Source organism: Dokdonia ponticola (assembly GCF_042653865.1).
Classification (GTDB): Bacteria; Bacteroidota; Bacteroidia; order Flavobacteriales; family Flavobacteriaceae; genus Dokdonia; species Dokdonia ponticola.
In genome coordinates this window covers 230687-288357 of sequence record NZ_JBHSFV010000001.1, presented here as the reverse complement: position 1 = coordinate 288357, position 57671 = coordinate 230687, and the positions used below count along the sequence as shown (strand labels likewise).

Genomic DNA, 57671 nt, shown 5'->3' with positions numbered 1-57671 from the left:
CATCTGGTAACTCAGGAACACAAATTTGAGGGATATGTTCTCTTACCATGTTTCTTTCAAACGGATTGTCATCTAGGAATACCATTGAATCAAATCCTATTTGTAAAATACGTTGTATGTGTCGAATGTTGTCTGCTTTGTTTTCCCAGTTGGCAACAAAAACAGAAATATCAGGTAATCGTAATACCATATCTGGATGCTCCTCAAAAGGTTTTTTGGCAACTGAGTCTGTGTTTTTACTGCAAATGGCAATAATCACGCCTCTCTCTTTCAATTTCTTTACCCAATGTTGAAACTTAGAGAATGCTTTTCCAATACCTAAATGACCAATTTGGATGTTTTCGATACCATCATCTCCAATAACGCCTCCCCATAGGGTATTATCTAAATCAAGCACCAAGCACTTCTTACTCTTTCCTTGTAAACTATTAATGACATCAATCGTTTTTGAAGCTACCCTAGGCAACACTTCAATACTCAAGACCATTTCTGTATTTATATAAATTTTAGGTTGGAAAAAATGAGTCTTTCCAACGTGATTTTGAATGGAAGAAAGATCAACGAGATGTACATTTGGTTTTTCAGCAACAAATAACATCAACTCATAATTGAGTTTTCGTAATTGGAATAAAAATGAAGAGGCTATTTTATTTGAATAATTACCAAAAACAGCATCATCAATTTCGGTGTAGTTATAGTAAATGACGGTAGTGTCAAGCTTACTTGTGAGGTGATGATATAGGTTTTCTATTTCCTGTAATTCATCTGAGGCAAGTAGTGTATGCGCTTCGAGAGCAGTTTTATTATATTTTTCTAATAGTTTATGAGACGATTGAAACAGGATAACGATTTCGGGTTGGTGTGCATATAACTCAGAACAAGCGTCATACACTTGCCGCTGTATTTGATTAAAATCAGCTTCCTGTATGTCAAAATAATACCCATGGTCATATCCTAATCCCTTTAGAGCTTGTGTTAAGAATTGGGTAGATGTATCTCCCAAAACAGAAACTCTAATGGTTGGTAGGTTAGAAACGTCTTTTTTTAAATTTTTCTTTAGTTGTAAAAAATCTTTCATGTGTACCCTTTCTTATTCTTACAGCTTGAAATACTAAATGTACATAGGTTATTGCGCATATTTTAAAAAAGACTATCCTCTTCGTCTTTCCAATAAAATCATCATCATGAGACTTAACATCACTCTGTCATCGTCGTCTGCATCTAACTCGCCTAGTTTTGTGAGTTCAAATTTTCTACCAAAGAAAGAAGCTTGTTTTTTTAATTTGATCACTGGTTTACCGTCCATATTCTCGACGATATAGGAAGGATTAAATAAATATCCCGTAAATATCCCTAAGATTGGGATTTCACCAAGTAAAGAATCTCCTACTTTGACCCATGCATTTTCTTCACTCACTGAGTATTGTTGTTTCTCATGCTGATCAATGATTTGATAGTGTGCTTTCCAGATAGATCGCCATCCTTTACGAACTACTTTCCCAAAACTTTTGGTGTTTCCTTCACTATAAAAAGAATAGGCTGTAGAGAAATCTAGCCATTTATCAGCTTTGATTCTGTAATTTTCTTTCGTTCTTGAATCGTCGCTATAAATTTGAATATCCTCTTTGAGTTTAAACATTTTTTGACGGACGTAGGCGATTGTTTTTCCACTAGCGTCTGTGGCCTTAAAATCATTGGCAAGTGTAGAAATTTTAAACTCGAATTGAACAGGAAATTGAATGTTTTGCATGGTTTTGCGTTAGGATGAATAGTAGGTAGCGCTCTTATACCAATTTAATTTTAAAATGTCGTGTCCAAGGCGTAGTTGTTTTTTATTCTAAAGACGCTACGATTTTATTGCATAGCCTTAGCTACGGAATATATGAGTAAGGAATTTAGAATGTAAAAGAACAAGCTGACATTGCGATATTTTATGGTTAAATTGGCATTACTACGTTTACATAGGGCAAAGTACTAAAGTAAAACGAAAATTAATTCCTAAGAGCGACTAATTTTTAAAAATCTAAGCAAGGACAGACGTTTTAGGAGTGAATGCTGGTTGTATACGCTTTCGCGAAAGCGTACTAAGCCAGATAGGAGTTATGTGAAACACACTTTCGTACTTCGACTTTGCACTTCGACAGGCTCAGTGTAACACTAGACATACAGTTCTTAGTCACGATGCTTTTTCTAGCCTAAACTCTAGGTATACTAGCTAGAAAAGAGGTCATGAAAGCGCCAATCATATATGCAATAGTATTATACACTACTAGTAGATCTTGATTTTGCTGAATATTATATTTGGTTAGATAAATATTCTTTTTATTCATTTTTATTAATGCTATCAAGATTAACCCAGTAGCAATGATAAGTGTTAAAATGACTTGATAATCGTTTCTGTAATCCAAATATTTGTAAAAATATGGTATAGAGCTTACGATAACATTTAATAAAAAATAGAAATACGAAATAAAGAAAATCCACCCTACTTTATTCTTCAAGAAAACCCCAATTGTTGGGATCAATAAAAATACAGCAGGTTGGAAATACGGCTTATTGATAAGTATATCAAATAAGGAGGTAATTCCGTTATTGTTTCCAAAAACATAAATATACTTCTGGGTTTCGATGATTGCTGCAATCAGATTGTAAACAAACAGAGTGAATATCAATAGTTTTGTGACTAATAGGAAATAATTAATATGCTTAGCTATTATCTTCAATTGTATTAGTATAGATATCTTATCTTTTTAGCAACTACTCTTTAAACTTATAAAAGTTGGTGGGATGCACGCCATGACCCACTGGAAACTCACTCAGCGAACTTCTATGGCTAAGTTACGAAAATATTCTGGTATTTTGCGTTTAGCATCAATAGGAATCGCCTGATCTACAGTGATATGTGAGTTGTAGATATTGAGGTACGCGTAGGAGGTTGCCGACTTTAGATCAATAATAGCTTCATTGATATGATCAATGAGAACAGAAAGATACTACTTTCTTTTTGTTTGATGAGCGACTCTATCTTTTTGAAGTTTTGTTGTATACGCTTTCGCGAAAGCGTACTCAACCAAACTAGACGTAGGAAGTCAATAAATCCAAATATATTTAGTTCTTAGCCTCTCGCATACGCCAAATAAATAGTCATGGAAACACCTATAACAAAAGCAATGATATTGGATAGCATGAGGTTTTCTCGCTGAATGTGATACTTGGTTAAATGAATACTCTTTTTGTTCATACCAACTAGTAACAACATTACTAATCCAGAAATAAGAATATAAAATAGAATCATCCTATAATCATTTACATACTCCTTAGTAAAGGGATACAAGGCATTTGTTAAAAGAAAATAGAAATAAGAAACCATAAAAACCCAACCTATTTTCTCCTGTAAAAAAATACCAATCGTGGGGATTACTAATAATAACGCTGGGCGGAAATAAGATTTACTAGTCACAATATCAATTAAGGAGGTCATTGTGATAGGAATTCCAGAATACTCATAATAATCTTGTAGTCGACTTATTCCTTGTACTATGAATAGTATAAATAGGAAGAAGATCAATATTTTTATCGAAAGCAGGTAATAATTGGTGTTTGGAGCTATTGTTTTCAATAGAATTATTGTGTTAAGAGATACCTTATCGCTGAAGCAACCACTCCTTAAACTCATAAAAGTTAGTAGGATGCACACCGTGGCCCACTGGAAATTCACTCAGCGAACTTTCTATACCTAATTTGCTGAGGTATCCAGGTGTTTTGCGTGCCGCATCTATTGGAATCACTTGGTCTACGGTACCATGAGAGTTATAGATATTCAGATGCGCATAGGAGGCTGCCGACTTTAGATCAATAATAGCTTCATTAATATAGCCACTTAGTCCAATTACATTTTTTACTTTCTCTGGATAGGTGAGGGCAACGGCATAACTTAAAATCGTGCCTTGACTAAAACCAAGTAAGGTCACATTAAACGGATCAAGGTCGTATGCAGTAACGGCTTCAGTGATAAATTTGGCAATCAAATCTCTAGAGGTGATAGCCATGTCATTATCTGAAGTTTTTACACCCTCATGATCAATAGTAATAGCGTACCATGCATTTCCATAGGGTTGCATGGCAATAGGTGCTCTCGCCGAAATAATAAAATAGTGCTCTGGAAGCTCAGACGCAAAGCTAAAAAGATCGTTCTCATCACTCCCGTAGCCGTGTAATAACAAGAGTAATGGCGATTTTCCTATTACTGTTTTGGTGGGTTTTTGGATGATATGTTCTAAGGAAAGTGATTTCATGTGAGATGCTCTTTTGATGATATAAAAATAGTGAGTTTTATATGCTTTTAAACCAATCTTGGAAATATTTTCCTAAGACTGGAATTTCTTGTTTTTCACCTTTTAAAGCACCAACGAATCCTATAAACCATAAAATCATCAACACAATACCAAAACCACTTAAGAGCAAACCAGGGAATCCAATCCAACCCAATACACCGAAACCAGCAGAAATAAGTGATAATCCTATCATATTACGTATGTGATAGGATACCAAATTACTTCTTTGAGCATCGTTCATCACCATAGCTATGATCAAACCAATAAAGGTGACGTAAGCAATAATTGCAGTTGTTTTTTCGTCAGAAGTAGGTGTTTTCATAAAGTATGCATTAGTCTACTTGTTGAGTCGTAAGAAATTTTTTAATGGTTACTTTTCTACAATGAAAATTCGAAGAGTTACTTCTGCGTAAACACCTTTTGATAAAAAGCCCCTACCAAAGGCAATGGACGCACATGTCCTTGAAAAGCAGAGATAATCCCATACAGCCATAAAACAAAAAAGACAATAAAGAATCCGACGGAAGCCATCGGGATATCCAACATACTCAACGGGATCATAATCAGAAAATAACTCAATGTAAGCCCTAACGATTGTCTAATATGAAATGCCGCAAATGGGTTTTTAGGTTCGCTATTCATAAAATAGGCAATGATCAAGCCTACAAAAGTGATGTAACTTAATGCTGCGGCTGTTTTTCCTTCAAAGATGGTATTTTCGTCCATGGTTATTTGAGTACTATTTTTTGATTTGCCATGATTCCGAAGACGTTCCCTTTGAGTCTTGCTCCGAGAAAACAGGCATTTTTAGATTTTGATAAAATATGCTCTTGACCAAAAGTATAACTGCCTTTGGTCGTAAATAACGTAAGATTGACGTCCGTGTCTTTCTCAATAGGAAAGGAGGTTTGGGTAAATCGTTCGCGACCGTTGGTTAAAAGCTGTACGGCTTTTTTCTCACTCACGAGCGTGAGTAATGCGCCAAAGGTAGCTTCTTGTGAAATGGTTCCAAAAGCAGCATTGTCAAACTCCACTTGCTTACGTTCTATATCCAACGGATTGTGATCGCTTGTCACCATATCAATCGTCCCGTCTTTGATCCCTGCAATGAGTGCATCTATATCCTCTTGAGTTCTAAGCGGAGGTAGGACTTTGTAATGGGTATTAAAATCAAGTAACGCCTGATCTGTATAAAATAGATTGTGAATTGCCACACTACAACTTACATCCAGTCCTTTATTTTTTGCATCTCTGATAAGTGCTACAGAAGCGGCGGTAGAAATGGTAGGGATGTGTAATTTCCCGCCTGTATATTCTAGGATATGTAGATCTCTTGCGACCTGTAAACTTTCGGCAATCGCAGGAATGCCTTTGAGTCCGATGCCTGTACTGGTAATGCCTTCATTCATTTTTCCTGTGCCTGCAATGTTATCTTCTAGTGGGAAGGAAAGTACAAGGCCGTTAAATCCTTGGGTGTATTGCAAGGCAATTTTCAAAAGATTCGGATTGGAAACAGCGCGTTGGTAGTCTCCAAAAGCAACGGCGCCCGATTGTTGCATGTCATACAACTCTGCGAGGTCCACGCTTTCACTATTTCGCGTAAGCGCACCTATAGGAAAGATACTCGTGGCATGACCTTCGCCCATTTTTGAGACAAAGGTAATATCAGAACTCGTATCTAAAATAGGGTATGTATTTGGATTAATCGCAATGCCTGTAAAACCACTTTTGGCAGCTACGGTCAGCCCATTATCGATGGTCTCACGTTCTTCATATCCCGGTTGCCCGATGCTCACACTGCTATCAAACCAACCTTGAGAGGCATATAGATTTTCTTTTTGAATGAGTTTCTCGCCTTTTTCTTGAGATAAATTCTGCCCAATCAATCTGATTTTTCCGTACTTAATACGAATATCAACAGTAGTGCCGTGGTGCGAACTTTTACTATCAATAATGGTGGCCGCTTTTATGAGTGCGTTCATTTAAAGAATTTTAAGATAAGCATTTCTAATACTAAGAATACCAATGCAAAAATAACAAACCATTTCCAAAGCGATTGGATACTGTTTGCTTCTTTAAGCGTGTCAAATAATGTAGCGACAGAGGTATTGTAACTTACGCCTTCTGTGGCTTGTAGGTTTTGATAACGTAACACACTCTCGTCTCTATCGTAATTATAGCTTATTTGCTGGAGAATGTTGTCCTTGTTTAAGACGTTATAAATCCCCGCTTTTTCAGGTTGTTCTTGGGTGGTAATCGTGACTTTATTGCCAAAGGTACGTTGCAACGGAATCTGTGTTTTGTCAGGTGTTTCTAGGTGTGCCAGTGCCAAAATCCCATCTTCTTGCAAAACGGCAGGAATATCATAAGTGTTCGGAACTCCGTTGGTAAAATATAAGGTAGGCAAGGAGAGACTTTGCTTTGCCATATTATACAGCGTAGGGACAATTAATGGCGAATTTTGAAAGTTAGAATTAGTGGTATTCAATCCGCCAGCAATGGCATATACGTTGTCTTTTCCCGTGATAAAAGCACTTCCATCTTCAAAGTCTAAAATGGCTTCTCCGTTTGCAATCGCAAACCCACTACTTACAGACGGGTATTGGAAATTTTTGATGCGACTGTCAAAAACAGCACGATACAAGGGATGATCATAATTAATGGTCGTGACTAGACGCCCGCTTTTATACAAATTGCCTACTTGTAAGCCTCCTAAACGTGCTAAGAGCGAAGTATAGCTAGAGGCTTCCCCATTTTCGTTTAAAATACATAATACACTCCCGCCATTGGTCACAAAGTCATTCAGCGCATTGGTGAGTGCTTGTGAAGGGGCTTTTACCTCATTTAAAATGATAAAGTTATAATCAGGAATTTTACTATAATCTAGCGAATTGAGATCGGTGGCGGTGTATGCAAATTCAGGAGCGGTATAGATCCGAGATAAAAACCCATGATCTGCTTCATTGATAGAAAGGACTTTGATAGCTTGCACCGTGTTTGTGTTAAAATAAAGGGTATTATCAAAAGCCAACAACGGATCATCTATGGTAAGTTTTCCCTTAAAATTCGCCTGACTATCAATATCAAACTCCACTTGTGTCTCTGTAGTTTCATTAAAAGAAGCGGTGGCTTTTGCGATGAGTTGATCACCGTTGTACAAAGAGACAGGCACATTGGTTTCTCTTCGTTCTTGCGTGGAGAGCGTCGCTATGAGTGCTAATTGATTGGTTTCGGATTGGACAGGATACACAGAGTCTATCGCGATATTGTTTTCAATCACGGGACGCACTTGTACATAATGAAGGGAGACATTATCTAGGTCTATGGTTTGTGATTGTCCTTTGTCTTGAAAATCAGAAATCACAATCAGTTGCTTCTCGGTAGCAGGATTGGAACTAAATTCCTTTTGCGCTTTTAGTGCAATTGCACTGGGTGTGAGCTGCGCTGCCACATAGTCCAATTGCAGTAAATTATTACGCGTATTCTTAATCGAAATGTCTTTATACGTCTCTGTATTGGTCAACAAGGTAAAGATTTCCTCTTCTGGAATATTGGTAATGAGGTCTTGTAGCGCAGTTCTAAACAATTGTCCAGAGGGTCCTTTGGCTTGCATACTAAAGGAGTTGTCTAGATAGATAACCGTCTCTTTTTCTTTGGTTGCTGTGTCACTTTGTGTAAAAAAAGGCTGTGCAAACGCCAGTACCATCATCGCAATAATCCCCAGACGGGTGAGTAATACAAGCCATTTTTTGATGGTATTACTTTTTCTGGTTTGGATGCTTATTTGTTTCAGGAAAGCCACATTGGTAAACGCCTCTTTCTGAAACTTACGAAGTTGAAATAAGTGAACGAGAATAGGGATGATCAGTAAAAATAAAGCGTAAAGTAATTCTGGATGTTTAAACTGCATTCCTGTGTAAAGCTTTTGTCAAAAGTAGGAAAAAAAGGAATGAGTAGGGAGGATTTATGATAGGAAAGAGCTGATTTTAATACTCTATTAAGAGAGTCATTGTTTTTCCGCTTTCGTACTTCGTCGAGCTCAGTATAAACTTCACTTACGTGAAAGCGTATACAGGATACATTTCTGCTCTGCGATGTTTCTTGAGAATAGATTTATGAATTTTTCGGGATGCGGGATGCGGGATGCTGGATGCTGGAAGTCTGAAGTGGGGAGTGGGAAGTTTTTTTGAGATTTGAGATTTTGATTTTTTTATGATTTGAAATTTTCAACTTCAACTTCAACTTCAGTTTCGATTTCAGTATCCCGTGAGGTATTAGGTTTTTTTAGCAAAGTAGTAGTATATATGCTGGTGTTGCTTTCGCGAAAGCGGGGACGTTTTTAAAACAAAACTAGAATTATCAAGAGATGTTGTTTTTTAAAACCCTAATACACCATCTGTTAAAATATATATAACAGTTGATGCGCTATCTTTTGTAAAAATTTTAGTTTGATATATTTGATTTTATAAACAACCACCATACCAATGAAAAAAATACTTATACTCCTCTTTACAACACTACTTAGCTTATCGATTTACAGCCAAAATATAAAAGAGGTTTCCAGAGATTGGACCTCATTTTCTCAATTTATAGAGGTAAAAGCAGACACTATAAAGAAATTTAAAGTTGTAGGATATGCAAAAGTAGCAAAAAGCGATGAAAAAGCATGGGCGGGGATTTGGGCAAGGGTAGATAACAAACCAGAACAAGGAAGTGGATTTTTCGATAATATGCAAGATAGACCTATAACCTCTAATACGTGGGCATCATATAGCATTGAAGGGACTATAGATGCTAGATCTGACAGATTGGTTTTTGGCGGTATATGTATGAATAATGGGAAATTTTTCTTCGATAAATTTGAATTATATATAGAAGATGCTACTGGAGAATATCAACCTGTAGCTATTAAGAACGCTAGTTTTGAAACGAAAGTAACAGATCGTATTATTCCAGCCTGGAGTCCAGGGATTTCTTCAGACAATAGTACGTTCGTGAGAGAATTTACATCCAGTAATAGTGAAGATCGGGTAGATGGTGATTATTCAATTTTAATAGAAGGAAAAGGGATTTCAAAAGATACAGGAAATACAGAAGCAATGCTTCCTTATATAGGAATCTATGTATGTCTATTATATCTTTTTTTACTACTTTTTATCTTTATGACCTATACATCTTCTACAGAAGAGGACAAGTGGTCAGGACTATCAAAAATTGGATTTAGATTTTTATGCATCTATTTTTTGTTTATTATCCTTTTTCAAAATAATGGCGCATATCCGTTTTTTGGTCTTATAGATCAAAAACCTGTTGAACTCATGCAACAATTAGCTACTTGGTCAGGTAAAGTTATTGTTGGAATTCCATATGATATTAATACAGGGCCTAATGGAAGTGGCGATACCACATATGACTATCTGGTTATTTTTATCACTTTTACTGTAGCCTCAATAGGTACTTTGATTTGGTCGATTTTAGATAGAAAACGTGCTAATTATAAAAACCTATATTATTGGCTTACCACAGGAATACGTTACTATGTAGGGTTGATGCTTATCAGTTATGGTTTGGTGAAAGTGATTCAGTTACAGTTTTCAGCGCCCAATTTTTATAGGCTTATGGAAACTTACGGAGAATCTTCTCCTATGGGATTGGCTTGGACGTTTTTAGGATTTTCAGAAGGGTATAATTTGTTTATGGGGATTGCTGAGGTGAGTGCAGGCTTATTGCTATTTAGACGCACTTTGACATTTGGAGCGATTATTACGTTAATGACAGCCTTGAATGTGATGGCGGTCAACTACTTTTTTGATGTTCCTGTTAAGATATTATCCACACATTTGGTGCTCATGACACTATTTCTTCTATCTCGCGATATCAAGAAGGTGATGAAATTCTTAGTAACGAATCAACCTCTAGAGCGCTTAACATTAATAGAGCGTCCTAAACTGAAAAAAGGAATTCGTATTGGTTTATATGTTGTCAAAGCACTTATAGTCGCAAATGCATTAGGTTATGGGCTTTATAATGTTGTACAGTCTAAAGAACGATATGGATTAAATGATCCTAAACCAGCATTATATGGCGTTTATGAAGTAACCGATTATGTGGTTAATGGAGATACGCTTGTAGACTACAAGAGTGACGTCCGTTGGAAAAATATGCGCTTTGAAAAAGAGGGAAGAGTACAAGTCCAAAAAATGAATAAGGAAAGTGTTTATTACAACGTAGCAGTAGATACGACACTCCAAAATATTAGATTTTCTTCTTTGGATAATAGTTCGGATTATTTTGACTTCAAGTACAGAAGAGCTGATAAAACATTAGAATTTAAGTATATCCATAAAAATGATACGATTTCTGGTCAAGCCAGACCCATGGATGAAAATGACTTTTTATTAATAAATAGAGGTTTTCATTGGATCAGTGAAAATCCATATAATCGCTAATAGACAGGGGACCTTGAATCTATATGTTTTTAAAATGACTGAAGAGATTTGAGATTTTCTAGATGCTGGGTGCTGGGTGCTGGGTGCTGGGTGCTGGGTGCTGGATGCTGGGTGCTGGGTGCTAGAAGTTTGAAGTCAGAAGCGGGGAGTGGGGAGTTTTTTTGGGGATTTGAGATTTGGAATTTGTTTTTTTTGAGATTTTCTAGATGCTGGGTGTTGGGTGCTAGAAGTTTGAAGTCAGAAGCGGGGAGTGGGGAGTTTTTTTGGGATTTGAGATTTGGAATTTGTTTTTTCTAGAAGCATGAAGCATGAAGCATGAAGCATGAAGTATGAAGTATGAAGTATGGAGTGGGAAGTGGGAGATTTTTTTTTGAGATTTGATTTTTTGGATTTTGAGATTTTTTAGTTTCAATTTCGATTTCAATTTACTCTTTCTTCTTCAAATAGCGTCCTCGAGGTTCATCGCCTTCATGTAACACAATATCAGAATGTAAAAACTGAGCCGCAGCGGCAGAATCTTTTACTTTGGAGGCACTTCGGGCAATCATCTTAGATTCAAAAGCGGTTAATACAGCTTGTCTTAATCCCGTCTCTCTCCAGTTGGAGGACGGTCGGCAGCCTTTTGAAATTGCACGCGCCAGTGCCAAGGTATCTAATAGCGCCTGATTGGCACCCTGTCCTTTGAACGGACTCATAGGATGCGCGGCATCACCGATAAGTGTTATAGGTCCTGCATTTTCTAATAATTCGGGGCGTAAGAGTTCGCGATCATACACAGGATAGCCAGAAATATGTGTTTCTTGAGTGGCTTCTATAATTTGAGGAATAGGATCGTGCCAGGGAGTTCGGCGACACGCTTCTTCTTTGAGTGCTTTTGGTCCTTTTGCACTTAAGGCTTTAGCCTCTTTTTCAGTCATTGGGAAGCTAAGCTGCCACATGATAGCATCAGACGAATAGGGCATCATGTAGATACGCTCATGACCATTGGCAGTTTGAAATACCGTAGCGGAGTCCAATACATCACTTTCTATATTTTCTAGTGCTCGCAACGGACAAATTCCTAATATCACGATACAATCTAAATAGCGTAAAGGAGTCACCTCTTCACCGATTAATTTGGTGCGTAGCGAACTCCGAATCCCATCTGCACCCACGATAAGATCAGCTTTGGTGGTTTTTTGCTGTCCGTTTACATGAAAGTTCAATTCTAAACGCTGATCTTTTTTTATACAAAAATCAACGAATTGATGTCCCCATTGCACCTGCGTGTGACCATCGAGTTGTTCGAGTAATGCCAACCGTAATGATTGGCGAGCGATGTGTATGTTGGTTCGTTTTGGAGTTTTCTTCGAATCGGTTTGTGTCCATTTTCGCATGCCCCATTCCCCGATAATGGTTCCTTCGGTGGTGTGCACTACATGTCTGGTAGATACGATGCCTTCTTTTAGAGAAAAGAGACCAAAGCTTTCCATGGCTTTACTCGCTTGTTGCAGGGTAAGTCCGTAGCCTTGGGATCGTGCATCAAAATTTTGATCGCGTTCATAAAGTGTAAACGGAATCCCGCGGTGCAGACAGGCAACGGCTAGTGCAACACCTCCGATACCGCCTCCAATAATCGCAATATGTGGATAGTTTTCTGTATCAGCAATAGGAGGATGAGGCGCAGGGATTAATCCAGAACCTTTACAGCTAGGGCAGGTGTATAGCGATGGCTGAGGACGCATAGGTGGCGAGCCTTTGCCTTCTTTTTTGTAGTGTTCTAATGCTCGTTGGTAACTTAAACGTACTTTCTTACGCAACCGTCGGCTTTTTTTGCCTTGCCCGTAACATTCTGGACAAGAGGTCCAGTTGGTAGTTGCGTTTTTCATTTTTCAAAAGGTTATTGCTATTTTCAGCTTTAGCAAACCTACTTATTTTATGATGAGTTTCCAATAATGACTCGTCAAATAGCAGTTCCTTCACTGATGAAATACGATATGTATATATAAAATTCTATTCAGGTTGTTTTCGCTTTCGTACTTCGACTCCGCTCAGCATAAACTTCTACGTCACTATGTTCCTTGAAAGCGGAAAAATGAAAGCGGAAAATGAAAGTGGAAAAACGAAAGTAGAATATGGAGTATAGAATATAGAGAAAAGAGTTTTGAATTTTGAGATTTGTGATTTCAGAAGTAGGAATAAAACATTTTTATTTCATCAGCATCCCGCATCTAGTAAGCAGTAGCCATTACTCCATTTAATCATTACTCCATTAAACCATTAACTCATTAAATCATTGAAATTACTCTCGCATCCAGTAAGCAGTAAGCAGTAGCCATTACTCCATTAAACCATTACTTCATTAAACCATTACTCCATTAAACCATTAAAATTACCTCACATTCCGTAAAATCTTAAATCACAAAAACTCCCCACTTCCAACTTCTGACTTCCAACTCACTAAGACTTCTGACTCCCCGCCACCACTTCTTCATTGGTAATACCCAAATGTTTAGGGAGTTTGTTGTCTCTTGGTAATACGGCTAGGTATCGGTCAAAATTACTCGTGTATACATTCTTATAAATAGGAGGGCGATTGATTTCAAACATGGTAATCAGATCGTGTATGAACTCCTTATGATGAATCAAATCAGTGCTTCCTAGGTGAAAAATACCATATAGCTTCCTGTTAATGATATAATGCAGTTGCTGACTGAATTTGGAATCTGTGGTTGTATTGATAATCAAATGCGGAAATACTTCGATGGGCTCTCCTAACAATAAACTGTTTTTGAGTTCGCGTACCCGTGATGATTGCGCCCCAAAGACCATGGGTAGTCGTACAATGGCATATTGCTTTTCGGGCAGATGGCGCATGAGTAAGGTCTCAATACGTATTTTTAGTTTCCCATAAATGCTTTCAGAAAGTGTCTTGTCATTCTCATAACTCGGGTAGTGAGAGAACGCATCAAAGACATTGGCACTCGATAAGAACACAATTCTACAACCACTACGGGCTGCATATTCTGTCATGAGTTGGTGTGCCTCCAACTGATCTGGGAAAGGTCCTCTTAGTGCCGAGATGATCACCGATGGCTTGAGCTTTTTAAGCAATTCAAAAATATCATCAGCGATGAGATCGTATCTGAAAAAGTGTTTGTTGTCACTGTAGATTTTCCCAGAATGATAGGTGCCATAGGTATCATAATAGCGATATAACTCTTTGTATAGCGCAGCACCTAGGAATCCAGAGGCACCTAGAATAAGGACTTTATCTTTTGATTTTTTGTAAGCGATAACTGGGGGAATTTTAATCGAAGCAAATCAGGAATTTAGTATTCATTCTCGATCTGCTTCGTATAGTATATCAAATTATCCTTTATAGAAAGGTGGTCTTACAACGGTAGCAGGGACTGCTTTCTTGCGTATCTGTATGTTAATTTTTGAATCTACTTTAGCATGAGCAGTTTCTACATATCCTAAGCCAATTCCTTTTTCAACTGAAGGTCCCATGGTTCCTGAGGTTACGTGACCAATCTTGGTGCCATTGTCATCTACAATATCGTATCCTTGACGTGGGATTCCTCGTTCATCCAGAACAAAACCTACTAATTTTTTGGTAACTCCTGCTTCCTTCTGCGCTTTAAGCGCTTCGCTGTTCACAAAGTCTTTGGTGAATTTGGTGACCCACCCTAAACCGGCTTCTAGCGGAGACGTAGTGTCATCGATGTCATTTCCATATAAGCAATATCCCATTTCTAAACGCAACGTATCACGAGCTGCAAGTCCGATAGGTTTGATTCCCCAGCCGGCACCTGCTTCAAAGACTTTATTCCAGATCATTTCTGCATCCTTGTTATGACAGTAGATTTCAAAACCACCACTTCCAGTATAACCCGTAGCACTTATAATTACATTTTCAGCACCTGCAAAAGGACCGACTTGAAAGGTGTAAAATTTGATGGTAGATAGATCAGTATCGGTAAGTGACTGCATCGCTTCGGCAGCTTTTGGACCTTGGATGGCTAGTAAAGAGAAGTCTTCAGAGATATTTTTAAGGACAACATCATGTGTATTGTGCTTATTAAACCACGCCCAATCTTTGTCTATGTTGGATGCATTAACAACCGCTAAGTATTCATTTTCTTTAATACGGTAGACAATGAGATCGTCTACAATCCCGCCGTCTTCATTTGGTAAACAATTGTATTGTGCCCCGCCAACGCCTATCTTAGAAATGTCATTAGAGCAGATGTATTGTAAAAAGTCTAATGCTTTTTCTCCGGTGATGAGAAATTCACCCATGTGAGATACATCAAAAACGCCAACGCCTTTGCGAACAGTTTCATGTTCTGCGTTTACGCCTTCGTATGATACAGGCATATTATATCCTGCAAAAGGGACCATTTTTGCTCCTAATGCTTCATGTATTGCGGTTAATGCAGTGTTTTTCATTTGTGTCAAATTTTGCTGCACAAATGTACGTAAAATGAAGACCTTATAATAGGGTAAAATAAGCTCTCTTTACACATATTTCTTAAGACCTTGTTTTTCTTTTTTTACTATACATCCAAGCAAAATAATTTTTCTCGGCAAACGCACGTCCCCAACTAGCATGACCTACGTGATCATAGAGTGTTAATTTGGGTTTTGCGCCTGTCTTTAAAACAGCTTTGTACATGAGTTTAGAATAGATAGGAGGGACTACTTTATCTTCATTCCCATGAAAAATCCAAACAGGAGTTTCTATCGCCCATTCTGACACTGTTTCTGTATTTCCACCACCACAGATAGGAGTGGCTGCTGCAAATACATCAGGTCGTCTCGCAAGAAGTTCAAAAGTACCCATACCTCCCATAGAAAGCCCACTTACATATACACGACTAGGATCGACATACTCTTTATCTAAATACTCATCAAGCAACGCCATGACAGCACTCATTGCCCAGGTAGGTTCACTGTCTTTTGGGAAACTAAACACATTTGTGTCTCTTTTGTCATCTCTTTTAATAGTTACCTGTGCCCAATAATCTTCAGCGGGGCATTGTGGAAAAATAACTATCGCAGGATAGTTAGCACTTTGTTTTATAAATAAATCACCCCCGTGTTTGAGCTGTGCATCGTTGTCATCTCCACGTTCTCCAGAACCATGCAAGAAAATATGTAACGGATATTGTTTTGACTCATCAAAATTAACAGGTTTTAAAATCCGGTAGGTCATTATTTTTTCTTGGTGTTCAATAGATCCTTTCCCAAAAGTGGGTTTTTGAGCGATAGCCGTAGCTCCTATGCATAGAATAAAGAGGAAGAGAAGTCTCATACTTGTAAAATTTGAAAGCTGTAAGATAACTAAAAGAACTAGAATGTGAACATCTCCCTTCCGTCTACATCTCATTCTCTTCGATGCATCCACCTTCCCTCAGAGAGAGAAGGTGCTTTTTTTTAGTTTCAGAGAGTGTTTTAGTTCTTTTTCAGATAGGTGTTATTCTTTTTTGGTTTTGGTTGGGTATGCTTTCGCGAAAGCGTACTTAGTAAAAATACCATAAGAGTTTCCTCTTGTTGGTGGTTAATGTTTTTTTCGCTTTCGCGAAAGCGGATATCTCGTGATAAAAAGACATGTAGAAGGCTCTTATTTTATTTTAGTAAAAGATTTATACGAATATTGTTTTGTAACTAGAAATTAATAGTATATTTGCACCCGCAAACACCAATTCGGGGTGTACCACGCTTATAGCGTGGCTAGTCTCCACCCGGTTATCGCGCCGCGTTTGGGACGCGGAGGTCGTCACGCTTGAAGCGTGACCACCCAGACAAGAAGATATGTTCGTATATATATTATATAGCGAAAAACGTTCAAAATATTATGTAGGTCAAACTGCAAATATTGAAGAAAGATTGAGAAGACATAACCTAGGCATTGTTCCATCTACAAAAAATGGTTCGCCTTGGAAGTTAGTTTTGCAAATTGAAGTTTTATCTAGATCTGAAGCAATGATTTTAGAGAAAAAAATAAAAAAGAGAGGTGCAAAACGATATATTGATAACCAATTCGGGGTGTAGCGTAGCCCGGTTATCGCGCCGCGTTTGGGACGCGGAGGTCGCAGGTTCGAATCCTGCCACCCCGACAAAAAGCCTAAAATCTGATGATTTTAGGCTTTTTTTATTGATTTCAAAAAGGTTTAAAGTCCCAGACTTTCAGTCTAGTTATGGTTGCCTTTTTACTTTTACTAAATACATGGAAACTTATAGCTTTTCTATTTCAGCTATTAATTCTTCTTTTTTCTTTCCAGTCTTTTCTTGTAGTTTTCCTAGCATTTGCTCAAATTTGCCTTCTGAATAGGCCATATCATCTTCTGTAAGATCACCATACTTCTCTTTAAATTTTCCTTTTACTTGTTTCCATTTTCCTTCTAATTGTTCTGAGTTCATAGTGTTATTTTAATTAATACTGATTGAATAATAACCTCTAATCTATAAAAAATAATCATTGTATTGCTCCTAATACCTTTATTATTAATTTAAAACTATTTGTGGATGCTGTGAATATATACCTATTCAATAATTCTTCCATCACTCATTTGTATAATTCGATCTGTTTGATTGGCAAAATCTTGATCGTGGGTAACAATTAGTAAGGATAACCCCTCCTCATCAGATAATCTTTTAAAAATATTGAATACGTTATCAGCATTGTAACTATCTAAGTTTCCAGTAGGTTCGTCACCCATAATAATAGATGGATTATTTATGAGTGCTCTTGCGATGGCTACACGCTGTTTTTCACCTCCAGAAATTCGAGAAGCCCGCTTTTTTGCTAGATGATCTATATTTAAAATGGTAAGTTTCTGCATGGCATCATATTCAATTTCTTCATATGACTTTTCTGCTAATTTCTTAGCGGGTAACATTACATTTTCTAACACTGAAAATTCTGATAATAAATAATGAAACTGAAATACAAAGCCAATATGCTTATTTCTTATATACGATATTTTTTGCCTACTATTTCCAGTGATTAATTCATTGTTTAAGTATAGTTGCCCTTCATAATCAGAATCCATTGTGGAGAGAATATAAAGCAGGGTTGATTTTCCACATCCTGATTTTCCCATGATAGAAGTGAAATCACCTCTATTGATCTTAAAATTAATATCCTTAAGCACATGAAATAGTGTAGGCTTTCTGAAATATTTATTGATATGTTTTGCTTCTAATACCGTACTCATACTATTGCCCTCTTATAATTCTTACAGGATCTATTTTTTTTGCTTTTATGGATGGTAAATATCCAGCTAAAAATGTAGATATCATGGCGAATGTAAAACCAATCACATAAAACCAAGGGTTAAAATTAATAGGGTAGGTTTCCACTGTAGGAAGTGCTTCGGTTTGAAAAGGAATGGTATTTATAATATGGGTAAATACGAACCCTAGGAGTAACCCTAGAACACCGCCTACAAAACCTATGATCATAGCTTGACTCATAAAAATAAGCTGTACATCTTTACCTGAAAACCCAGTTGCTTTTAGAATAGCGATGTCATTCATCTTTTCATAAATAAGCATGTTTAAAATATTATAAATTCCAAAACCAGCAACAATGAGTAACGTAATTGAAACCGCATAGGTAATCAGGTTTCTAATCGTTGTTCCCGTTTCAAATTGGGCATTGGCTGTATTGATGTCTATAGCCTTTACATCAAATTGTTTTTCAATAATTTTAGACATCGGAGCTGCTTCATTAATATCTTTTAGTTTTATATTAATATCTGTCACATAATTTTGAGCCTTACCTAAAATGCGTTGTACTGTTTTAAGTGTTGTAAAGCTTTGAATAGCATCTAAATCTGCAATGCCACTTTGGTAAAAGCCAACAATTTTAAGTGGGAATAATCCTCCATTAATGGGGCTTACTTGTACGCGATCACCTACCTTTAAAGACATTTTTTCAGCAATACCAATTCCTAATAATATACCATTATCTGTAGTGTGCAAATCCTCGGCAGATCCTTCTACAATGTAATCATCCATATTGAATAAGGCTGCCTCTTCAAGCGGTTGGATGCCTGTTAAATTACCTCCTAACTCTATAGAGCCCGCGAGATAAAATATTTGTGTTTTTACTTGCGGAAGCGCACCACGTACATTTTCATTCTCTTCTAAATACGAAATGATTGGTAACGCATTATGAATTTTTTCTTGTGTAATTTTTGGTTTAATAGAGTGAATAATGTGCATACTATTTTCCAAATCGTCATATAACGAAATAGGTTGCTTTTGTGAAGGTTCTATTTCGTTGTACATATGAATATGTGGTGTTTGATTTAAAATTAAGTTATCCAACATAGCATTTAAACCTGTCATAAAACAGACCAAAGTAATGTATGCGCCAATGCCAAAAGTCACCCCAAGCGCAGCAGTTGCTGTTTGCTTAATTTTAGTGAGCAAATGCGTTTTTGCAATAGTCAGTATTACTTTCCAGTTTATCATTCTTTTGGCTTATGTACATAGGTGTCTTCTGTAATTCCAGAGAGTATTTCAACAAACTCCATGTTTTGTAATCCTATTGTAATACCAATGACACCGTCATCTGTGATTACTTTAGTATCATCTACAATGTAGCTTTTAGGTATTGTTAGCGCTTCTTCTTTTTTTGAGATAATGATATTAGCTTCTCCAGATAGTCCAGGATATAGCGTTTCTGGAGGATTGTCAAATAAGGCTTCTATAGTAAACGTCTGGTTACGCTCATCTTTTTGAGGATAGATTTTAGACACTTTTCCTGTAAATACTTCACCACGATATGCATCGAGTGTAATGAGTATTTTTTGGCCTACAGCGATTTTTACAATATCAACTTCATCAACTAATAATTCTAAAATAAAATCGGAAGCACTTCCTACCGCTGCTAAAGCCTCCATTGTATTTACAATCTCGCCAGGTTCTTTGTAAAGCGCATACACTTTTCCGTTTATAGCACTTTTAACGGTAAAGTCTTTATTTACAATTAATGAAGTTTGGTAACTATTGTTAGCTTGCTTTACAGCAGTTTGTAATTCCTTTTCGGTACGATCGTATGTGTTTTTGACTAATTTTAACTTATTTTGAGATAACTCATAATGTAGTTTTTTAGCATCATACTCTACTTTAGATCCAATATTTTGTTCCCAAAGGTTCTTTTGTCTGTAGTAATTTATAGAGTCATTTTTTAAGGTTATTTGGGCAGCATCAATTTCATCTTTGATTCCATTTAGTATAGCAGCAGTGCCATTATACTTTTCTTTCGCTAAGTCTAATGCAAACTTCGCATTTTGCATGTTGAGTTTTGGAGCATTATTAATTACCTGAATTAAAGCTTGATTTTTAGAAACTAATTCCCCCTCATCAACTAAGTTTTTTTCTAATAAACCAGCAACAGCAGAATATACTCGATATAAACTATCAGGTTGAACAATCGCCGAGCTATAGACAGATTCGGTTAAATTTCTTCTTTCAGGAAGGATTTTGTCTTCATTTTTTGAACAAGAAAAGTTGGAAAAAAGTAATAGTATGATTCCAATTTTTTTATAAATATTCATAGTTTTAGTAAAAGATGAATTATAAAGTTAAGAAAGGGCTCCTTACTAATACATGACTTTTGTCAATCAATGCTATAAACCTATCGACATACTATAACAATGTTGTATATAGAGTTATAGTGATTGCGTAATGTTGTTGCATAAAAAAGCTTGAAAGAATCATTCTTTCAAGCTTTTCAAGGGTATTATATGTAGATTCCAACAAAATTAATCATCAATTTTGTTGATAATAGAAGTTATTTTTTGGATCGACTATCCTTTATAGTATCTCTTTTTAGATCAAAATCTTTAGGATTTATATCTGTACTTCCTGAAGGATTTGTGGGTGTTGATTGTTGTATAGTTCTTGTAAATTTCTTGTTTTCTTTTATCATTTCTTTTTCTTTTTTTAATTTACATTAATATAAGAAATGAACGACAAATTCTGTGTTAAAGAACCACTAAAGTATTTATAAAGAATCTTAAAATCTACCCTTTTTTACTCAATACGTATATAACTTTCACCTTGAGAACGATTGCCATCTTCATCTAACTGAATTTGTTGATATGCTTTTTTTTCTATAATGAGTTCAAAACGAAAAACTTGTGTAGTATCTACAATTTTCATCATAGGACCTGATGCATATTCAAGACGTTCTTCCAACATTCCATTTTTGATGGTGTAGGTTCCATATCCAAACCATTCATTACTGTCAGAGGGATCATTACGGGTCCACATGACTTTTCCTTTGCTATACATTTTTACTTGCCTATATCCATTTTCATTTTCCATGATTTCAGAAATAGTCCCATTTTCATACATCTGCTGGTTTTGTAATTCCCAGACGCCTTCTAAAGACGCTTTTTCGTCTGTAATCGTTCTTCCATCACCCGTGACGAGTGTAGCAACCATCAAATAACAACTAAAGAGTAGTATTGCTTTCATAATTTTGGTGTTTTAGTGTATTAGTATAGTTTGAGTTTTCTGAAAAGAATAATCTTCATAGAAAGTACTATAAGGTACAAAATATTCAACAAAATACAGTGCAACTATCTATTAGATATATCATTTGTGGTAATGATATATGTGGGATAGGGGTTGAGTACGCTTTCGCGAAAGCGTATGCTTTTTCATAAAAATTATAAATCTTCTATCGAAAGAGGGGCTTGCTTTTCTTTTTCTGTGAGTATGCGTTTTATAAATTGGTGTACATTCTTTTTTTTAGCTTCAATTTTGATACAATAGGTATCTTTATAAATACTGTACTCTTCTGATTTTCCTTTGTAAATCGTGAGCTTCCAATACGGAATCACAAGGGCATACGATTCTAACAAAGATCGAAAACCTACGATAATTCCGTTAGGGCGTAGTTCAATATTGCATTTGTTTCGATACTTATCGAGTGCGAGTAAGTTCTGAATTTCAATACTTGAAGCGGTAATAATGAGATGGCCTATTCCAATACCTCCTTGCTTGATACGCTCCATAAAAGGAATGGGTTTTCCTACCTCGGCGTCTATCTTTTTTCGAATCTCGGGATTGTTATACGATACATTTAATAGCATTTTCTTTTTTAGATAAAAATACAAAAAAATGGCTTTTTAATGGTATAGAATCATGTCAAATCACAATGAGTTTATATGTCTTCTTTTCCAAAATGGCTTTTCTTTCCAGCGAGTTTCTGCACTGTAAAACAGGTTTTTGTGATGCAGATATTGATCCCAAATGTCATTTAATTGTTGGGTATATGTTTTTTGGAATATATCTTCTTTTTGAGTCGTATACGCATCTACAATGTTAACGTCTAGAAGTAGTGTTTTTAATTGCATCGCGTTTGCCATGGCATGAAACATACCTTGTGACGAAAGCGGGTCAAAGCTAATAGCCGCATCTCCTAACGCAGCCCATTGTTGACCAGTGACATGTTCCAACCGCGTCGAATTTGCCGCGACAGTCCCATGAAATTGGATAGCGTCTTTATTGTTTTCAAGGATAGCAGCGATTTGGGTATTTTCTTTGGCAATCTTAATAAAAGAAGTTAGGTCTTTAAAAATATGCTTATCAATGAGATCTGAATCTGTTTGAAAAGCAATCACTCTTTTGTTGTTGGGAATTACAGTACTATACCACCATCCATTCTCGGTAGCGGCAATCGTACTCATTTTATTAGTTTCGGTATTGGGGAGTGTCATCCAACACGTCATGAGTTTATCAAGATGAATCCGTTTGATGCCTCGGCTTCTGGCAAAGTGGGATTGCCTTCCTGTGGCGTCAATCACAAATCTTGCTTTGATATGTTGTTTGTTATAAACGTCAGAAGTGGTCGTAACGAGCCATTGGTTGGCCTCAAATGTACTGTGATGTAGCTTGGTAGACCAGAGACAGCGGACACCTCTTTTTTTGGCCGTTTTTCTCAGGTAGTTTTCAAATTTTTTTCTATCTAAACTTAAGCTCAACCCGTCAGGATTACGTAGATGGTCTACAATATGTACTTGATCACTTCCCCAGTAGGATTGCATCCCAAAGTTTTGAATGTGAAGTTGTTCTTGATGCGATTGTAGATCGTCTAGTAAATCGAGTTCTTTAAGAATCCTTTGTGCAGCAGGCGCTAGTGATTCCCCAATTCGTTCTCTAGGATGTTCTAATTTATCAATTAAAGTAACGGTGTGTGTATCTATCAAAGCGATGGCGGCAATGCAACCTGCAATACCGCCACCTATGATAAGAATGTCTGTTTTTATAGGTGTCAATGAAAATTTTTATTTAGGTATAAATCGTTCAAAACGAACCATTCTTTCAGGAACTCCCACCGATTTTCTTGGTTGTTTTTGATGTTGTGTGGTTTTCACCTGATCGGCTTTATGTGTTTTAGAAGCCAATAAATCTAGTAATCGCTGAATACTCGGCGTGATTTTATAATCAGCTATCAATTCTGTTTCCATTAAGGTGAGTAATTGATCTTTTGCATTTTCCATTAAGAATTGCTCATTCAATAGTTTTTTGTGCGATAAGTGTTTTACGGTCGTATTGACAAGGTCTTCTTCTTTTTTGCCCATCCGCTTTTTACTATTTAAAATTCCTTTTAAATCTTTCATTGTCTCAGCAAGAAGCGTTGCTTGTTGTTTCTCGGTGGGTACAATCCCTATTTGCATTTCTGGTGGGAAATTAGGATTGTCAGGGACACCAGGTCTTGCTTGGACAACGGCTAATTTATCAAAGTATTTGATCATTTTATTGATCTGGTTGGTTTGTGTTGGTGCTTCTCCATCCATGGGTAAGTCATCTAACCAAAAATAGCGATAGGCAAAAGCTTCTCTTCTAGTTTCTTCAGGTAAATTAGGATCTACTGCTTCTTTATAGAGTTCTTCACTTAAGATGTTATTAGGCACTCTAGCAGGCCAGAATGTGGGTAAATAGGGATCGTATGATTTTGTGTATCCATCTCTACAACTCGCGGTATCTGTTTGCCAAGGAACGGCCATCCATCGTGTAATCCCTCCAGGGACTTGCCCGCCCAACAAAGGTCCAGCTGGCATTGTGATCACATCGCTGTTCATAGTGGAGCCATAATAACGAGTATCTGTTTTTGGTGTTTTTGGCGCATGCTTTAATCGAAAAGGTGCAGCGTACATGCCTGAAGTTCGCATAGGCCAGGTCATTTCACAACCTGGATGAAAGGCATCTGCAAGGCAAAAATCCATCGCTGCTTTGGTCAGCATATCGGGTTGTTCTGAAACCGGTACTTGATCAATGTGTGTAATCATGTTGGTACTAACTTCATCAAAATCGGCATCAAAATCCCCTTCGACCCATTGATCTAAAAAGGATAATTGTAAATCGGATAGTGTCGAGTGTTGACGGACCGATCCTTGCGTTGGAATCGCAATCGCATCTCCATACATCCAAGGCCATAATTGGGGTGCTTCTGCACCAGAAACATCATAACGACGGAAATTATTTGAAATCGTACGACGCATTTCATAATTGGCAGACGAGGGATCTCCAAGTCGTTGCACCCACTCAGCAGACGTATAATTGAATTGTCCTCCCCATCCAAAAGCGCCTGCAAATCCTGCATTTACCCACTGTAAGTTGGTCATGCGTTCAAAAATGGGTAAAATATCTTTTGTAAATGAGGGTCTTGCAGGACGTTCTAACATTCCTGATCGTACGGAGATATCACGCATTAAATCCCACATCGTACGTACCGATTTTTGCATGGGTGCATAATCTGGTGGTGCACAAACGACCCAAGCAGGGTCTACACTAAGTTTGACACCTTTGTATACTACATCGGCGGTGATAGGGCCGTCTGATGTATCATCATACCACCCTTCATTATTGGCAAACGTCACCGCAATATTACCATCAATATTTTCTGATTTTCCATGGCCGCCTAACATAATCAACCGCCCTTTTTCATCGGTATGCATTTCGCCTAGATAGACCTCCTTCGATTGAAATTTTCCTTCAAAAGTGTATCCTTTTTTGATATTTGGTTTTGAGACGCTCTGAGCACCTCCATCAATAAATAACGTACTTCTGTCCTTCACATCAATATTTCGCAAAAGCGAAGGTGGAATATCTGGATTGCTCGCATCAGGAATATCCAACGCAATTTGAAATTGATACCAAGAAGCTTTTTGATTGGCTAAATGGGCATGCCACGTAATGTCTGCATTATCTGCCGTTAGTTCTTTAATCGCTTTTCCAGCCGCATTAAATCCATAGATTCTAAATTGGGCTGCTTGACGTTTTAGCGCACCGGTTTTATCTCTGTACGCATATGGATCTTCTTTTACTTCGGGTTCATCCACGAGCGGACCGATAAAATACTCATCTTTACTATTGCCGACACGCATGATTCCAATAGGAGGGTAGATGCCTGCTCTTACAATACAATCATCGTCTTTGTCGGTATTTCCATGAAAAAACGGACACCGCTCTTTGGGTTCTTGTAGTTGTTGGCCATTGGCTTGATGGCGTGTATTGGCACTCGCTTCATAAACGGTCTTACGTGCCTCTGCAATAGAACCTAAAGGTTTATGAGCAGCAAGTGTTCGCCAAATGTTGAAAGATAAATTAGAACCAAATTCAGCCTGACCAATCGCCGTAACATCTTGTTGCGGAATATGTAATTCTGCAATACAGACATACGGACTTTCCTTGGTACTCCAAACCACTTGCGCATCATCAAGCGGCATAGTCTTATCGTTGGTGCGTAACTGAACTTCAAACTTAAATTTGGCAGAGCCCTTACGAAGCCGTCTTTCCAAATCTAATTTTAAATAATTGTCATCATCAAAAGGAGCGCCTTTATAGGTATCTACAGGAGTCAAGCGGTATTTTACAATTTGTGTTTTTCCTAGTTCAAACGGAAGAATCGCCCAATATGCAGCACTTAAGCAACTCCCTTCTTCTTTTGCCATAGCCGCTAAAATGCGACCGACTTCTGGATGTTTGTTGATATAGGCGTCATAATCCTGATCGACCACGCCAGCGGTGGTAAATGCACACATTTGTTGCGCGTCTTTTGCAAAAAACCGATCGATATTCTGAAAGATAAAATCGGCAGTATCTCCTTCACCAAATAAATTTCGCCCTTTGACGCCAAAGAGTTTTAAGCCTACTCCAATGGTGGTATGCAGATCGGTTGAAGAGGGAGCGGTATCACTAGAAAAACGAATGACACTTTCGTACGAATCCCCCGCAAAGATCCCTACTTTGTATTTTTTTGGAATGTCTTTGTTGATGACAAAATTGGCATAGGCAATACCGTGTTGTTTTCTAAAAACAGCTCGCTCAGCAGGCTTTTGACCATTTTCAATGTTGGTTTTTTGACCCATTTCGACAAACATCTCTTTGAGGCGTTGCGTGACTACTTTTGTAGAACCATTACTATCCCAGCATTTCACATTATTTGCCGTAGGTTTATCTATATTATTTGGATTGGAGGATTTTTTGCTCATGATTTTGTATTTGGTTAATCTTTGATTGTTAAAGGATTAAAAATTACAAAGAATCTGATAAAATAGGAACGAATAAAAAAGAGTATTTTAAAAAACAGGTAGAAGTACGGGGTTTTGATCTTTGGAATTTCTTGTTTTATAAATCGGTTTTTAGGCGTGAGATTTCATTTTTTGGACCTACTTATTTTTCTGTGTGGACACTATTTTCCTTCGGGTTGTAAGTACCTATTCTACCGTTTTTGCCTTATCTTTGCACCTAGAAATGCCCGTGAAGATGGGCATTTTACATATAAAAAAAATAAGAATTCATGTCCTTACAACACACGCTTACCACACACGTACAAAAAGCTATTCACACCTTGTATCAAGCCGATCTTGAAACGGTCGAGTTTCAAGCGACTCGTAAAGAATTTGAAGGAGATATCACCGTTGTTGTCTTTCCGATGTTGCGTGTTGTCAAGGGGAATCCAGTGCAAATAGGTACCCAAATAGGTGAATATTTAGTAGAAAATGTCGCTGAGGTGAGTGCCTTTAATGTGGTCAAAGGATTCTTAAACCTTGTGATTGAGCATTCGTATTATATCAATTTCTTCAAGGAGATTCAACATAACACGACTTTTGGAACCAAAGCCCCAGAAGGCAAAGCGGTGATGGTCGAATATTCTTCACCTAACACTAACAAACCGTTGCATTTAGGACATGTACGTAATAATTTGTTGGGGTACGCTGTCGCGAAAATCATCGAAGCCTCAGGAAAAAAGGTGTACAAAACTCAGATCATTAATGATCGTGGGATTCATATCTGTAAGTCGATGCTGGCGTGGCAACGTTTTGGGAATGGGGAAACCCCAGAAAGCACAGGACTGAAAGGCGATAAATTGGTAGGGAATTACTATGTAAAGTTTGATCAGGAATACAAGGAAGAAATTAAAGATTTAATAGCAGCAGGTAAAAGCGAAGAAGAAGCAAAAAAGGAGGCTCCTATCCTTCTAGAAGCCCAAGACATGCTTCTTCAATGGGAAGCAGGAGATAAAGAGGTCATAGCGCTCTGGAAGAAAATGAACCAATGGGTGTATGACGGATTTGCTGTCACCTATAAAAATCTAGGCGTTGATTTTGATAGTTTATACTACGAAAGCAATACCTATTTACTAGGAAAAGATAATATTGAAGAAGGGCTAGAAAAAGGGGTGTTCTATAAAAAAGAAGATGGCTCTGTATGGTGTGATCTGACCGAAGATGGTCTCGATGAAAAGTTGGTCCTCCGTTCAGACGGAACAGCGGTGTATATGACGCAAGATATTGGAACCGCTATCCAACGTGTGAAAGACAATCCAGACGTTGGAGGGATGATTTATACCGTAGGAAACGAGCAAGACTACCATTTTAAAGTACTCTTCTTAATCTTAAAGAAACTTGGGTATGATTGGGCAGAAAACCTATTCCATTTAAGTTATGGAATGGTGGATCTTCCCTCTGGAAAAATGAAATCCCGTGAAGGTACTGTCGTAGACGCCGATGATCTCATCAGCGAAATGGCAACAACCGCCGAAACCCTTTCTAAAGAACTCGGAAAGCTAGAAGGCTACTCTGAAGAAGAAAAACAAGCCCTTTATAAAACCATTGGATTGGGAGCGCTTAAGTATTATATCTTAAAAGTAGATCCTCAAAAACGTATTTTATTTAACCCAGAAGAGTCGGTAGAGTTTCAAGGAAATACAGGACCTTTTATTCAGTACACCTACGCACGGATCCAATCGATCTTGCGTAAAGCAAAAGAGTTAGGCGTAGGAAATACGATTACGACCACTTCACTAGAACCGAAAGAGAAAGAACTTCTAAAATTAATTCAGGAATATCCTGCTACTGTGCAACAAGCCGCTCAGAATCATAGCCCGGCGTTGATTGCAAATTACACGTATGACTTAGTAAAAGAGTTTAATTCGTTCTACCAACAAGTACAAATTTTAGGGATTGATAACGAAGAAGAAAAAGCTTTTCGTGTGGCCTTAAGTGGGAAAGTCGCTCAAGTGATTAAAAGTGCTTTTGGATTACTAGGCATTGATGTGCCTGAGCGGATGTAGGATGTAAAGAGAAAATATGATAGGTTTAGTAACAGATATCCCTTGGCTTCCAATAGTAGTAATAGCACTGCTAATGGTCATAGGATACTTCCTGAATCGATACGTTTTTTTTCCTTTTACGGTAGCTGTTTTTACATCCTTATCTACAGAAGAACGAGTAGAAGCTTTAAAAAGAGAAGGTTGTCTTTATAAACGACATCGCTTTTTTAAAAGTACTGATGTCATTAAAATCCCTTTCGCAAAAAGAGATATGCTGGATATGTTATTTTGCTTAGAAAGGCATGAATTCATAGAAGCTACTGATTTAAAAACCCATCAAGTCTGTTATTATTGGATGAAAATCAAAAGATATATGATGTTTTTTCCATTCACCAGTAAAAAGGTGTTCTTAGAAAAAGAAACACGACCAGACGTTATTTCTTCTCATAAAAATTGGACAGATTCAATTACAACTTCGGTTGAGGACTTATGTCCTGCTTGCGGTGCATCTATTGGTTTAGATGCGATGGAGTGTCTAGATTGTGGTCTTTCATTTGGGTAAGGCTTGGTACGCTTTCGCGAAAGCATAACCTTCATGTCGTTAAACATCAATTAGTTAAAAATGTTAAACTCAATCTTGATGTGGGCATTTCACGTTCTGTTTTTGTACTTTTATAAGTATTAGTAATCAAAAAAAGGAATCATGAAAAAAAAGAATCTAAAATCGTTAACACTTAAGAAAGAATCAGTCGCAAGTTTAAACAAATTAATAGGAGGAAGTCAATTAGAAGAAGTGACGTGTTCATCGGGATCTCAACATAATTCCCAATGTGGTTATTCTTGCGATCCTAATTTATGTACCTCAAAAGAGCCTTGGGGTTGTTAATAGGTATGATAGATGGTGATCTTATTACATAAGATTCCTACTCATTTATATAAAATATATGGAAATGAGGTTGTCTAAAAAGGAATGTAAGCTTGTCAAACTGAACCTGTCGAAGTTTTTTAATGTATTGATTTCCAATACTCCTTCGACAAGCTCAGGATGACAATTTATCCAGTTTACTACTTTTTAGACAGCCTCATTCTTTTGTTGTTTTTTAAAGAGTAACACGTACGCATTCTTTTCTGCATCATTATTTATACCTGTTATTAATTGAATTTACTGGAAAAGAAAACGATGATTTTTTTCTTTATATGAGAAAGAAAACTAAAGCATAGCCTAAGCTACGGTTTCTTTTTTCTTGTGAAATAGAAAGGAAAAAAGGGTGTTTTATTACAGTAAATTCAATTGGTAAATGGTATTACTCTTCCAACCATAATTTTTGTTCATACCACGGATAGGGAAGGTCAGTTGGAGTTTCATAGGTAAACTCTGATTTTTCCTCACCTGTTAACCAGTCTACCCAACCCCATTTCCCTTCTTTTTTTACGGCAAGCCTTGGGATTTGATCTTCTTCTGTTGTGTAGCGTTTGTAGTCTTCATAGATGCACGGGACGGTTTGTCTTGCATCTTCATCATACGACCAATAGGATAAATAAAACCCAACCTTGCCATCGTTGAAAACTGCCGTATAGTTTCCATTCCATTGGAAATGATGAAGAGAATCGTATTTCATAGGAATAGCCTCAACAATACGGTCTCCTAAGTACTGATACAGTCCCCATTTATGTGTTTTGGCACTTCTTGCTTTAAACAGACCATCCCCATTGTTACCATCTAGATCTATAATGTCTATATTGTCTCTTTCAGAATCGTCGTTAAAGGCTTTAAATATCTCTATAGAATACTCATTAAATCCATAAGGATCGGTGGTTTTTGGAAGCGCTTCTACAGAGGCATAGTCACAGTTGAATACATATTTTTGGTGATACCAATCGTAAATTCCCCATTTTTCATTGTTTAGTACAGGCACATGCGTCCCTTTATTTTGTTCCCAATCTATGGCTTGAAAAAAGTCCTTTGCATCCATATAATAAACATCATAGCTGTCTCCATATTGGATAATAATCCCTGTTTTCTTTTTGGATGGGACTTCGGCAACTTTTACCTCAAATCCCTGTAGATAATCAACTCGATCACTTTCTTCTTTGTTTACGGAGATAAATACTCCTATTTCCTTGTATTTGGGCTCAATCTGTTCGTTGACATCATCCACATTAGTACTAACATTCCCTTCTTCATTTATATCCTCTGTCATGGAAACTAGGTAAAGGCCTACTTTTTTCTTGACTTTAACGATAGCAGTCCAAGTAGTAGTATTACTGTAGGGAGCTTCCCAACAAATCACTTTTTTTCCTTTTGTCTTTTCCAATAGTTGAGCGTCCCAATGGGGCTCTTGTGCGTAGGTGAGAATGGATAGTAGTAAGAAGGCGTGTGTAAGAAGCAGTTTCATGGTTTGGGTTTCATCTTTGTTACTCTTAACGCGTATTGAATAGGATTAGTTGTGTGCTACTATCTTTTATTTACTTTTTAATGAATGTAATTGTCTTAGAAAATAAGGCAGTGTTTTGAATATTCAAAAAATAATACCCAGCGGGTAATTGAGAAACGTCAATAGTGTTATTTTCTATTTCTATAGTTAGTTCTTGTCCTGTAAGCGTGTATACTGTTACGGTAGTGATGTCTTTTTCTCCTGTAATAGTGAGTAGGTTATTAACAGGATTTGGTGTGATCGTATATGGCGAGACTTTAGTCTCTTGAATGGATAAAGTACCTGTATTTAGATACCAAGCTACTTTGTCATCTCCACTAGAAGCAGAGACGATGTCCAATAACCCATCATTATTAAAATCGGCAGCTTGTACATTTCTTGTGAAATCAACTTCTGTTGTGATGACGCGTTCTGTAGTAAATGCTGCTAGATCTTGATCATATTCAATCCAAGAAATCTGATCAAAATTTCTAAAATATTTAATAATATCATTGTCACCGTCGTCATCAATATCAAAAAAGCGATAGACATCAAACGTATCTTCAAAAATATCTACTAGAACACCAAAGTTTCCCATATTATCTAGATTTTCTAACCAACTAAGTTTTCTATAATAAAACTCTGGAAAGTCAAGCTCTGCAATAAAAACCACATCTTTTAAATCATCATTATTAATATCTGCAAACTGAAGCTCGTACACACTTGTTTGATCAGATACAGTAGGTTCGGTAAAATAATCGTATTGATGTAAAACGGTTGCATCCTGAAAAGAGGCATTTCCAGTGTTTTGGTACCAAATAATGGTGGCAGGACCTTCATTTTCGTGAGAAGTAAGGATGTCTTCAAAAGTATCGTTATTAATATCTGCAATCACTAATTTGCTTAGTCTCGATAAATTATCAAATAATAGTTCTGGTTCACTGAAAACTCCCGATCCATCAATATTTTCATACCATCGTATGGTATCTGTAAACGTATCTGTATACGAACTTATGAGATCTATATCTCCATCATTATCAAAATCCATAGGTACGACACTGTCAATATAATCTTCTTCTGCGATCTCTTGTTCGGGGCCAAAAGTACCTTCACCATCTGTATTTTCTAGCCAAACCAGACGTCTGGGGTTGTTTTCAATAAATAAAATATCACGATCTCCATCTGTATCAATATCTGTAAAATGTATAGATAAGTACAAGACTGGGTTGGAATTAATTAGGATTTCTTCACTAAAGGTCCCCAAACCATCCGTATTTCTAAACCATGACAATGAAAGATTTTCTCCAAAAGCCACCAATACATCCATCGCTCCGTCATTATCTATATCATAGGGTTGGGCGATGTATGGGGAGGATGTGGTTGTTGAGATAATTTGCTGTTCTTCAAATTGAGCAACTACGGCATGGCTTATTAGAAATATCGTGATGAAAAAAAGCATTCTCATGAATTTGCCATTTAATTCGTTGTGAGGTAAATATATAAAAAGTAACACAAGTTACTATGGGGTTATTCGTTTTATACGTAAGTCATATCTAAACATACGTATATTTTCGAATTATGTAGGTATGTATATATCTGAAAAAGTATGCTGTTTTATACGCTTTCGCGAAAGCATATTAATCCTTACCTTCAAGGCATCAAAGAATCTGATCATGAGAGTACTACTATTTTGCTTCCTACTTTTCTATTCATTTATAAACTATGCACAAGACGCATGGACGCAACTGAATGATTTTCCTTTTGAGGCATATTCAAATTCAAGTTTTGTTATTGAGGGAGAAGCTTATGTCGCTGTCAGGGAAGGTATAAATCAATCAAATTCTCCATCTAGTTTATATAAGTATACTTCATCAAATGATAGTTGGGAGTTTGTTGCAGCGTTTCCTTCTAGTGTACTATTTCTAGCCGATCCTTTTGTGATAGATGATCGTGTCTTTTTTATAGGGCTTAGTTCTAATGATGATATCTCTGAGTTGTGGGAATTTGGTATTGTAGCAAGTACATGGGAGCAACGTACAGGGTATCCCTTTGTAGATTCAGCACTCTTTGGTTATCATGCTACTGCATTTACTATAAGTGGATTAGGATATGTTATAGGTATTACGGAACAAGAGGATATAAGTAATTTTGCTTCTTATGATCCAGAAACAGATAGCTGGACAGAAAGAGCGCCGTTTTTAGGGCCAAATGAGGGATCAAATGTAGGTTTTGTACTTGATTCTAATGGATATATACTTTTTGGCTCAAAATTTAAATCATTTCACAATGACTTATGGAAGTATGATCCCATTACAGATCAGTGGGAACAAAAAGAATCAATTCCAGAAAATTTTTTATTTGATCCCGCAGTGTTTGTTATACAGGATCAAGCATATGTCGGTTTAGGGCTATTGGACTTAGGTATTTTAAATACCATTTTTAGACGTTATAATCCTATTAATGATTCTTGGGAGGCTATTGAATCGCCACAATTTCAATCGGGTACTCCTTTTGGTTTTACCATTAATGATATAGGATATGTTGGCGTGGGGTATGACGATCCTTTTGCTCCAAATACGAGTCCTAGTAATGAAATTTGGCGTCTCGATCCAGAACTTTTATCGGTCACAGATGTTAACACGACAGAAATTTCTTTATATCCAAACCCAGCAACTGATGTGATGTTTATAGAGAGTGCGCTCCCCATTCAACAAATAACGGTGTATAACGTCTTAGGGCAAGCCATACTCACCGAGCGAATTCAAAATAATCAACTAGATGTATCATCGCTTTCTAAAGGAATCTATCTTGTGAAATTAACAAGTGATGCAGGAATTTTTACACAGCGGTTGGTCAAGGATTAATCCCCATTAATGAAAAGAACCTGTTTCTAGACACACTATTTTTAGCTATTATTTTATGTTGCTTGTCGCAAAATCTTCTCCATTTTTCTTCCTTTGGCCAATTCATCGACCAGCTTATCTAAGTAGCGTGCTTCTCTAGTAAGTGGCGTTTCAATATCCTCGATTCTATACCCACAAATGACACCTTTGATCAGATGTGCATTTGGATGTAATGTGGCTTTTGCAAAAAAGGTTTCAAAGGTCACTTTTTGGTCAATGAGTTCTTGTAATTTTTTGTCACCATACCCTGTCAACCATTCGATGACTTGGTGTAATTCTTCTTTTGTGCGTCCTTTCTTCTCCACTTTATTCACATAATGAGGATATACGGAGGCAAATATCATGTTTGCGATGCGTGCATCATGTTCTGGTGTTGTGGTCATCTTGTATCGTTTTTATGATATTCCTTTTCTATTTTTTTAGCTCTTTAATAGGTTCCTACCGCTTTTTTTGGATAGTTTATACTTTCATTTGATTTCGGTTTCTAATAATGCTAAAATTGAATTTAGTTCATTCATTAAGGGAGTGTAGTGTGATGTTTCTGTTGCTTTGCTAGTCAAATAAAACATCAACATATTGTTTTCAAATTCCAATGATTTTAATAAATTCAAATTACTTACGTTACTATCTGCCTTATGGTAATTTAGTTCAGAATTAGGGTTTGTTTGCTCAAAGATCGTTTTGATACTATATTCGTTTGTTCTAAACATATCAAGTACTCTCACTCTTTGAACACCTAGTTCTTGCTCTTGTCTCGCCACGTCTTCCAGCGTTGATTCCCAATTTGTTAATAGTACTCTGAGGGTGTCATTGGCAATATCCTTTAAGCTACCAGAGTTGATGATTTCATTCAGTAGCGAATTATTTGCATTGAAAGAGATGTCTGAAGAAAAAGAGCGAAAGAGTAATTCTGAGAATTGTTTTTCATTGAGTGATACTGTCGGATTTGAAATAGTTTCCAGTATCGTCTTAACGCCCACATAGTTTTGCTTATTTACCTCTAGTAGTTCATTGAGTTTTCGCTGACTGGTTATAAATTCTTGTTGTAACCCTTTAAGGTAGGTTTGTTCTTTTTTTAAGGTTATTTTTTGCTGTTGACTATTATTGATAGCAACCGCAATTAAAATTCCAATAACAACAAGTATGATTTCTCCGAGTGCATATAAGAGGTATTTGCTGAATTTGTTTTCAACAAGCATTTTTTGGCGAATTTTCCTAAAGAGTTTTATCATGGATTAACAGTTGATTATCATCGTAGAAAATGCTAATATTACTAGATCCAATACTGGGATTTCCCAATAGGCTTTGATGATGATTTTTATTCTAATGTCAATATACTAATTTTTGGAAAAAGTACGTTAAGCAGGAACTTTTGACTTTGGAAACTAGTGAGGGGATTCAAAGAGTTGCTTCATCCTATATACGCTCCTGTCTGCCGAACAGGCAGGTTCGCGAAAGCGCACTCATAAAAACGAACTGTGTAATAATTGCCTTTTAAAAATGTAGTATTTTTTTGATTGGATACTAGTAGCGATCTAGCGGGAGTAGGGATAAAAAGTGTTGTAGGAATAGAATGTCTAAGGCTGGCGCTAACTAAGGTTTAATTTTTCCTTTCATTTTTTCTCATGGGCATTGAATCTATTCGTTTAAAAAGAGCCTCTTTTGTCAGGATTTCGGTTTGTTGTAATTTGACGTGTCCGTCTAGTCCTATCAATAGTACTTCAAATACTTCTGTATCATTAAGCATACTTTGGGCTAGTTTCTCTGAAACGTTGCCAGTATCATTCAACGCACTGTTTTTATAATTTGTGACTGTATAATGATTGTTGTTTATTGTATACAGTATCAATTTTCGATCAATGAATTCTTCTGCTAAATTTTTAAATTCCTCTAACTGCGCTTTGTATTTTTTTGATTCGGTATCTACTATTTTAACGATTAGAATTCGATTTTCCCATTGATGTTTTTCTAAATCTTGTCCGTGAGTAGTCATGTATGAAAAGTTAATGATGAGTATGATAATGTTGGTTAGGAAGCTATTATTCATTGTAATCTTTTACGTTAGGAGTTTCTAAAGCGGGCGACAAGCAATATAGGAAACTCTTTTTTAATGAGGTAATTGAATTGGCTTGATGTTATAACAGTTGAATCTACTCTGACCGTAACATCATAGACAAAATTTAGATTCACAGATCTTGTATTTCTTTTTTTGATGACACATGAACTTACTACGAGTAAAATCTATAAAAAAATAGTTATGATTTATATTTTTCACTTTGTACTACTTAAATTCGTATCGGCTATTATTTCATTCAGTCGATTTCTCCACGTTGATGGTAAATTTGGATCTCTCAGCGCTCGATTAATAATATCAGAATCACTCAGTCTTGATAGAGTACCCCATGTAGTAGCTTTAGCTGTCCCTGACCCTACAGACCTAATCGCATTTCTGAAAATCGGACGAACACGCGCTGGTAAATTGATATAGCAGCTAATCAATGCTGCGAGTCCTTTTTCAGATCTCATTACGTCACTTATTCGGCGTTTGGATGTAGAAATACTTGTTCCCAAAACCTTAATATTTTGCCCGAATCTTATTTTTATGGCAGGAAGCGCATACTTTTTTGTTGCCATTTCTATTTGTGCACGTTGTACCTGAATATAATGACCTGCCTTGACGAATGCGGCTGTTAAAACAGGACTTTTCCGAATGGCTTCCAAGGCAGGTCTTCCACGCTTGATAGTACCTGTAACTACATCAACAACAGTTGCCTGAGCTTTATTGATACGATTATTTTTGATATTATATTCAACGTCAATACCGTATTTTTGAAAGAGATCACGAAATTCGGTAGGAGAATCATTCTTTATTAATGCCAGAAGTTTTTCCAAACTCCTTAAGCCTGCAAATTGTATAAATCCAAATGAAACAATAGCTCGATCATAAGTGTTAACGGCATCGAAACGTCCTTCCGCATGTTCAACCCATTTCAATGCCTTTCCCTGTGCGTTGTTTAACCCATAAGCCGTATATTCTTTAACAGGATGATTCGGTTGAGCTGTTCCTCTTGTTGTTAGTCCCTTGGCTGAAACAGTATGTCCTGACCGAACAGGTCCATAAAAAGAACTTTTAACATGTTGCTTAGCTTTATTTTTAAAGGAAAATGAATGCACACTATAATCTCTCATTAATATAAATGTGGCATCGTTAGGCGCTACAACTTTTGCGGTCCAGATTTTAGTACCGAGAAGGTTTTTGCGAGCCCACCAACCAACATCTTTCCCTCTTGGGTTTTTTCTTCGGTGCCTTGGATTCTGAAATTTAACAATTGCACGAATCGTACGAGGGATGTGTTTTGGTTTTATATAAACAGGCTGGGAAGGATAAGTAGCTTGATTAGCTTGGATAATTGTATTGGGATTCTCAGACGTAGCATTTGCTGATGATAGAATTTTTAATTCTACCAAACGTTTTTGAACATTTAATAGATCTGTAGGAACATTCCCATTTGTAATATTCCCTACCGATGCTGTTAATCCTCCACCAAGTTCTTGAGCACCACTAACCGTAGTAAGTCCTATGGCTTTTCTATTTTTTTTGATATTTTGAATATCTCGTGTGGAAGGGCTTGAGGTAGCGGTATTCAAATATTGATGCGCAGCGCCATGTCTGTCAATCCGACCATCGGGGCTTTTTGACCCAATAACCACTCGTTGAAAAGATTTTATAGCAGCTATTAATTTCGGCAAATTCTTATCGGAAATAGTAGGAATAGCAGTAAGTCGATTTGATGGAGATAGCTGTTGCTGTGTTGGCCGTTCACTCTTCGCATCTGCTATACTCATAAACCCTAATGCTATTAGCTCATTTATTGCCGTGTTCACATCGGGTGCTAGATTTTTACCTCGCTTTCCTACACTATCCATAAAATCAACAGCATATTTAAAAGCAGCCATTCTTTGAATCATACCTTGACTATTTGACTGTTGGACAACATGGGTAAGTTCATGAGCCAAAAGCCTACTGCCTTCTTTTGAATGTGAATCAAATTTATCCTTGTTGAAATAGATATCATCTTTATTGGTAAAAGCTTGTGCTCCTATTGCATTATTCATTTGAACCGCTCTAGAGTCGGTATGAATTTTTACTGAACTAAAATCGGTTCCAAAAGCAGATTCCATAGTATTTCTAACATCTTTTGTCAATGGATTGCCTTTTCCTTTAGAATCGCTCAGTTGATGTTCAATGGACTTCGCTTGAACGAGGGAATTATCTTCACTTCCAAAAACAGGCTTTCGCATAACATCCATTTCTTCCATGCTCTTTTCCTTCATTTGTATTTCTTCTTCTTGTTCATGCATTTCGCCTTTCTTTTGAATAGGCAATGAAGAATTTGGTTTTTCCAGTGTCCGAACAACTTTTTCTGCGGTCATATCTGCTTCCTGTTCGTATGTATCGTTTGGCTGACCAATTGTTGGTTTGGTCTGGATGGTAGAAGGACTAAAAAATGGTTCTTCTATTTCGTTGGGCTTAGAAAAAAAACGTCCATCTCCATCCTTATTGAAGAAAGGTTTTGAAGAGTGTACATTTGAATGTAATTTATTCTTACTATTTGAAGGTGTCTTCATACCATTAGAATTATAATTACGTTACTTGTATAATAGCAGCCATTGGTTGCGCCATGAACAGTATATCAGCAAATTAGCGTTTGCTTTCCGATACACACTTAGCGAAATCTTATGGTTTGTTTTTTTTTGTGTCAAAGCGAAACCCCAAAGATTTCAAGACCTCATAAAATAGGCGAACCTTAACGTTTAATGCAGAAGCTGTATTGTTTACAGGTTGTGCGCCTGTTGCACAAGTTTTTATTAAAGATAGTGATATTGCGTAACTTATTATATACAAGGTGTTACCATTTTTCAGGAGAAATGATTTAATAGTTTTCAATGAAGTGATTGTGTTCCAGAAGCTAATTTTTACAGATATCTAAAAGCTGCTTTAGATTTGGATTTTTTATAGGTAGATGTAGCACAGTATTATGGATGCCATTTACAAACTGGCGGGAGCGGGAGTTATGGTTGTTTACGCTTTCGCGAAAGCGTATAAAAGAGTATTTGTTATTTAGGCAAGCACTAGCAAGTGACTAACGAAGGCTATCTTTTTTCTTAATATACTCAATCACCAAATCGTTATAACAATGCATTGAAGTAAACATAGTACAACTTGAACTGATAAGTTCGATACCATGTTGATCCCTTAGTCTTTTTTCAAATTCCCAATTGGGATTATATTCATCTTGGAAGTATTTAATTTCTTTATTTTTTACATCAGCTTCAAACCGTTTTTCTATTTTTGAACCACAATCACGTTCAAAATATTCATAATATGCTGCTATTCCATTATTACATGTAATTCTATCGTAATTGGTTTTTGCTAAACGCAAATTGAAAAAAACCGAAATCGTAAGTGCGGTAATTATCCCGAGATGTATGAGTTTTAATACTTCTTTTAGGTTGATTTTTTTAAAACAGACAATAAGCCATAGACCTCCATACATCATAAGACCTAGAATTGCCAAAAAATAGAAAATCTTAGCGTTACTTAAATCTGGAATTGCACTGGCAACTGGATCACGATATTTTGTATTGACTACAATAAGAATCGCATCAATGACAAACAACGCTATGGCAATATATTTAATTTTGGATTGCATTTACATGTTGAATAACTTTATTAAAAATAGATGGTTTTGTAAAAATACTATGATTAATTATTTCGATAAATAACTATTAATTATAGTTTGTTACTTCGCTCCCGCCACGCTTCAAGCGTGGCGGGAGCGGGGTATGAATGGAGAGGTTCACGTACGGTTCTGTGAGAGGTTTAGGGGTGAGATTCCCCTTTACCTACTCGACTGGTAACTGGCTTTTTTAATATTTCCATTTTGCTCCATTTTCTTCGGCATCCTTTTTTCTATATTCAGCAATTTTTCGGATAAGATTTTCTGGGAGAGGTTTATCATAGTAAAATTGAACAGAATCCTGTTTAGTTGTGTATTCACCAAGTTCTTTTTCAAATGGTTTCAGAGATGGGCCAGTTGGTATAAAACTCAAATGAGATTTATAAGCAGCATATGCAAAAAGTATGGTTATTGACTCAAATACTGGTTTCCCCCATTTCAGTCCTTCTTTTGCTTCTGGAACAATACTTTTTAAAATCGAACGTAATTCTTTTATTTTCGATTGAGCGATTTCAGGTAATTGCTCAATATATTCTTCTACATTGGTCGGTTTCTTTTTTTTCATTTTACTTTTTTCAGCTTGTTGCCAACGTACCGGCTATGAAGCGTGGCGCAGAGCGACATGATTTATACACTTTGTGTGTGCCCAGTATGGGCATCTTTGTTTTATAGCAATATAAAATATTCATTTAGAGGGTGCAAGTCCCTTATGGGCAGGGGTAATCCTTCGGCTATCGCTCAGGACAGGCTCTTTGAACCATTAGTAAGTCGCAAGGTTGCTAACCGTGAGGTTAGGACTGAAGAGGGCAGAGCGTTTAAAAAATGTCTAGTAGACATTTTTAGCGAATGAGCCAGCAGGTGTAGGTTTCAAAAGAAGTCGACACTTAGCTGTAAAATGGCTAAGGCGTATAACTAGGGATTATCCAAACCTGTTTTATCATTGGGCATTAGGTTATCAGTTAACCTAAAGGAATTGACTGCATACTAAGAGCCGTATGAATTGAGAGGTTCACGTACGGTTCTGTGAGAGGTTTAGGGGTGAGATTCCCCTTTACCTACTCGACTGTAAAACGTTTTTTATTCCGTTTTCAAATTCCGCTGTTAATTTATTCACTTTTCTTTTATTCGCAAACCAATGAAAAGGTGAAGGACTTGAGTGTAGTCCGAACGATATACAATTCACTAACAAATCAGTTCCGTCGTAAATTATTGTCATTTGTTTTCCCCAATCAGTTCCTGAAACTTTCCAAGAAAAATTGATTATTGCTATCTGTTTATTATTCGCTGAAATATTCCATTCATTTTTTTCCGCAATCTTTTTAATCAGATTTGAGTTTTTTCCTCTCGATATTCCTTTAATCCGCTTTAATTTATACACATTGAAAATTGAATAAATCATAAATCCTCCAATTGTTAGTGTGAAAATTAGAAAGGTAAGAGATAGTCCAATCGGTTCGTCTTTGTTTAAATTCGAATTTAATTCCATTATCGCTATAAATGGAAACATTCCAACAAGCATTAATGGAAGCAAATATTCGAATAATTTTTCGAGAAACCATTGTCTCGTAATCAACTTTCCAGCTTTTTTAGATTTCGATATATCAATTGCAATTCTGTTCACTCAAATGTTATTCTATAAAGATGATAATGACATAATTGATAAAAAAGTAGTTAATCCAAAATAAAATGTAGGCTTCCCCTGATTAGAACTGTTTAATGAGAGGAGGTCATCTAGTCTTCCCAATAAAACAGACAATCAAACACTTTAAATGGCGGCTCTGAAAGAATAGTTGGGATAGATATTTTAAATTCTAATTTTTTATCTAATTCTACTTTAGTCAAAACACTTATTCCATACTGATTTAGGATATTCTGAATTTCATTTAATTCAATTCCCCAATCACTTTCTGGTGTTGTTCCAATATCTTCTGGTTCTATATAATGCGAACTACCTGACTGCCCTTTATCTTTATTAAATGTCTTGTGCCAAGTTCCTTCTCCGTAAACGGAAAATGGAGCCATTCGGCATAAATACATCATTAACCCATTCGTTTCTCCAGTTCTTAATTCTCCATCTTGTGATATTTTAGTGTCACTTTTATCTGTTTTTGATAAATAAAGATGAACATAAGAACTAAATCCACTTCCGTAATGATTAAAATCAGCTTCAACTTGAATTGATTTAATATCTTTTAGCCTGCCAACTATCTGCTTTAAGTATTCATCCGATTTTTTCCATTTCCCCGAAGAGAATGGTGGAAAATCCCCTTTGGTCTTTCCTTTCACTAAATCAGTTAAATATTCCTTTTCAAATTCCATCTTCTAATTGGCTATAACGGTTTGTGTATGATTTTTTACGGGAAAAGGACGCGAGTCGTTTTCCGATGTTGCGGAAAGATAATTAATAAGATTGAATTTCCGTTGAGGTAATTCAGCCGCAATTAATTATACGCCTTGTTGTGGTGTCGTTTTTTTTATTTTTAATTCAGTTCCAATTTCAGGTTTTAATTTCTGTTTTTTCTTCTCAGGCTTAATTAAATACATATAAACACCATTTTTTCTTTTATTCAATTCTTTGTCCACTGCTATTTTTCTTTCCGTTAGAGTTTTGAAAACACTATCTATGTGCATAGAATCAGTTTCACATTCAAAATACTTTTCGGATTTGTCTAAAATTAAAATTCCGTGATGAACTCTTTTTTTAATTATCCAAGTTTCGTCTGTATTCAAGTCAATTATTTCAGTGTTCGGTGGAATTCCGTTTATATTATGTTGCAATTCTGTCAAAAGTCCGACTCCTGTGATGTTAAAACACTCAACAATTTTCACAAAGTTTGGTATCATATTTTATTAATTTCAGTCTTTTTGAGTTGGTTGTGCAACGGTTACCGGTTAGGCAACGTTTTTGTTCCGAATATATAATTCAGTTTCATTTCTTTCGAAAGGTGGTTGAACAATTTTTTCTTCCCATTCTTTATCAATTAATGGAAATTTCTCTAATAATTCCTTAAGAAAAACTCTCCATCCAACACATTCTTCTGTTATCAGTAAAGATTTATTCAAATGCTCAATTTCAAAACAGATTTCGTCAATCGTTATTAAATCTACTTTGTAAGCGGTTATTTTGTCAATTAAATTCCATTCAACCAAAGAAACTCCGTTATTGTGAGTGACTTGAAATCCGTTGCTATTCAGTTCAATTTTTCCTTTTGTATTTTTAGTATTTCCTTTTTTCCAAAACATTATTTCTTTTGCTTAGTGTATTTCTCATAATCATTGAAACCTAAATCATCAATTTTTATTTCAAACGAGTCAGCTTGACTTTTTATTAATTCAATAATTTCATAGTATCCAAATTCGATTCCACTATAATAATCCGATTTGTTTTTCTCCGCTTTTAATTCCGCATTTCTTTCTTTTATGAGATAAATTAAATCTCTAAAATAATGTTTTAAAGTCTCAGGTTTCATCTTTGGTCAAATGTTGGGTAACGGTTTGTGTATGAAACGTAGCGTACTAAAAGACACTAGCTTGTCGGATTAACACAGAGCCGAATTTTTATATTTTCTATTTAACTTTTAATTTCTATATATAAAAATAAAAATTTGACGGACTTAATAAAGAAGTAAAAACCTCTCTAAAAGCCTATGATAGCAATGAACTATAGCCGGTGTGCCTGTTGCACAAGTCTTGCTAAAAATACATAAAATTAGTAACTTGTTGTATGTAAGGATTTAAGATTTATCAGGAGAAATTACTTAATAGTTTTCAATTAAGTGATCGCGTTCCAGAAACTAATTTTTATAGACGGTTAAAAACGACAGAGTACAGTAGAACCCGTTTTTGGTACGCTAACCCAATTTATGGGGCTGAGGAAGATCCATACGATAGGACTTCAACAAGCAAATAAGGTAATGCACCTTTCAGCCATGCCGTATAATCTGAAGAAGTATCTCAAATTCACTCATAAAAAGGTGAAAAGTGGGGTAGGAATCTCAAAGTTTACTGTTTTTGCAAAAACGCTTTTTTTTGGGTCAAAAGGAGGTGTTGTACGCTCCTTAAAAATTCACTTTTAGGATGTAGGATAGAAAATAAAGTCCCCTTAAAACGTCTTATAGGCACTTGCTTTTTAGAAAATTATAGGGTTGTGCAACGGTTACCGGTGTTAGCAGCTGTTTTTATATTTACTTTATTGTGTATTTGTTAAGAGTGAAATTTTCGGTAATTAAATTTAAGATATCATCTTTTTTGGTCTTAATATCGGGAGCATAAATTTGACTATAAATAAAGGATAAGTCTTCTTCTTTATTTACGACATCAATTAAGTAGCTAATATAACCTGAATCCCATACAACTTCGACCTCATAAGTTCCTTCAAAATTCATTGGTAATGTCGTAAAGTACAGTTCTCTTAATACTTCATGTTTAGGTATTGAGCCAATTGATAATTCTCTAGCAGGGTCTATGGTTTTAAACCTTTTATCCGGTTCTTGAGAAATAGATGACTTACCTACAGTTACATATTGTCCTATAAGTTTTCCATAAACGTCATTAAATTTTAATTTTACGTTTTTCAATGGATATTCTCCGCTATTTATAACATTGAAATCGAGAATTTTAAAATCAATAGTTTCTTCTGTGTTCCGGCCTTTAAATGCTCTACTTTGATATCCACTAATGACTATTATTGGATAGCTTCCATAACTAGTATTATATCTTAAAGATTCATTGGAAAGTTCTATATTCTTAACTGTTAACGTCTTGTTTTCCTCTTGTAGTTTCAAAGATTCATTGGACAACTCTATATTTTTAACTGTATAAGTCTTGTTTTCCTCTTGAAGTTCAAGTAGTTTTTTTTGGGAAGCTTCGAAACGTAGTCTATAATCTTTTGCTTCAGCTTCCTGAATTTCGGCTTGCTTTTTCTCCTTAATCTTTTCATTGTATTGAACAATAGCTGTTATAATTGAAAAAACACCGATAATTATAGCAAAAAAAAGTGTAATCATAGGATTTCTTGAATTTTTATTCATTCTTTTTAAATTGCTGCTAACTAGTGTATATCATGACCTCTATAATAATTCTATATAAAGCGATCCCTTTCAAATGTAACTGAATTTTTAAGAAATATGCCTGTTATGTGTTGCTATTTAGAGGTTTTGTGCGTTTAGATTATTATTTACTATCGTTTACAAACGACTACAAATAGGTATAAACGTTTGAAATCGGTTATAAACATACCTCTTTGAAATTAGAGTTTGTTACGGCTTTCCGTAATTTTGGAAGAGTATAATGCCATTAACTTTTTGTAGAAGAGAAAAAGAAGCGCGGATACGAGCATCCTATGTGTTAACATAACACTCATGCTTCTGAAATCAGCCCTATGTCTGACGTCCTAAAGTCCTACGTCTAGATGAATTTTCGCGCACCTGACTACCGCAAGGCAGAAGCAAAAAAAACAATCCTTTCACCAGAAAATAAACATCAAATTCCTAACGCTTTGTATACGCTAATAACTACCTATACCTAAGGTTTTTTGATCTTCTAGAAACCCTCCCCAATGCTACGAAATCGTTATCATTCTATTATTCTAGTACAAGCGGTTATTTATCCATTAAAAAAGAGTACTTTTGCACCGCCAAAAACGGCTGGTAATCACTAGGCGTTTTTTTAAAAGGCATTTAATTTAAAAGACCCCGTTTACTCGGGCATAGATTATGGATATTAGAAACATCGCCATCATTGCACACGTTGACCACGGTAAGACCACCCTAGTCGACAAGATTATGTATCACTGTGAACTTTTTCGTGAAAACGAATCCAAAGGAGAACTCATCCTTGATAATAATGATCTAGAACGTGAGCGTGGGATTACTATTACATCTAAGAATGTATCTGTGATGTATAAAGGAACCAAAATTAATATTATTGACACCCCTGGTCACGCCGACTTTGGAGGAGAGGTAGAGCGTGTACTAAACATGGCAGACGGGGTGTGTTTGCTAGTGGATGCTTTTGAAGGACCCATGCCACAAACACGTTTTGTATTACAAAAAGCATTAGACTTAGGGTTGAAGCCTTGTGTAGTGATCAATAAAGTGGATAAAGAAAACTGTACGCCAGAAGAAGTACATGAAAAGGTATTTGATCTGATGTTCGAATTGGGTGCCGAAGAGTGGCAGTTAGACTTTCCTACCGTATACGGAAGCGCAAAGAATAACTGGATGAGTGATGACTGGCAAAATGAAACTGATTCGATTGAGCCATTACTAGAAATGGTGATGAACAATATTCCTGCACCAAAAATTGCTGAGGGAAATACGCAGATGTTAATTACATCGTTAGATTTCTCTTCCTTTACAGGACGTATCGCGATCGGACGTTTAAATCGTGGCGAACTGAAAGAAGGAATGCAAGTATCGTTGGTGAAGCGTGATGGAACGATCAAGAAAACACGTATCAAAGAATTACACACGTTTGATGGTTTAGGTCGTTTGAAAGTAGAAAGCGTACAAGCTGGTGATATTTGTGCGATTGTTGGACTAGAAGGGTTTGAAATTGGTGATACTGTTGCCGATCTTGAAAATCCAGAAGGATTAGCTACCATTGCCATTGATGAGCCAACGATGAGTATGTTATTCTCTATTAACGATTCTCCTTTCTTCGGAAAAGATGGAAAGTTTGTGACGTCGCGTCATATCAAAGATCGTTTAACAAGAGAATTAGAAAAAAACCTAGCCCTTCGTGTCAATGATACCGATAGTGCGGATAAATTCTTAGTATACGGTCGTGGGGTGATGCACCTCTCTGTATTAATAGAAACGATGCGTCGTGAAGGATATGAATTACAAATTGGGCAACCGCAAGTAATTATCAAAGAAATAGACGGTGTCAAATGTGAGCCTATCGAAGAGCTTACCATTGACCTTCCAGAAAATGTATCAGGAAAAGCGGTTGAGTTTGTGACCATGCGTAAAGGAGAAATGCTCTCTATGGAAGCAAAAGGAGAACGTATGATTATCGAGTTTATGATCCCATCACGTGGTATCATCGGACTCCGTAATCAGTTGCTGACCGCTACGGCTGGAGAGGCCATTATGGCACACCGTTTTAAAGAATACCAACCGTTTAAAGGAGAAATCCCTGGGCGTATTAGTGGTTCTTTAGTGTCTATGGAAAACGGAAGTGCGATTCCATATTCTATCGATAAACTACAGGATCGTGGGAAGTTTTTTGTATCACCAGGAGAAGATATTTATGAAGGTCAGGTGATCGGTGAAAACTCACGTCAGGATGATATGAACATCAATATCACCAAAGCTAAAAAGCAAAGTAACGTACGTTCTTCAGGAGCAGATGACAAGGCAAAAATTGTCCCTGCAATCAAATTCTCTTTAGAAGAAGCCTTAGAATACATTCAGAAAGATGAGTATGTAGAGGTGACTCCAAATCATTTACGTTTACGTAAAGTGCATTTAAAAGAAGTAGACCGTAAGCGTAACAAGATTGTATAATCTAATGTAGCGACAAGATATATAGCCCTGTTCTTCTAGAATGGGGCTTTTTTTATACGCTTTCGCGAAAGCGTATTAAGAGAAAACGAAAAATAGAGTGTTACTTTATTTTTGATGTGAGGTTTCAAATAGACATTTCTGCAAGATTTCATGATCTCTCCCTTCCGTCTGTGTCTCATTCTTCGACACATCCACCTTCCCTCGCTGAGGGAAGGAGTTTTTGATTTAGTTTTTATAGAATGTTTTAGTTCCCCCTTCGGGGGTTAGGGGGCTTCTCTCCCTTCCGTCTATAACTCGTTCCTCATTATAGCCACCTTCCCTCGCTGAGGGAAGGAGTTTTTGATTTAGTTTTTATAGTAAGTTTTAGTTCCCCCTTCGGGGGTTGGGGGGGGCTCTCCCTTCCGTCTGTGTCTCATTCTTCGACACATCCACCTTCCCTCGCTGAGGGAAGGAGCCTTGTTTTAGTTTTTATTACGAACTTGTGCCTGTATGTAGAAACATTTACAGTACGCATAGCATTGCAACTGTCTGGTTGAGCGCAGTCGAAACCTATTCTTTGTAGTTCGACATATTCTCAACGGTTCTCGAATGGATATTAAAACCAAAAATAGAGTAGTACTCTATTTTAGAGTGTTACTCTATTTTTGAATTACCAATAACTAAATATTGAAGTATATAGATTGGAGATTAGCGATTGGAGATTTTTGATTTTTGAAGTACAGAGTAAGAGTTCCCCCTTCGGGGGCTAGGGGGCCTCTCCCCTTCGGGGGCTAGGGGGCTTCTCTCCTTCGGGGGTTAGGGGGCATTTTATATCTTAGCGAGAAGAATTACAGGATGTGTAAACGATAGTTTCCATTTTATCGTTATCTATGTAATACGCTAAGTAACCAAAACCAATATTATAAACAATACAACGCAATATACCGTACAAACGTACCAAGCTTCCCATCGCAATGCGTGGAATGAGTTGATCGCTTCCGCGAAAAATGCTACGTTTCTGTTTCACAGAGATTTTATGGAGTATCACAGTGATCGTTTTACAGATCACTCGCTACTCATTCATAAAGGCTCCAAACTCGTTGCCGTACTTCCTGCTAATGTACTAGCAAATCAGCTGTACAGTCATCAGGGATTGACCTATGGGGGTTTGGTGTTGTCTCCCAAAGTAAAATTGGTCGATGTGATCGAAATCAGTCAAATACTTTTGAAGCATCTACACGACCAAGGAATCACAAAACTCCATCTTAAAGAACTTCCTCCGTTTTATAGTTCGTTGCCTTCAGAAGAAATGGCATATGCCTTACAGTTATTAAAAGCTAGCTGTATACGCGTTGATACGGCTTCGGTGATTGATTATCGCAACAGACTTTCCATACAATCTAATAGAGTAGAAGGAGTAAAAAAAGCTCAAAAGCAAGGCTTGCGTATCGCAGAAACACCGAATTTTAAGGAGTTTTGGAATGAGATATTACTCCCTAATCTAGAAAAACGCCATGATGCGACTCCTACACATACACTGAAAGAAATACAATCGCTTCACGCGAAATTCCCTAAAAACATCCGACAATTTAATGTCTATAAAGAAGATCAGATCGTTGCGGGAGCGACTATTTTTGAAACCAAGACCACTGCACACGTGCAGTATATCTCCGCCAATGCTCAGAAACAAGAACTAGGCGCTTTGGACTTTCTTTTTGAACAACTCATCACCGACACCTTTGCGGGAAAATGGTATTTTGATTTCGGGATTTCGAATGAGCAGCAAGGACAAAAATTGAACAAAGGGCTTTCCTATTGGAAAGAATGCTTTGGTGCGCGTACTTTTGTACATCGGTTTTATGAAATTGAAACCGCAAACCATCACCTTTTAAACGACGTGTTTTTATGATTCCATTTTTAGATCTACGTGCGATCAATGCTCCGTATGATGCCGAGTTTCAGGAAAAATTCGCTGCTTTTCTAGAAAAAGGATGGTACATTCTTGGGGATGAGGTACGCCTCTTTGAAGAGGAGTTTGCCGCCTACTGTGGCACAAAATACGGCATCGGCACTGCCAACGGATTGGATGCTTTGCGCATGATTCTAGAAGGCTATAAAATCCTTGGGAAGCTTGCTGAAGGCGATGAGGTTCTGGTGGCTTCCAATACCTATATTGCTACGATTTTAGGCATCCAACAAGCAGGATTGGTTCCGGTGTTAGTAGAAGCGGATGCGACTACCTATAATTTCGATTTTACAGATCTTCAACAGAAACTGACTCCAAAAACCAAAGTGATCATGCCGACACATCTGTATGGGCAATTAGCCGATATGGAGCGGGTGTCTGCTTTCGCGAAAGCAAACTCATTACTCGTCGTCACAGACTCCGCGCAATCTCATGGGGCGATGAACGCTCAGGGAAAACGCAGTGGAAGTCTAGGTGATGCTTCGGGATTTAGTTTTTATCCCACCAAAAATTTAGGGGCGTTAGGAGACGGAGGAGTTATAACCACCAACGATAAAGCCCTCGCCGAGGTCATACGATCGTATCGTAATTACGGATTTAAAGAGCGCTATGTGAGTGCATACAGAGGAATTAACTCTCGTCTGGATGAGGTGCAGGCGCTATTTTTACGGATTAAGTTGCGGGATTTGGATACCGCCAATGACCGAAGACGTGCGATAGCCAAACGGTATCTACAAGAGATCCAAAACCCTAAATTGATCCTACCTGAGTGGAAAGGAGATGACTCACATGTGTTTCATCTTTTTGTCATCCGATGCACTACTCGAGATCATTTACGTACGTATCTTACCGAGCAGGGCGTAGGAACGATTATTCATTACCCGATTCCACCGCATCAGCAAGAGGCATTGCTGGAATATGCGCATTTGTCGTTTCCAGTCACAGAGCAGATTCACAAGGAAGTGATTAGTATTCCGCTGAGTCCAGTGATGGATGATGCCACTGTTGCTGAGGTCATTTCTATTCTAAACAATTACTAATTGGAAGACGAGAAAAAGTCATATCAACAAGTGATGAAAGCTACTTCACTCTTTGGAGGTGTGCAGGTGATTCGTATTCTAGTAACAGTGATTCGCTCCAAAATCATGGCGCTTTTGTTAGGGCCCGAAGGGGTCGGGATCTCGAATCTATTAACACGCCCCTTGCAATTAATTACTGTAGCTACGCAATTAGGACTTGATAAGAGTGCGGTCAAAGAAATTTCGGCACACCACAAAAAAGGGGAAGAGCCCCAAGCTTACCGAATGATTGCGATCCTAAAACGCTTGGTGTGGATTACCGCCTTGATTGGAGCACTTTTTACCGTCGTTTTTTCAGGGGTTTTGAGTTGGTTTACGTTTGATTCGTATGAGTACACCTACACCTTTATGTGGCTAGGATTGGCGGTGGTTTTTAATCAACTCGCCATGAGCAATCTTGCTATTTTACAAGGGTTACGGAAGTTGGCTTTTTTAGCGAAAGCGAATATCTACGGAGCTATCGCAGGGCTTATCGTGACCATTCCGTTGTATTATTACCTGAAATTAGACGGAATTTTACCCGCTATTGTCATGACGTCTGGATTTGTGTTTCTATTTGCGTATTTCTTTGCAAAGCAAACAATTAAGACACATGCTTCGGTAACCAATAAAATGGTGTTGTCGGAAGGGAAACCAATGATCAAACTCGGTTTAGCACTTAGTTTTAGTAGCATCATCGGATTAATTGTCGCCTACCTTATTTTGGTCTATATCCGCGCTGAAGGCGGAAAAATAGAAGCTGGTTTTTACGGGGCTGGAATTGCGATTCTCAATAATTATGTAGGGCTCATTTTTAATGCCATGTCCACTGATTATTATCCAAGGCTTGCCGCTGTATGTGATGATATCAAAGCGGTGGTCAAAACGGTTTTTGAGCAAGCATTTATTGCTTTACTCCTGATTACTCCTGTAGTAATCGTTTTTATTGCGTTTGCCCCTTTATTTATCTCTTTATTGTATTCTGACGAGTTTGAGCCGGCGGTAGCGCTGGTACGCTGGGGAATTTTAGGCATGGTGTTTAAAGCCGTTTCTTGGTCTATGGGCTATGTGATTATTGCCAAAGGCGATTCAAAACTCTTTACCAAAACCGCTGTTTTTTTTAATAGTATTTTATTGGCTTTAAATATACTCGGCTACTATTTTAGGGGATTAGAAGGGATTGGGATGAGTTTGTTCGCATACTTCATTATTCATTATGTAGGCGTCCGAATCATTACCTATTATCGCTACGGATTTCAAATGAAACCTGCGTTTTATCCTGTTTTTTTAATCTGTTTATTGCTTTGTGGTGCAGCCTTTATGGCGACGTATATCGAGGCTCCGCTATTTAAATATGGGGTGCTTATCGGTTTAATTGTAATTTCTTCGCTATATTCATTTCGATTATTAGATACCAAAATTGGCTTCCGATCCTTAGTGAATACCATCTTAAAGAGAAAAAAATAATGAGCGCATTGAATCCTTTACGAAGAGTACGTAAGCGTTGGAGAGCTTTCTGGTCTGTGAACTGGATCAAGACCTATTATTTTAATCTGAAAATGTTTTCTTTTCAAACTGCGCTAAAACTTCCTGTTTTTATATATGGAGATTATAAATTGACCAACCTAAGTGGTCGTGTGGTGATCGATGCTCCTATCAAAAAAGGGATGATTGGTTTTGGGCATCCGTTTGAGGCGCAGACCCGTTCTAGAGGTATTGGAGAAATTGTGATTGTAGGAACGGTGGTGTTTAAAGGCTATGTGCATTTTGGAAAAGATGTCTATTTTCAGATAGGGAAGAATGCACATTGTGAGATGGGTAATTTTTCTTGTCTAGGTTCGCAAACGACCTTGATTTGTAGAGAACGCATCATCATAGGCGATTATGTGCGAATCGCGTATGAAACGCAATTGTTAGACTCTGTTTTTCATCAGCTGATTGATTTGAAAACCAATACAAAAAAGCCAAAAACCGCTCCCATTGCGATAGGAAACTACAACTGGATTGGCAACCGAACGACGATTATGAAAGGAACCATCACCCCTGATTATATGACGGTGGGGTCTAATTCGCTTTGTAATAAAGATTATTCAGCCTTAGGAAATCATGTGCTTATTGGCGGAATTCCTGCCAAACTGCTCAAAACGGATATTACCCGTGATTGGGAAGGAGAGCAACATATTTTGGATAGTCTGGTGCGGAAATAAACCCTAAGTATCCTTTTGCCATATATCAAGATACTTTTGTGCAATCATCACATGGTCGTGGTATTTTTCTACAAAGGCCCTGGCATTATGCGCAATTTCTTTAATACGTTCGGGATGCAGAATTAACTGTTCTAACTCACTAGCAATGTGTGCTGGGTCTGGAGTGGCGTCTATGGCAACGGTGTGTGTGAGTTGGTAGTGTTCTTTAAAATGAGATCCAGCTCCAGTAAAGACCACTTTTCCTTTAGCCATGGCTTCTAACGCATTGTATCCCTGATCGTGAGAATACACTTGGTCCAATAAAATATGTGCCTTATCGTATGCATTGATATAATCTGCATACGGCAAGGATTCTACCGTGATGATCTCTATGTGTGTTGCATATTTTTTATGGACAATCCGTAAAGCTTCTTCAAAAATATCATTTCCCTTTTTCAAGTAATTCGATCGGTTTATGCCATGAAAAATGACTATTTTCTCTTGGATAGGCGCTACGTGAAAGTGCAACCTTTCTATGTTGATAGGGGTAGGAATCAAGTCTGTTACTTTCTTTTGTCCCTTGAGTCCTATGAGGTAATCCATATCGGTAGGGATGATGGCTTGTACTTTTTTTTCTAAAAACGCATAATGAGCTTTGTGTTTTTGAGTCACATACTTTAGTGAAGGACTATAATAATTGGCAAGCGATGCATCCTTCAAATAAGGGGTCAGCATATGATACGGTAATTGGGTATCATGGAGTAAACTTTCTACCCAAGGCGTATCCGTACCACAGGCTGATAAGAAAAGGGCTTTGTTGTGTTGTTCTAAAAAAGCAATGCATTTTTTCTCTTTGGGAAGGGTCGTGCGAATGCTCCACGAATTGATCAACTGCACCACATCATATCCTTTTAGCTGTTCGCGCTGTTTCCAAAATCGATAGCCGATTTCTAGCGCCGTGAGATCTCGTTTTGTAAGCGTAAATACAAGGTTTTTAATCTTAGTTGTCAGCCAGTTGGCATTGACGAGTGTCGGTGCCACAGAAATATCGACCGGATATTTTTTAAAAGCATCTCCAGTACCCACAATCGTGACCGTATGACCTAAAGAGATCAATCCTTCTTTTAAAGAATTATGAAAACGACTATATTCGCCTAGTAAGAGTATATTCATGTGTTGAATGACTGTTTCAAATATACTATAATCCACTAGATGAAACCTGCTTCTGTCCCTTTTGAAATTTTAATTTCGACCATGTTTCGGTCGGATCTTTCATTTTTGGATCCCATGTTTCCCAATGGAGAAGTGCATACGTATCCTATTTTGATTATCAATCAAACAGATAGCAAACGACACATTACTTCATTACAGCCTAACGTACGTGTCATCAACACCGAAGAGAGAGGGTTGCCCCAAAGTCGGAATATGGCGATACAACATGCTATAGGGGAGGTTTGTCTCGTGGCAGATGATGATGTGACGTATGTTCCTAATTTGCAATCGATCATTCTTGGAGGGTACATAACCTATCCAGATGCTGCGGTGGTCACCTTTCAGTTACAAAAGACAAATGGTAAGATCTTTAGGAAATATCCTAAGGTGACTAGGCACACCAATCATTCGTATAAAACAGTCAATGGTGTGGTAATTAGTTTTAAAAAAGATGTTTTGTTGCAACATAACGTGTTGTATAATCCGCATTTTGGACTCGGAGCGATTTTTAGCGGCGCCAATGAATATGTGTTTATGCGCAATGTGATGAAAGCAAAACTCCCTGCGTATTTTATACCGAAAGTCATTCTCACCCATCCTGATGTCAGTTCAGGGCAGGATTTAGGTAGCGACCGACTTTTGTATCTTAGAGGAGCGCTGGCGTATAAATGTTACGGAATTTGGGGCTATCTTTGGGTGCTTAAGTATGTGTTTTTCTTAGTGAGACATAAAATTATTAAGACAGGGTCCGCTTTCGCGAAAGCAAAAACAGGTTTTTCAGGAATTAAAAAATATAAACAACTCGTGGCTTCTGGTCAAGAACGTAGATAAATGGTAGATCAAATCACATTAGTAGACATCCCCAGAATAACAGATCCTCGTGGCAATTTAGCAGTGATCGAAAAAGATACGCTTCCTTACAAAGCGCAACGCGTGTATTATCTATATGACGTGCCGAGCGATGCGTATCGTGGCGGACATTCTCATAAGGAATGCATGGAGTTTCTAGTAGCATTGAGCGGAAGTTTTGACGTAGTGCTGGACGATGGAACAAACAAAAAACGAATCACACTGAATAAGCCCAATAAAGGGTTACTGATTCCTACGGGAATGTGGCGCGAATTGGAAGATTTTTCGTCAGGAGCAGTGTGTTTGGTGCTGGCTTCTCACGAGTATGAAGAAGCTGATTATATACGTGAGTATGATGCTTTTCTTGCTTCAGTTAATGATGCTAAATAACGTGAGTTCGATATAAGTTTTCTTCTTTTTCTCCAGTATAACAAGGGATTTCCGTTAAAAATTTTTGAAGCCTTGGAAAAAATTTAGGAAATTCTTTGTGGTTTTTCGCTTTACGCGAAAAAATACCTAAGAAAAAGCGTCTTTTCTTTTGGTTCGGTTTTCTTTGGACGAGCAAAGAAAATGAACAAATACATGATTATAAGTTATTTTCATTAAATTTTAGCATTATCATACTAAAAGACTAACTAATTATTTACGTCGAACTCACGTTAAATAATAGAGGTGTATTGATTTAATGATCATGTTTACTAATACACTCCTAAACGAATCCCTAATTTTTCTAATAGCCTTTTAACACCAAAAAGAAGTTTGATCATAAAAGCCGGTGCATGGAGTAATTTGACTTGTTTTTTGGAGAGATTGGCAGGATCTATACGATCTATAAAAAACTGAGCTTCTTTGGGTTCATTCCATAATTTGGCACGGATCGCTAATGAGAATCTGTTGAGGTCTATAAATTTTTTGAGGGAAGCGTTCTCTTTTTCGGCGGCTTCATAGGCGACAAACGTAGGCCGGTGTTTTACAGAGCCAATGCTTTTATATAAACTGACGGGCGCATAGGTATACAAGGCATAGGATTTGGTGCTAAACGCAATAGGGTAGTGCATGCCTATGCGAATCCATAAATCGGTGTCTTGTCCGCTTTTAATCGTTTCATCATAGGTGCCTACGGTATCAAATACTGTTTTTTTAATGACCGTCGAACTGCTGGTGAGTAGGGTGTTTTTATAACTCGCTTCAAAGTAATTAAGCGAGAGCTGTTCTTTGTTCTCAGGATTCGAAAAACTGTACTGTGAGGGGCGTTTCCCATCATGTTCTTCAATCGTAATGGCAGTGGCAAATACCTGATGATCCGGAAAGTTGTGTATGAGTTGGTTGATTTCTGAGAGGTATGCAGGATCCCAGAGATCATCTCCATCCAATAAAGCAATATAGTCGCCTGTCGCAAGTTCGAGTCCTTTATTTCGAGTAGCAGCGGCGCCTTTGTTTTCTTGAAATGCATGATAGGTGATTTTATCTTGCGGCATTGCCAAGATCTGCGCTTCACTATGATCGGTTGAGGCATCATTGACGACAATGATCTCATACTCCTGAACAGATTGCGCCAACACACTTTGAAGTGTTTTTTGAATAAAGTCTCCTTTATTGTATACCGATATGATGACGGAGAATTTAGGCATCCCTATTCTTTTTTAGAAGTGTATAATGATAGAGTTTATAGAGATCAAAAAGAAATAACAACGGAGAGTTTCCGAGTAAATTTCTTTCCATGCGTTTTTTAAACGGCTTTATGATAGCGACAAAAAGTCCTGTAAGATTGCTTCTTTTAAGAAATATATAGCTTTTTTGAAGACGACTTAATGAAGATTCCATCATCTGAAGATCTTCATAATATACTGATGTTTCTACAGCCTCGATACTTTTTTTAAGAAAGAGCGAACTTTCTTCAAGTCCTAAATGGATCACAGGGTTGTCTATATGAACAATTTTTGCCTCTAGGGCTTTAAGTTGATGGGAAAATAGATTGTCTAATCCATACCTGTTTTCTTTACTAACGTTCGCTTTTAAAAAGAGTTCTTTTTTGATGAGTAGGTTTTGTGAGATCACAAACCAAGGTTGTTGTTGTCTTTTTTCAACTGATTGTGCCTCCCGATATTTTCCATAAAACCAACGGAGATATTGATTTTTATTGGGTGATTTTTCTTGATACGTAATTCCTCCAAAAATAAGATCAATATCATCACGAATCTCATGGATGTAGTTTTGTAAGAATGATGTTGTAGCGGGTAGGACATCGGCATCTAGAAATAGCAGCCAATCGTATGTAGCTGTTTGGGCTAATGATTCACGATTTTTTGTACGTCCTAGATTTTGTGGTTGCTCAAGATATTTGGTATGAGGGAAGGATGTGATGTTTTTATTTTCTTCCTGATGAAGTGAAGAGTGATCCTCTGAAACTATGATTTCATAGGGGATAGCCATAGCTTCTGCTTGTCTGCTCATCTCTTGGATGAGGTCATAGATCGGATAATTATATGTTGGTATAAGGATAGAAAGCATGGTGGATTACGAAAATACGATATTCATATATGTAAATAATCTCCTAGGAATTAATTTATATAATTATAGTTTATTCCCATACCTCACTAACCGAACTTGCTTTTTAATCCGTTGATACGGAATGATACTTTTAATATAATCCCTCCATGTTTTTGGATTGTACGGAATTTGTGTAGCACCCGGCAACATATCTTCGGTAAGGGTTTTAAAAAGAATGGAAGCAGGTTTGTGTCTTCGTTCAGCAGGGATATTTAAAAAGGCCATATACATGATATGCCTGCTATTGAGTGGGGAGTAATAATCCACAGCAGTGATATCGGCTTCATGATACATTTTGGCAGCCCATTTTGCCATGCGTAACTCTTGAAAAAATAAATCGTTCAGTGGGATGTTGTATTGTTCAGCATAGGGTCTTGCTTCAACTCGCCATTTTTCTAACGCCTTTTTATGAATAGGTATATTTTCATATTCTATTGCTTTACAGATATCATCTATGGTCGTAAAGGCAGCTTCGTCATATACACCTTTTAGATTCCCACCCCCTCCAGAGATATTGACGGTAGGAGTCGTGATATGTTCTTTAAACCAAGCAATATTTCTTGTTTTTGATAAAAAACGAGGGACGATAAAATGAGAAGCGAATTCCTTTTTAAACGCAGGACTCATGTCAGGGACCTTAATTTCTTCAAAATCAAGATGGAACTTTTTAGCGATCTGCTTGGCAATTTTTACATCTCTTAGGACATACGTCTTCCCCGAATTAAAAATGTAAAACTTCATGTTGTCCTTCCACTGGATACTGGCAGCTAATAATAATCTAGAGTCATATCCTGCGGTGATGGGAAAATAAATAGAGGTATATCGCAAGGTGATTGCTTTCATCACATTTTGTAAATAGGTTTTGAAAGCTGTCAGTACTTCTGCTTCCTCTAGTTGATTACTGACAAAAATCGGGAGTCGTTCTGTTTTGTTTTTTCGAATATCCAGAT

The 57671-nt window shown here is 37.1% G+C and carries 52 protein-coding genes, 1 tRNA gene and 1 pseudogene (2 of these 54 running past the window's edge); 14 read left to right on the top strand and 40 right to left on the bottom strand.

Translation table 11 applies throughout. From position 1 onward, the window contains the following. The 9 genes from ACFO3O_RS01325 to ACFO3O_RS01285 form a co-directional block, all read right to left on the bottom strand. On the bottom strand, positions 1–1078 hold the 5' portion of the coding sequence (locus tag ACFO3O_RS01325; protein WP_379976731.1) for an HAD-IIIC family phosphatase. It extends 653 nt beyond the left edge of the window; only the first 1078 of its 1731 coding nucleotides appear in the window; its start codon is at positions 1076–1078; the stop codon falls past the left edge of the window. A gap of 72 nt (positions 1079–1150) precedes the next feature. Next, positions 1151–1750 carry an LURP-one-related/scramblase family protein gene (locus ACFO3O_RS01320; RefSeq protein ID WP_379976729.1) on the bottom strand — a complete coding sequence of 200 codons (600 nt, stop codon included), beginning with the start codon at positions 1748–1750 and terminating at the stop codon, positions 1151–1153. A gap of 445 nt (positions 1751–2195) precedes the next feature. Beyond that, entirely contained in the window at positions 2196–2723 is a 528-nt protein-coding gene (locus ACFO3O_RS01315; RefSeq protein WP_379976728.1) for a hypothetical protein, read from the bottom strand. A 392-nt stretch (positions 2724–3115) separates the two neighbouring features. Then, a complete protein-coding gene (locus ACFO3O_RS01310) occupies positions 3116–3619 on the bottom strand; it encodes a hypothetical protein (protein ID WP_379976727.1) in 504 nt (167 codons plus the stop codon). A 25-nt stretch (positions 3620–3644) separates the two neighbouring features. Next, positions 3645–4295, bottom strand: coding sequence for an alpha/beta hydrolase (locus ACFO3O_RS01305; protein ID WP_379976726.1), 651 nt, complete (start codon positions 4293–4295; stop codon positions 3645–3647). A gap of 37 nt (positions 4296–4332) precedes the next feature. Continuing rightward, entirely contained in the window at positions 4333–4656 is a 324-nt protein-coding gene (locus ACFO3O_RS01300; protein WP_379976724.1) for a DUF4870 domain-containing protein, read from the bottom strand. Positions 4657–4733: 77 nt separating this feature from the next. Continuing rightward, complete coding sequence (locus tag ACFO3O_RS01295; RefSeq protein WP_379976722.1) at positions 4734–5060, bottom strand: DUF4870 domain-containing protein; 327 nt, start codon at positions 5058–5060, stop codon at positions 4734–4736. Positions 5061–5062: 2 nt separating this feature from the next. Further along, the gene (locus ACFO3O_RS01290; RefSeq protein WP_379976721.1) at positions 5063–6316 is read right to left on the bottom strand and encodes a dihydroorotase; all 1254 of its coding nucleotides are present in this window, start codon (positions 6314–6316) and stop codon (positions 5063–5065) included. Then, complete coding sequence (locus tag ACFO3O_RS01285) at positions 6313–8244, bottom strand: BatA domain-containing protein (protein ID WP_379976720.1); 1932 nt, start codon at positions 8242–8244, stop codon at positions 6313–6315. The genes ACFO3O_RS01290 and ACFO3O_RS01285 overlap by 4 nt, the downstream gene beginning before the upstream one ends. 574 nt (positions 8245–8818) lie before the next feature. Here ACFO3O_RS01285 and ACFO3O_RS01280 point away from each other — a divergent pair. Beyond that, positions 8819–10783: a hypothetical protein gene (locus ACFO3O_RS01280; protein ID WP_379976719.1), complete on the top strand. Its 1965-nt coding sequence runs from the start codon at positions 8819–8821 to the stop codon at positions 10781–10783. 425 nt (positions 10784–11208) lie between these two features. On the opposite strand, the gene ACFO3O_RS01275 is transcribed toward ACFO3O_RS01280, so the two are convergent. The 4 genes from ACFO3O_RS01275 to ACFO3O_RS01260 all read right to left on the bottom strand — a co-directional run bounded on the left by ACFO3O_RS01275 (position 11209) and on the right by ACFO3O_RS01260 (position 16082). Further along, complete coding sequence (locus ACFO3O_RS01275) at positions 11209–12651, bottom strand: FAD-dependent oxidoreductase (RefSeq protein ID WP_379976718.1); 1443 nt, start codon at positions 12649–12651, stop codon at positions 11209–11211. A 571-nt stretch (positions 12652–13222) separates the two neighbouring features. After that, positions 13223–14026 carry a sugar nucleotide-binding protein gene (locus ACFO3O_RS01270; RefSeq protein ID WP_379977229.1) on the bottom strand — a complete coding sequence of 268 codons (804 nt, stop codon included), beginning with the start codon at positions 14024–14026 and terminating at the stop codon, positions 13223–13225. Between the two features lie 108 nt (positions 14027–14134). Then, positions 14135–15217 carry a glycine cleavage system aminomethyltransferase GcvT gene (gene gcvT / locus ACFO3O_RS01265; protein ID WP_379976717.1) on the bottom strand — a complete coding sequence of 361 codons (1083 nt, stop codon included), beginning with the start codon at positions 15215–15217 and terminating at the stop codon, positions 14135–14137. A gap of 82 nt (positions 15218–15299) precedes the next feature. Continuing rightward, entirely contained in the window at positions 15300–16082 is a 783-nt protein-coding gene (locus ACFO3O_RS01260) for a carboxylesterase family protein (protein WP_379976716.1), read from the bottom strand. A gap of 500 nt (positions 16083–16582) precedes the next feature. Here ACFO3O_RS01260 and ACFO3O_RS01255 point away from each other — a divergent pair, with 500 nt between their 5' ends. Both ACFO3O_RS01255 and ACFO3O_RS01250 read left to right on the top strand, forming a co-directional pair. After that, positions 16583–16822 carry a GIY-YIG nuclease family protein gene (locus ACFO3O_RS01255; protein WP_379976715.1) on the top strand — a complete coding sequence of 80 codons (240 nt, stop codon included), beginning with the start codon at positions 16583–16585 and terminating at the stop codon, positions 16820–16822. Next, positions 16813–16887, top strand: a tRNA-Pro gene (locus ACFO3O_RS01250). Before ACFO3O_RS01255 ends, ACFO3O_RS01250 begins: the two co-directional genes overlap by 10 nt. A 118-nt stretch (positions 16888–17005) precedes the next feature. On the opposite strand, the gene ACFO3O_RS01245 is transcribed toward ACFO3O_RS01250, so the two are convergent. The 9 genes from ACFO3O_RS01245 to ACFO3O_RS01205 form a co-directional block, all read right to left on the bottom strand. Continuing rightward, complete coding sequence (locus ACFO3O_RS01245; RefSeq protein WP_379976714.1) at positions 17006–17191, bottom strand: CsbD family protein; 186 nt, start codon at positions 17189–17191, stop codon at positions 17006–17008. 122 nt (positions 17192–17313) lie between these two features. After that, complete coding sequence (locus ACFO3O_RS01240; protein ID WP_379976713.1) at positions 17314–17988, bottom strand: ABC transporter ATP-binding protein; 675 nt, start codon at positions 17986–17988, stop codon at positions 17314–17316. Position 17989: 1 nt separating this feature from the next. Further along, the gene (locus ACFO3O_RS01235; RefSeq protein ID WP_379976712.1) at positions 17990–19252 is read right to left on the bottom strand and encodes an ABC transporter permease; all 1263 of its coding nucleotides are present in this window, start codon (positions 19250–19252) and stop codon (positions 17990–17992) included. Further along, a complete protein-coding gene (locus tag ACFO3O_RS01230) occupies positions 19249–20340 on the bottom strand; it encodes an efflux RND transporter periplasmic adaptor subunit (protein WP_379976711.1) in 1092 nt (363 codons plus the stop codon). Before ACFO3O_RS01230 ends, ACFO3O_RS01235 begins: the two co-directional genes overlap by 4 nt. A gap of 236 nt (positions 20341–20576) precedes the next feature. Continuing rightward, the gene (locus tag ACFO3O_RS01225; RefSeq protein WP_379976710.1) at positions 20577–20714 is read right to left on the bottom strand and encodes a hypothetical protein; all 138 of its coding nucleotides are present in this window, start codon (positions 20712–20714) and stop codon (positions 20577–20579) included. A gap of 104 nt (positions 20715–20818) precedes the next feature. Next, complete coding sequence (locus tag ACFO3O_RS01220) at positions 20819–21265, bottom strand: hypothetical protein (RefSeq protein WP_379976709.1); 447 nt, start codon at positions 21263–21265, stop codon at positions 20819–20821. A gap of 194 nt (positions 21266–21459) precedes the next feature. Next, complete coding sequence (locus ACFO3O_RS01215) at positions 21460–21885, bottom strand: hypothetical protein (RefSeq protein WP_379976708.1); 426 nt, start codon at positions 21883–21885, stop codon at positions 21460–21462. Between the two features lie 60 nt (positions 21886–21945). Beyond that, entirely contained in the window at positions 21946–23070 is a 1125-nt protein-coding gene (locus ACFO3O_RS01210; RefSeq protein WP_379976707.1) for an NAD(P)/FAD-dependent oxidoreductase, read from the bottom strand. Between the two features lie 9 nt (positions 23071–23079). Continuing rightward, the gene (locus ACFO3O_RS01205; protein ID WP_379976706.1) at positions 23080–26289 is read right to left on the bottom strand and encodes a LodA/GoxA family CTQ-dependent oxidase; all 3210 of its coding nucleotides are present in this window, start codon (positions 26287–26289) and stop codon (positions 23080–23082) included. Between the two features lie 308 nt (positions 26290–26597). Here ACFO3O_RS01205 and argS point away from each other — a divergent pair, with 308 nt between their 5' ends. Together argS and ACFO3O_RS01195 are read left to right on the top strand one after the other, a co-directional pair. Further along, entirely contained in the window at positions 26598–28373 is a 1776-nt protein-coding gene (gene argS, locus ACFO3O_RS01200) for an arginine--tRNA ligase (RefSeq protein WP_379976705.1), read from the top strand. Positions 28374–28389: 16 nt separating this feature from the next. Beyond that, entirely contained in the window at positions 28390–28914 is a 525-nt protein-coding gene (locus tag ACFO3O_RS01195) for a hypothetical protein (protein WP_379976704.1), read from the top strand. A gap of 742 nt (positions 28915–29656) precedes the next feature. Here the strand turns inward: ACFO3O_RS01195 and ACFO3O_RS01190 are convergent. Both ACFO3O_RS01190 and ACFO3O_RS01185 read right to left on the bottom strand, forming a co-directional pair. Further along, on the bottom strand, positions 29657–30748 hold the full coding sequence (locus tag ACFO3O_RS01190) for a hypothetical protein (protein ID WP_379976703.1): 1092 nt from the start codon (positions 30746–30748) through the stop codon (positions 29657–29659). 70 nt (positions 30749–30818) lie between these two features. Then, on the bottom strand, positions 30819–32225 hold the full coding sequence (locus ACFO3O_RS01185; RefSeq protein WP_379976702.1) for a T9SS type A sorting domain-containing protein: 1407 nt from the start codon (positions 32223–32225) through the stop codon (positions 30819–30821). 214 nt (positions 32226–32439) lie between these two features. Between ACFO3O_RS01185 and ACFO3O_RS01180 the strand changes: the two genes are divergently transcribed. Then, a complete protein-coding gene (locus tag ACFO3O_RS01180; RefSeq protein WP_379976701.1) occupies positions 32440–33630 on the top strand; it encodes a T9SS type A sorting domain-containing protein in 1191 nt (396 codons plus the stop codon). Between the two features lie 53 nt (positions 33631–33683). Here the strand turns inward: ACFO3O_RS01180 and ACFO3O_RS01175 are convergent, their stop codons facing one another. The 11 genes from ACFO3O_RS01175 to ACFO3O_RS01125 form a co-directional block, all read right to left on the bottom strand. Next, entirely contained in the window at positions 33684–34052 is a 369-nt protein-coding gene (locus ACFO3O_RS01175; protein ID WP_379976700.1) for a DUF2200 domain-containing protein, read from the bottom strand. Positions 34053–34136: 84 nt separating this feature from the next. After that, the gene (locus ACFO3O_RS01170; RefSeq protein WP_379976699.1) at positions 34137–34868 is read right to left on the bottom strand and encodes a hypothetical protein; all 732 of its coding nucleotides are present in this window, start codon (positions 34866–34868) and stop codon (positions 34137–34139) included. A gap of 401 nt (positions 34869–35269) precedes the next feature. Further along, positions 35270–35662 (bottom strand): DUF4174 domain-containing protein, encoded by a 393-nt coding sequence (locus ACFO3O_RS01165; protein WP_379976698.1) that lies wholly within the window; start codon positions 35660–35662, stop codon positions 35270–35272. Positions 35663–35940: 278 nt separating this feature from the next. Continuing rightward, positions 35941–38298 (bottom strand): eCIS core domain-containing protein, encoded by a 2358-nt coding sequence (locus ACFO3O_RS01160; RefSeq protein ID WP_379976697.1) that lies wholly within the window; start codon positions 38296–38298, stop codon positions 35941–35943. Between the two features lie 515 nt (positions 38299–38813). Further along, positions 38814–39383: a hypothetical protein gene (locus ACFO3O_RS01155; protein WP_379976696.1), complete on the bottom strand. Its 570-nt coding sequence runs from the start codon at positions 39381–39383 to the stop codon at positions 38814–38816. Between the two features lie 217 nt (positions 39384–39600). Next, positions 39601–39975: an iron chaperone gene (locus ACFO3O_RS01150; protein WP_379976695.1), complete on the bottom strand. Its 375-nt coding sequence runs from the start codon at positions 39973–39975 to the stop codon at positions 39601–39603. A gap of 486 nt (positions 39976–40461) precedes the next feature. Continuing rightward, entirely contained in the window at positions 40462–41031 is a 570-nt protein-coding gene (locus ACFO3O_RS01145; protein WP_379976694.1) for a hypothetical protein, read from the bottom strand. Positions 41032–41141: 110 nt separating this feature from the next. Further along, entirely contained in the window at positions 41142–41729 is a 588-nt protein-coding gene (locus ACFO3O_RS01140) for a hypothetical protein (RefSeq protein WP_379976693.1), read from the bottom strand. 126 nt (positions 41730–41855) lie between these two features. After that, positions 41856–42254, bottom strand: coding sequence for a hypothetical protein (locus ACFO3O_RS01135; RefSeq protein WP_379976691.1), 399 nt, complete (start codon positions 42252–42254; stop codon positions 41856–41858). Between the two features lie 48 nt (positions 42255–42302). Beyond that, positions 42303–42653 carry a hypothetical protein gene (locus ACFO3O_RS01130; protein ID WP_379976690.1) on the bottom strand — a complete coding sequence of 117 codons (351 nt, stop codon included), beginning with the start codon at positions 42651–42653 and terminating at the stop codon, positions 42303–42305. Further along, entirely contained in the window at positions 42653–42880 is a 228-nt protein-coding gene (locus ACFO3O_RS01125) for a hypothetical protein (RefSeq protein WP_379976689.1), read from the bottom strand. The genes ACFO3O_RS01130 and ACFO3O_RS01125 overlap by 1 nt, the downstream gene beginning before the upstream one ends. Before the next feature lie 345 nt (positions 42881–43225). On the opposite strand from ACFO3O_RS01125, the pseudogene ACFO3O_RS01120 reads away from it, so the two are divergent. Next, positions 43226–43486, top strand: a pseudogene (locus ACFO3O_RS01120) (transposase); the annotation flags it as partial. 108 nt (positions 43487–43594) lie between these two features. Here ACFO3O_RS01120 and ACFO3O_RS01115 read toward each other — a convergent pair. Beyond that, positions 43595–44440 (bottom strand): hypothetical protein, encoded by an 846-nt coding sequence (locus ACFO3O_RS01115; protein ID WP_379976688.1) that lies wholly within the window; start codon positions 44438–44440, stop codon positions 43595–43597. A gap of 681 nt (positions 44441–45121) precedes the next feature. On the opposite strand from ACFO3O_RS01115, the gene typA reads away from it, so the two are divergent. The 5 genes from typA (at position 45122) to ACFO3O_RS01090 (ending at position 52131) form a co-directional block, all read left to right on the top strand. Next, complete coding sequence (typA, locus tag ACFO3O_RS01110) at positions 45122–46921, top strand: translational GTPase TypA (protein ID WP_379977227.1); 1800 nt, start codon at positions 45122–45124, stop codon at positions 46919–46921. Between the two features lie 1015 nt (positions 46922–47936). Then, positions 47937–48809: a GNAT family N-acetyltransferase gene (locus tag ACFO3O_RS01105; RefSeq protein WP_379976686.1), complete on the top strand. Its 873-nt coding sequence runs from the start codon at positions 47937–47939 to the stop codon at positions 48807–48809. Then, positions 48806–49906, top strand: coding sequence for a DegT/DnrJ/EryC1/StrS family aminotransferase (locus tag ACFO3O_RS01100; RefSeq protein WP_379976685.1), 1101 nt, complete (start codon positions 48806–48808; stop codon positions 49904–49906). Before ACFO3O_RS01105 ends, ACFO3O_RS01100 begins: the two co-directional genes overlap by 4 nt. Next, the gene (locus tag ACFO3O_RS01095; protein WP_379976684.1) at positions 49907–51391 is read left to right on the top strand and encodes an O-antigen translocase; all 1485 of its coding nucleotides are present in this window, start codon (positions 49907–49909) and stop codon (positions 51389–51391) included. Further along, complete coding sequence (locus ACFO3O_RS01090) at positions 51391–52131, top strand: acyltransferase (RefSeq protein WP_379976683.1); 741 nt, start codon at positions 51391–51393, stop codon at positions 52129–52131. Before ACFO3O_RS01095 ends, ACFO3O_RS01090 begins: the two co-directional genes overlap by 1 nt. Positions 52132–52134: 3 nt before the next feature. Here the strand turns inward: ACFO3O_RS01090 and ACFO3O_RS01085 are convergent, their stop codons facing one another. Beyond that, positions 52135–53283 carry a glycosyltransferase gene (locus tag ACFO3O_RS01085; protein ID WP_379976682.1) on the bottom strand — a complete coding sequence of 383 codons (1149 nt, stop codon included), beginning with the start codon at positions 53281–53283 and terminating at the stop codon, positions 52135–52137. A 39-nt stretch (positions 53284–53322) separates the two neighbouring features. On the opposite strand from ACFO3O_RS01085, the gene ACFO3O_RS01080 reads away from it, so the two are divergent. Both ACFO3O_RS01080 and ACFO3O_RS01075 read left to right on the top strand, forming a co-directional pair. Beyond that, positions 53323–54153 (top strand): glycosyltransferase family 2 protein, encoded by an 831-nt coding sequence (locus ACFO3O_RS01080; RefSeq protein ID WP_379976681.1) that lies wholly within the window; start codon positions 53323–53325, stop codon positions 54151–54153. Next, positions 54154–54561, top strand: coding sequence for a sugar 3,4-ketoisomerase (locus ACFO3O_RS01075; protein ID WP_379976680.1), 408 nt, complete (start codon positions 54154–54156; stop codon positions 54559–54561). A gap of 308 nt (positions 54562–54869) precedes the next feature. Here the strand turns inward: ACFO3O_RS01075 and ACFO3O_RS01070 are convergent, their stop codons facing one another. The 3 genes from ACFO3O_RS01070 to ACFO3O_RS01060 form a co-directional block, all read right to left on the bottom strand. Beyond that, positions 54870–55802 carry a glycosyltransferase family 2 protein gene (locus ACFO3O_RS01070; RefSeq protein WP_379976679.1) on the bottom strand — a complete coding sequence of 311 codons (933 nt, stop codon included), beginning with the start codon at positions 55800–55802 and terminating at the stop codon, positions 54870–54872. Next, positions 55795–56682, bottom strand: a complete 888-nt coding sequence (locus ACFO3O_RS01065; protein ID WP_379976678.1) for a glycosyltransferase family 2 protein — start codon at positions 56680–56682, stop codon at positions 55795–55797. The genes ACFO3O_RS01070 and ACFO3O_RS01065 overlap by 8 nt, the downstream gene beginning before the upstream one ends. 63 nt (positions 56683–56745) lie before the next feature. After that, positions 56746–57671, bottom strand: the 3' portion of a protein-coding gene (locus tag ACFO3O_RS01060) for a hypothetical protein (RefSeq protein WP_379976677.1). The gene runs 613 nt beyond the window's last position; 926 of the gene's 1539 nt are visible here — the last part of the coding sequence; the start codon falls outside the window, past its right edge; it ends in the stop codon at positions 56746–56748.

Bases quoted from the DNA above. Each gene is read 5' to 3' on its own strand.
- ACFO3O_RS01320 (WP_379976729.1), bottom strand. From the start codon at position 1,750: ATGCAAAACATTCAATTTCCTGTTCAATTCGAGTTTAAAATTTCTACA.
- ACFO3O_RS01305 (WP_379976726.1), bottom strand. From the start codon at position 4,295: ATGAAATCACTTTCCTTAGAACATATCATCCAAAAACCCACCAAAACA.
- ACFO3O_RS01300 (WP_379976724.1), bottom strand. From the start codon at position 4,656: ATGAAAACACCTACTTCTGACGAAAAAACAACTGCAATTATTGCTTAC.
- ACFO3O_RS01295 (WP_379976722.1), bottom strand. From the start codon at position 5,060: ATGGACGAAAATACCATCTTTGAAGGAAAAACAGCCGCAGCATTAAGT.
- ACFO3O_RS01290 (WP_379976721.1), bottom strand. From the start codon at position 6,316: ATGAACGCACTCATAAAAGCGGCCACCATTATTGATAGTAAAAGTTCG.
- ACFO3O_RS01285 (WP_379976720.1), bottom strand. From the start codon at position 8,244: ATGCAGTTTAAACATCCAGAATTACTTTACGCTTTATTTTTACTGATC.
- ACFO3O_RS01280 (WP_379976719.1), top strand. From the start codon at position 8,819: ATGAAAAAAATACTTATACTCCTCTTTACAACACTACTTAGCTTATCG.
- ACFO3O_RS01275 (WP_379976718.1), bottom strand. From the start codon at position 12,651: ATGAAAAACGCAACTACCAACTGGACCTCTTGTCCAGAATGTTACGGG.
- gcvT (WP_379976717.1), bottom strand. From the start codon at position 15,217: ATGAAAAACACTGCATTAACCGCAATACATGAAGCATTAGGAGCAAAA.
- ACFO3O_RS01260 (WP_379976716.1), bottom strand. From the start codon at position 16,082: ATGAGACTTCTCTTCCTCTTTATTCTATGCATAGGAGCTACGGCTATC.
- ACFO3O_RS01255 (WP_379976715.1), top strand. From the start codon at position 16,583: ATGTTCGTATATATATTATATAGCGAAAAACGTTCAAAATATTATGTA.
- ACFO3O_RS01245 (WP_379976714.1), bottom strand. From the start codon at position 17,191: ATGAACTCAGAACAATTAGAAGGAAAATGGAAACAAGTAAAAGGAAAA.
- ACFO3O_RS01240 (WP_379976713.1), bottom strand. From the start codon at position 17,988: ATGAGTACGGTATTAGAAGCAAAACATATCAATAAATATTTCAGAAAG.
- ACFO3O_RS01235 (WP_379976712.1), bottom strand. From the start codon at position 19,252: ATGATAAACTGGAAAGTAATACTGACTATTGCAAAAACGCATTTGCTC.
- ACFO3O_RS01230 (WP_379976711.1), bottom strand. From the start codon at position 20,340: ATGAATATTTATAAAAAAATTGGAATCATACTATTACTTTTTTCCAAC.
- ACFO3O_RS01225 (WP_379976710.1), bottom strand. From the start codon at position 20,714: ATGATAAAAGAAAACAAGAAATTTACAAGAACTATACAACAATCAACA.
- ACFO3O_RS01220 (WP_379976709.1), bottom strand. From the start codon at position 21,265: ATGAAAGCAATACTACTCTTTAGTTGTTATTTGATGGTTGCTACACTC.
- ACFO3O_RS01215 (WP_379976708.1), bottom strand. From the start codon at position 21,885: ATGCTATTAAATGTATCGTATAACAATCCCGAGATTCGAAAAAAGATA.
- ACFO3O_RS01205 (WP_379976706.1), bottom strand. From the start codon at position 26,289: ATGAGCAAAAAATCCTCCAATCCAAATAATATAGATAAACCTACGGCA.
- argS (WP_379976705.1), top strand. From the start codon at position 26,598: ATGTCCTTACAACACACGCTTACCACACACGTACAAAAAGCTATTCAC.
- ACFO3O_RS01195 (WP_379976704.1), top strand. From the start codon at position 28,390: ATGATAGGTTTAGTAACAGATATCCCTTGGCTTCCAATAGTAGTAATA.
- ACFO3O_RS01190 (WP_379976703.1), bottom strand. From the start codon at position 30,748: ATGAAACTGCTTCTTACACACGCCTTCTTACTACTATCCATTCTCACC.
- ACFO3O_RS01185 (WP_379976702.1), bottom strand. From the start codon at position 32,225: ATGCTTTTTTTCATCACGATATTTCTAATAAGCCATGCCGTAGTTGCT.
- ACFO3O_RS01180 (WP_379976701.1), top strand. From the start codon at position 32,440: ATGAGAGTACTACTATTTTGCTTCCTACTTTTCTATTCATTTATAAAC.
- ACFO3O_RS01175 (WP_379976700.1), bottom strand. From the start codon at position 34,052: ATGACCACAACACCAGAACATGATGCACGCATCGCAAACATGATATTT.
- ACFO3O_RS01170 (WP_379976699.1), bottom strand. From the start codon at position 34,868: ATGCTTGTTGAAAACAAATTCAGCAAATACCTCTTATATGCACTCGGA.
- ACFO3O_RS01165 (WP_379976698.1), bottom strand. From the start codon at position 35,662: ATGACTACTCACGGACAAGATTTAGAAAAACATCAATGGGAAAATCGA.
- ACFO3O_RS01160 (WP_379976697.1), bottom strand. From the start codon at position 38,298: ATGAAGACACCTTCAAATAGTAAGAATAAATTACATTCAAATGTACAC.
- ACFO3O_RS01155 (WP_379976696.1), bottom strand. From the start codon at position 39,383: ATGCAATCCAAAATTAAATATATTGCCATAGCGTTGTTTGTCATTGAT.
- ACFO3O_RS01150 (WP_379976695.1), bottom strand. From the start codon at position 39,975: ATGAAAAAAAAGAAACCGACCAATGTAGAAGAATATATTGAGCAATTA.
- ACFO3O_RS01140 (WP_379976693.1), bottom strand. From the start codon at position 41,729: ATGGAATTTGAAAAGGAATATTTAACTGATTTAGTGAAAGGAAAGACC.
- ACFO3O_RS01135 (WP_379976691.1), bottom strand. From the start codon at position 42,254: ATGATACCAAACTTTGTGAAAATTGTTGAGTGTTTTAACATCACAGGA.
- ACFO3O_RS01130 (WP_379976690.1), bottom strand. From the start codon at position 42,653: ATGTTTTGGAAAAAAGGAAATACTAAAAATACAAAAGGAAAAATTGAA.
- ACFO3O_RS01125 (WP_379976689.1), bottom strand. From the start codon at position 42,880: ATGAAACCTGAGACTTTAAAACATTATTTTAGAGATTTAATTTATCTC.
- ACFO3O_RS01115 (WP_379976688.1), bottom strand. From the start codon at position 44,440: ATGAATAAAAATTCAAGAAATCCTATGATTACACTTTTTTTTGCTATA.
- ACFO3O_RS01105 (WP_379976686.1), top strand. From the start codon at position 47,937: ATGGAGTATCACAGTGATCGTTTTACAGATCACTCGCTACTCATTCAT.
- ACFO3O_RS01100 (WP_379976685.1), top strand. From the start codon at position 48,806: ATGATTCCATTTTTAGATCTACGTGCGATCAATGCTCCGTATGATGCC.
- ACFO3O_RS01090 (WP_379976683.1), top strand. From the start codon at position 51,391: ATGAGCGCATTGAATCCTTTACGAAGAGTACGTAAGCGTTGGAGAGCT.
- ACFO3O_RS01085 (WP_379976682.1), bottom strand. From the start codon at position 53,283: ATGAATATACTCTTACTAGGCGAATATAGTCGTTTTCATAATTCTTTA.
- ACFO3O_RS01080 (WP_379976681.1), top strand. From the start codon at position 53,323: ATGAAACCTGCTTCTGTCCCTTTTGAAATTTTAATTTCGACCATGTTT.
- ACFO3O_RS01075 (WP_379976680.1), top strand. From the start codon at position 54,154: ATGGTAGATCAAATCACATTAGTAGACATCCCCAGAATAACAGATCCT.
- ACFO3O_RS01070 (WP_379976679.1), bottom strand. From the start codon at position 55,802: ATGCCTAAATTCTCCGTCATCATATCGGTATACAATAAAGGAGACTTT.
- ACFO3O_RS01065 (WP_379976678.1), bottom strand. From the start codon at position 56,682: ATGCTTTCTATCCTTATACCAACATATAATTATCCGATCTATGACCTC.